Below are 57,671 nucleotides of genomic sequence, written 5' to 3' on the forward strand. Positions count from 1 at the left end.
CGTACAGTCCGCGTTTTGTTTGAAAAACCGGGCCGCCTGCCGGGCCAGATGGTCGGAAAATCCGAGTATCTGCACTCGGTGCACGTGAAGGGCACCGGGATTGCCGTTGGTGATCTGAAAGAGGTCCGGATCACCGACTCGGGCGCCAATTCTTTGGCGGGTGAGCTGCTCTGAGTCGGTAAAATTCCGCCGTTCAGACACCATAGTTGGTGTTTGTTTCGAAAATTTACCCTTGATTTATTGCTTGGAACTATGCTCCGAGAGGAGCCAAGTTTTTTCACGCGCCGTTTTTGCGTCAAAAAACGATTATACGCCGATCCGAAGATCGGAGTGATGGAGGTACGAGTGCCAATCTTGAACAGCTTCAGGACCCTGAGCCTAGTGAAAACCTTGCCTTTGGCCTCGGTTGTCACTTTTTTTGCCAGCGCGACGATTGCCGGAGACCTGAAGGGCACGACAACCGATCCTGTCGTTATCAGCCCCAAGAAGTTCAGCAGTGACGTCAGTGCATTTTATCTGGGGATTGCTGGCGGCTACGCCTCAGGCTGGGACGATCGATTTGGTCTGAGAACGCCCGCCGGACTGTTTGATATTGGCGACCTGAACGTATCCGGGGCATACGGTGGCTTTCGTGGTGGTTGGCGTGGTGTTCTGCCTTCAAGGTGGGGGCGTGATTTCGTTTATGGTTTTGAAGTCAGTTATGATTTCGGATCCTTGGACGATAGTGTCAGAACCCAGATCGGCGGTTCGAACGTTGAGGGTGGGGCAGAGATATCTGACGTTTTGTCCCTCAAATATCGAAGCGGCCTGACAAGCCGAAACGGTCGAGTTCTGTACTTTTTCAGCGTCGGTTACCTGTGGGGCGATGTTGAAACAACCAACAGCATCACATCCGGAACTACAGTACAGAGTTTTTCGGCATCGGATCGGCGGGGCGGATATACCGCAAGCATCGGTGCCGAACACAAGCTGACAGACAATTGGTCGGTCACCGGCGAATACGAATACGTCCAGTTCAAATCTGAAGACGTTCAATTCGGTTCGGGCTTTTCCACGAAGTCCACACCGAAATACGGCGGCTTGAGATTCGGGCTGAACTATACGTTCTGATGCGCGTCTGACAGGCTTTTTTCTTTTGTATGGTCGGCGCTTTTGTCATCCGTGGGCTTATTTTTGAAACTGTGGCTTGCGCCCACCGAGATTTGTTGTCTACGCTCGGGGAGAACTGCCAAGACAGGAGAACGGATTGGCCATCGGTGCCCTGACCCCACCGCAAGACGAAATGCCCCAACGCGAGGCGTTTTTAGAGTTTCCCGACAACCGATTGTTGATTGACCTGTGCGGCGAATACGACCGCAACCTGACCGACATCGAAAGCAAGCTTTCCGTCCAGATCGTGCGCCGCGGCAATCAGCTTGTCGTGATGGGCGATGAAGACGCCCAGAAGCAGGCTATTGAGGTGCTTCAATCGCTTTACGCGCGATTGGAAGGCGGGCGCGAGGTCGAGGCCGCGGACGTGGACCGAGAACTGCGGATGGGTGGTTCGGAACAGGGGACCGGCAGCCGCGACGGCGATCAGTTGGAAATGTTCAAGGGCGGTTCAGTCGAAATCAAAACCCGCAAGAAACTGGTGGAACCGCGCACGGACGCCCAGAAGGCTTATGTGCAGTCACTGTTTCAAAATGAGCTTGCATTTGGCATCGGGCCAGCTGGCACGGGGAAAACCTATCTGGCTGTCGCCGTGGGCGTGTCGATGTTCATTGGCGGGCATGTGGATCGAATCATCCTCAGCCGCCCGGCGGTCGAGGCGGGTGAAAAACTGGGCTATCTGCCCGGTGACATGAAGGACAAGGTCGATCCCTACATGCAGCCGCTGTACGACGCGCTGAATGATTTTCTGCCCGGCAAGCAGCTGGCCAAGCTGATCGAGGAAAAGCGAATCGAAATAGCGCCGCTGGCGTTCATGCGTGGACGCACGTTGGCCAATGCTTTTGTAGTGCTGGACGAGGCACAGAACGCCACGACCATGCAGATGAAGATGTTCCTGACTCGTCTGGGCGAAGGCAGCCGCATGGTAATCACCGGCGACAGGTCTCAAGTGGATTTACCACGCGGCGTTCAGTCGGGTTTGCAGGATGCGGAAAGACTGTTGAAAACGATCCCCAACATCAGTTTCAACTATTTCACGTCCAAGGACGTGGTTCGCCACCCGCTTGTGGCCGCGATCATCGAAGCGTATGAGGCGGATGCGGGCCGCGAAACCAGTTGATTGCAAGGCTCATTCACAGGGCTGTTGTGCGATAAGATGAATCTGGAACTCACTGTCGAAGACGACCGGTGGCAAGGGCTTGAAGCTTTGTCGCGGCAAGCGATATCCGCCGTCCTGTCCCATGCGGAACTGGACCCTGAGCTTTGCGAGATCAGCGTTCTGGGATGCGATGATGCGCGCATTTCGGAGCTGAACGCCGAGTTTCGCGGCAAACCAGCCGCCACCAATGTTCTGAGCTGGCCGGTAGAAGATTTGGCCCCGGACGAAGCCGGGCAAGCGCCCCATCCGCCAAAGCCGGATTTCACCGGTGAAATTCCTTTGGGCGATATTGCGATTTCCTTCGACACCTGCGCGCGTGAGGCGGATGAGGCGGGCAAGGACATTGATGATCACGTCATCCATTTGCTTGTTCACGGAACGTTGCATTTGCTGGGATATGATCACATTCGTGACCCCGATGCCGCTTTGATGGAAGGGATTGAGGTCGAGATACTTGGCAAATTGGGTATCGATGACCCATATAAGGTATAAGGTGGGTCATGTGACCCGATCAGTTGGAACAAGGTAATGGGCGAAACAGACGGCAGTTCTAGGGCGGCGCAAAGCGCGCAACCTCAGGACAGCGGCAATGATACAGAAGAGAAAAGCGGGTTTATTTCCCGCATTTTCGACGCGTTTTCGGGTCATGAGACTCAGCAAAACCCGGGGATGAATGGGCAGAGCGCAGCGGCCGCTCGGCCTCACGGGATGATGAACCTGCGCCGGATGCGCGTCGAAGACGTGGCCATTCCCACGGCCGAGATCATCGCGGTTCCTTCCACCATCACCAAGGATGAACTGGCCGACGTGTTCCGGGACAGTGGGTTGTCCAGAATCCCGGTTTATGAAGGAACGCTGGATACGCCGTCGGGCTTTGTTCACCTCAAGGATTTCGCACTGACCCATGGTTTCAACGGCGGTGCCGACAAGTTTGACCTGAAATCCATGTTGCGCACGCTTTTGTTCGTGCCGCCTTCAATGCCGATCGGTGTCCTGCTGACCAAGATGCAGACCGAACGTCGCCATATGGCGTTGGTGATTGATGAATATGGCGGCGTCGACGGGCTGCTGACGATCGAAGACTTGATCGAGCAGGTCGTGGGTGAGATCGCGGACGAACACGATGCAGACGAAGATCAGCTTTGGGTGCAGGAAAAGCCGGGTTGTTACGTTGTGCAGGCACGTGTGCCGCTTGAGGATTTCGAGGCCGAGATCGGCAGATCCCTGACCAGCCACGAGGATGTGGATGAAGAAGACATCGACACGCTGGGGGGGCTGGTGTTCATGCTGTCCGGGCGTGTTCCGGCACGGGGTGAGGTCGTGATTCATCCGGAAGGGCCGGAATTCGAAGTGATCGAAGCCGACCCGCGACGCATCAAACGGTTGCGCGTCATGCTGCCGGACGTCGCTGCATGACGCCTGTCCGGGGCTGGCCGTTATCGTTGAGATTGTTTGCCGCCGCCGCACTGGGCGCCTTCGGCGCTTTTGGTCAGGCACCGCATGGGTATTGGGGCGCTACGGTTGTTGCACTGGTTTTGATCGTTCCGGTGTTCCTCGCCAGTGAAACCCGTGCTCGCGCGGGGTGGATCGGCTGGTTCTTCGCCACCGGCTATTTTGCCCATGCGCTCAGCTGGATCATCGAGCCCTTCCAGGTGGATGCAGAGCGCCACGCCTGGATGGCACCGTTTGCGCTGGTATTCATGGCCGGCGGGCTCGCCCTGTTCTGGGCGGTTGCGTTTCGACTGGCGCGGCATGTTGGCGCGACCGCCATGCAGCAAAGCGTTTTGCTGATCGCAACGCTGTCGCTGGCTGAACTGGCACGGGGATACGTGCTGACCGGGTTCCCCTGGGGCGGAGTGGCGCAAATCTGGGTGAATACGCCCGTGGCGCAAGTGCTGTCTCTGGTAGGGCCGTATGGCCTGAATGCGCTGACATTTGCCGTGGCGTTTCCGATAGGGGCGGCACTGCTTCAGGAAAGACGCTTGCGGGCACTGCTCCGTCCACTGGGATTTACATCTGCGGCGGCGGCGCTGGCAGTTGGCTATGCGTCGATGCGGCCAATAGTGCAGGAAGGCCCGCACACAGTTCGTGTTGTTCAGCCCAACGCGCCGCAGCACCAAAAGTGGGACCCGGCATATGCGCCCTTGTTCTTTGCCCGTCAGATTGAATATTCCGCCGCTTTGCCCAGACCGGACCTGATCGTCTGGCCCGAGACCGCAGTTCCAGCCTGGCTGGGCAGCGCGCAATCGTATTTGACGGCCATTGCGGATGCCGCTCAGGGGACGCCCGTGGTTTTGGGGATCCAGCGCGGAGACGGCCCGAGGATTTTCAACTCGATGGTCTATCTGGATGAAGCCGGGCAGCAGGGCGGTCTGTATGACAAACACCATCTGGCCCCGTTTGGAGAATATGTGCCTTTTGGCGAGTTGATGGGCCGTTTTGGGATTTATGGGATGGCGGCCACAACGGGGCATGGATTCAGCGCAGGGCCGGGGCCCGAGCTCTTGGGCCTTGGCAAATTGGGAAGGGCGCTGCCTCTGATCTGTTACGAAGCCGTGTTCCCGCAGGATGTGAACGGGGCGGCGGGTCGGGCGGACTTTCTGTTGCAGATCACAAATGACGCGTGGTTCGGAATGCGTTCGGGACCGTTTCAGCATCTGGCACAGGCCCGGATGAGGGCAATTGAACAGGGTCTGCCGATGATCCGTTCGGCCAATACCGGCATATCGGCCATGATTGACCCATTGGGTCAGGTCACGGCCTCATTGGCGCTGGGCAAGGCGGGATACGTGGATGCCATCCTGCCGCAGCCACATCAGCCAACAGTTTATTCCCGCATCGGGGACAGCCCTGTTCTTGGACTGCTATTGTTTCTTGCTGCATTGGCGTGGTTCAACATCCGTCGCCTGACTAAATAATTTAAGATTGACCCCATCTTTAAGCGAGCGTATGCGTCTGTGATCTGTCACAACGGCTTCCTGGCGTGGCGGAGAAACCCCTAATGGAGCGCATTTATGTCCCGACAGAACTATACATTTACTTCGGAATCCGTTTCCGAAGGGCATCCCGACAAGGTCTGTGACCGCATCTCGGATGCTGTCCTTGATGCATTTCTCAATGAAGAACCAGAAGCCCGTGTGGCCTGCGAAACTTTCGCCACGACCAACCGGGTTGTGATCGGTGGCGAAGTAGGTCTGTCTGATCAAGACAAGCTGCACGATTACATGGGTCGCATCGAACAGATCGCCCGCGACTGTGTCAAAGACATCGGTTACGAGCAGGACAAGTTTCACCACGAAACCGTCGAAGTAACCAACCTGCTGCACGAACAATCCGCCCATATCGCTCAGGGCGTTGACGCTGCGGATGACAAGGACGAGGGTGCCGGCGACCAGGGCATCATGTTCGGTTATGCCACGACTGAAACTCCGGCGCTGATGCCCGCACCGATCCAGTATTCGCATGCTATCCTGCGGCGACTGGCGGAAGTACGCAAGAATGGTACCGAACCTGCTTTGGGCCCCGACGCAAAGTCGCAGCTGTCAGTCGTTTATCGCGACGGCAAGCCGGTCGGCGTCAGCTCGATCGTTCTGTCTACGCAGCATCTGGATGAAGCGTTGTCTTCGGATGATATCCGCGCCATCGTCGAGCCTTATATCCGCGAAACCCTGCCTGACGGCTGGCTGTCGGCCGAAACCGAATGGCACGTCAACCCGACCGGCAAATTCGTTATCGGCGGACCGGATGGTGACGCGGGCCTGACCGGGCGCAAGATCATCGTGGACACCTATGGCGGCGCGGCCCCTCATGGCGGCGGCGCGTTCTCGGGCAAAGACCCGACCAAGGTTGACCGCTCGGCAGCATACGCAGCACGCTATCTGGCCAAAAACGTCGTGGCGGCGGGCATGGCCGAACGCTGCACGATTCAGCTGAGCTATGCGATTGGCGTGTCCAAGCCGCTGTCGATCTACGCCGACACCCATGGAACCGGCCAATTGGCGGATGCGGTTATCGAAAAAGCTGTGGGTGAGGTCATGGATCTGACACCGCGCGGCATTCGCCAGCATCTGCAACTGAACAAACCGATCTATCAGCGCACAGCTGCTTACGGCCACTTTGGTCGCCAGCCGAGCGATGATGGTGGTTTCAGCTGGGAGCGCACCGATCTGGTCGATGCGTTGAAAGCCGCAGTCTGATCTGAACAACACAAAGCGCGCCTTTCAGGGCGCGCTTTTTCCTTGTGCGTACCGCGCGCCCTTGCAACGTTCTCTGGCGCGCAGTATGGCGACCGCCATGAGCACCGAGACCCCACAACGCCCGCGCAGAAACTTCTATGGCCGCTTCAAGGGCAAGACCCTGAAGCCCAGCCAAAAGACCTATCTGAACGAAGATCTGGCGGCTTTGTCGCCCGGTGCGGTGGATTGGGACACAAACCCCGACCGCAGGCCGTTGGACCTGAACACGTTGTTCGGCGGCAAGCCGGTCTGGCTGGAAGTCGGCTTTGGCGGCGGCGAACACCTGGTTCATCAGGCGCAAAGCAACCCCGACATCGGCATCATCGGGGCCGAGCCCTATATCAACGGCGTTGCCATGCTGTTGGGCAAAATTCGGCAGGCGGGGGTTGATAACCTTGCTGTGCATCCCGGCGATACCCGAGACCTGTTCGACGTGCTGCCAGAGGCCAGTATATCGCGCGCCTTCCTTCTGTATCCTGACCCGTGGCCCAAAACCCGGCATCATCGTCGCCGTTTCGTGACGCCGGAACATCTTGAACCCTTGGCAAGGGTCTTGAAGCCCGGATCGATCTTCCGGGTCGCCACGGACATCCCCGACTATGTGCGGCAGACACTCGAGGAAGTCCCCCGCGCCGGGTTCGAGTGGCTGGCGGAACGCCCCGCAGATTGGCGCGAGCCGTGGGACGACTGGATTTCCACACGCTACGAGCAGAAAGCCTTGCGTGAAGGTCGCACACCCCATTACCTGACCTTCCGCCGCAAAGACTGATTGCCGCTGGACCAACCGGTGCCAATTCGCTAATCGGCTTGAGCACTGATAGCGCAAAAGGAGCCCCCATGTCCGGACACGGAACGCCCATCCCGATGACTTCGCATCCCTGCGGCCCGCTGACCGGCACGGCAGTGGTGCCGGGCGACAAGTCGATTTCGCACCGGTCACTGATCCTTGGCGCGATGGCTGTGGGCGAGACCAGGATCTCGGGGTTGCTCGAAGGCGAGGACGTCTTGGACACCGCAAAGGCAATGCGGGCCTTCGGGGCAGAAGTCACAGATCACGGCGGCGGCGAATGGACCGTGCATGGCGTGGGCGTGGGCGGGTTTGCCGAACCGGATCAGGTGATTGACTGCGGCAATTCCGGCACCGGAGTCCGGCTGATCATGGGTGCCATGGCGACCTCGCCGATTACGGCAACCTTTACCGGCGATGCCAGCCTGAACAAGCGACCCATGGCGCGGGTAACGGATCCGCTTGCGCTGTTTGGTGCGCAGGCCGTGGGCCGCTCGGGGGGGCGTTTGCCAATGACGATCGTCGGTGCGGCAGACCCGACTCCGGTCCGGTACGAAGTTCCGGTGCCCTCGGCGCAGGTGAAATCAGCGGTTCTGCTTGCGGGGCTGAATGCCCCCGGTAAAACCGTGGTTATCGAGAAAGAGGCGACCCGCGATCATTCCGAGCGGATGTTGTCCGGTTTCGGTGCCGAAATTACGGTGGAAGACACTGATGAAGGCCGGGTCATCACTTTGACGGGTCGCCCGGAGTTGAAGCCGCAAGTCATCGCCGTTCCACGCGACCCGTCCAGCGCGGCCTTCCCGGTTTGCGCGGCGCTGATCACGCCCGGTTCGGACGTTCTGGTGCCGGGTATCGGCCTGAACCCCACGCGCGCGGGCCTTTTCACGACGCTGCGCGAGATGGGCGCCGACCTGACCTATGAAAACGAGCGCGAAGAGGGCGGCGAGCCGGTTGCCGATCTGCGCGCGAAATACTCGCCAGACATGAAGGGTATTGACGTACCGCCTGAACGCGCGGCCTCGATGATTGACGAATACCCCGTTTTGTCCGTGGTTGCCGCAAACGCCACGGGCACCACGATGATGGGCGGGGTGAAGGAACTCCGGGTGAAGGAAAGCGACCGCATCGATGCCATGGCGCGCGGTCTGCGGGCCAACGGCGTCACGGTCAACGAGGGTGACGACTGGTGGTCGGTCGAAGGGTTGGGTATCGGCAAGGTTCCGGGCGGCGGGACGTGCGAAAGCTTTCTGGATCACCGCATTGCCATGTCCTTCATGGTCATGGGCATGGGCGCGCAGAACCCGGTAAGCGTGGATGATGGTGGTCCGATCGCGACATCCTTCCCGATTTTTGAGCCGTTGATGGCGTCGCTTGGTGCAAGGGTAGAGCGCAGGTGAGCTTCACTGTCGCCATTGACGGGCCTGCAGCTGCGGGCAAGGGCACGATCTCCAAGGCCGTTGCGGCGCATTTCGGGTTCGCGCATCTCGACACCGGCTTGCTGTATCGCGCCGTTGGGCGGCGCACTCTTGAAGGGTTTGGCGCGCTTGAAGCAGCGCAAGCCCTGACCGCCGAAGAGCTTGAGCAGGGTGATCTGCGCACGGCTGAAATCGCGCAGGCCGCATCCAAAGTGGCGGTGATCCCCGAGGTTCGCGCCGCCTTGGTGGATTTTCAGCGCGCCTTTGCCCGAAGTTCGGGCGGGGCCGTCTTGGATGGGCGCGACATCGGGACGGTGATTTGTCCCAATGCCGAGGTGAAACTGTTTGTAACGGCCAGCCCAGAGGTGCGAGCCGAACGCCGGTTTCTGGAGCTTAGCGCAAAAGGTGCTGACGTGACGCGCGAACAGGTTCTGGCAGATGTCAAAGAGCGGGATGCCCGCGACGCAGAGCGCAGCGCTGCGCCGATGAAGCCAGCTGAGGATGCAGTGCAACTGGACACAACAGACCTCAGCATCGAGGCTGCATTGGCCAAAGCGCTTGAAATCATAAGCGCAAAACTGCCCGCGACGCGCTGACGTCGCAGGCAGGGGCGGAGTTTACAGCTCGCCTACGGCGACGCTCTTGATGTTTGCCCACTGTTCGTCCGCCGTTTTTGCGGTGGCGGGAACGTCCTTCAGGAAGGCCGCGCGGGTTTCGGCGTTCAGGAACAGGTACAGTTTTCCATCTGCGACCAGGTACTGATCCGGGTCTCCGTCAAACTTCTTGCCGACCGATACGCCGAATGAACAGAACCCACCATGCTGCGGCAGGTAGGCCTCCGGGTTCGCCTCGAACGCCTCGAGGTTGGCGGCGGTGGTAAAGTAATAGGATGCGCCGTCATAGGTTGCCGAGTGAGTGGCGAAGCCTTCGACCGGGTTGCCATCATTGACCAAAGCAACCAGATCGACCCCATGTGCGGCAAGCGGGGCACCTGCGGCCGAGATGCCGTTCGACACGTTGATTTCGTCCGCGGCAAAAGCCGGAGTGGACAGGGCGATGGCGGCCGCCAGGGCGGTGAAGACGATAGTTTTCATTACACGTTTCCTCTTGGTTCTGGGTTCGGGTCGATCGGATCGTCGACCGGTGAAACATAGTTAGGGGATGAAAGCTGGACGTGTAATCGCAGATAGGCCATCAGATATTGCAGATCGTACAAGTATCTGAATGGCCAGAAGGTGCATTCACCAAGCTTTGTTTGGTCAGTGTGGTTTTGCGTACCTATGCTGAAAGAATGCCCGCAGGAGTGCCATCATGATCCGATTAGCCCTCATCCTTGTTTTCATTGCCCGAAGCCTTGCCGCGCAAGAGCCCGTGCAAAGCCCACCCGAAGCCGAGCCGCCGATGACGTATGAACGGCTGGGCAACATTCTTTTCGCGCTTGACCCCGAAGCAGAGCCGAGCGGCCCCGGGTTTCAATTGACGATTGCAGGGGTGGAGGTCTTGGTCATCACCGACACCAATGCGGATCGGATGCGGGCCATGGTCCCGATCCGCAGCGCCGAGGCGCTGTCGGAGGAAGACTTGATCCGAATGATGCAGGCCAATTTCGACAGCACGTTGGATGCCCGCTATGCGATTGCCAATGGCACCTTGTGGGCTGCGTTTATCCACCCGTTGTCCCTGTTGGAAAAAGACCAGCTGATCTCGGGGCTGGCCCAGACTGTGAACATCGCCAGGACATATGGCACCCTGTATTCCGGCGGCGCGGCAGAGTTCGGAGGTGGCGACAGCACCGATTTGCAACGTGAGTTGATCGAAGAATTGCTGAAGAAAGGCGAAGAGATCTGACCTGCACCGTGAATATGGGACTGGCGTGACGCCTGCTGGTTGGCCGACGTTGCGCGGCCGGGCCTTCATAGACCCTAGATGGATTCAGGAAAGCTGTTATAGTTTCTTCCCAGCGAAAAGGGAAAGCTGCGACACAACCTGCAAAAAAACAGGGGCGCAGCAAAAAATTCCCAAGCCAACAGGGACAAAACTACATGAACAATCGTTTGAACAAAATCACCATCGTGGGTGGCGGTACGGCTGGATGGATGACCGCGCTGATCCTGGACATGGTGTTTTCCCGAACGTCAGCGCCCAAGGATCGGCCGCAAATCTGCCTGATCGAAAGCCCGAACATCTCGACCGTGGGGGTGGGTGAAGCCACGGTTCCGCGCATGCCTGTCACGCTGCGTCAGGCGGGTATTTCAGAGCGGAGTTTCTTCCGCGAGACCAACGCGTCCTTCAAGCTGGGTGTGAAGTTCTGCAATTGGAACAATGACGCCAAGGGCAATCGCATCGACTACATGAACCCTTTTGCGCACGGCCAGATGCTTGAGGGGCTGGAGGCCGCCGAGTATTTCCTGCGCTTCGGCAATGGCGACCGGGATTTCACGCAGTCCATCTCGCCCCATGATGATCTGGCCCGTTTGTGCAAGGGCGCGCGTCAGTTGGGTCAGCCGGAATTCGAACAACGGTTTGGTTATGCCTATCATCTGGATGCCGTAAAGTTTGCAGGCATGCTGACCAGGGTCTGCACGAAGCGCGGAGTGGAGCATATCCGGGATGAGGTGCAAACGGTCGAGCTGGATGAACAGGGCAATGTCAGTCATCTCATGCTCGAGGCAAAAGGCCGCCATGACATTGAGATGGTCGTGGATTGCACCGGATTTCGTGGGCTGATCATCAACAAGGCACTTGGTGAGCCATTTTTGGATTACTCTGACTACCTGCCCAATGATCGGGCCATGGCGTTGCAGATCGAGCATCCGGATCCTGACAAGATCGAAAGCGCCACCAGATCCACTGCCTTGGGCGCAGGTTGGACGTGGCGCGTGCCGCTTTTTAACCGTGTGGGCACAGGATATGTCTATTCGTCTGCACACCGCACGGATGATCAGGCAGCGGACGAATACCTTGAGTGGCTGGGTGACAGCGGCAAAGGTTTGACACCGCGCGTGATCCCGATGCGCGTCGGTCGCGTGCGCAATGCCTGGGTCAAGAATTGCGTGGCCATAGGCCTGTCCGGCGGGTTCATTGAACCGCTGGAAAGCACGGCGATTCATATGATTGACCATGCGATACGCTGGTTCGCCGAGCATTTGCCCACGCGAGACATCGAGCCTTCGCTGAGGGACAGATACAATCGGCAGATGGACAAGCTTTATAATGAGGTTCTGGAATTCATCTGTTTGCACTATCGGTTGGGCAACCGTACCGATGACCAATACTGGATCGATGCGCGCACCGAGATGAAGATACCGGATCGGTTGGCCGAAAACCTTGAATTGTGGCAGTATCGCCTGCCGATGGACCACGATATCGAGTTCGCCACTTTGTTTGACAGCCGCGTTTATCAGACCGTTCTGTTGGGAAAGCAGGTTTATGATACGGGCTATGGTTCAGGCATCCGTGATCGTCTTCGACCGTTGAAGAAACCGATTTGGTTCCAGGGTATGAAGAACGCGAAAATGGATCTGGCGAAGATCGTTAAATCCATGCCGGATCACAAAACACTGTTGCGCGATATCCGGGGGGAACTTGATCAACCTGCCTTTGGAATGGCGGCGGCAATGAAGCCGACAGTGGCGATGCCCGGTACGGCGCCAGCCCCTGTTGTCATCGAAAACATGCCGAACTTTGCTGAAATCCAAAGCGGCAAAAAGGATCTGCAACTGTTCTGACTGCTTCCTGCCCGTCGCGCGGGGAATGGTTGCAGGAAAGGCGGGGCGCAAATTCCCCGTCTTTTTTGCTTCCGTCTGCCTTGTTGTTATGTAATGTAATTACATACATATTGCGAAGGGCGACCGTATTGCAACAACACAAGAAACAAGGGCAAACAAGGGGCCGGAATTTGCAGAGCACCCTCAAACGTCGGAGGCGACAGGCAGCGCCTATGCAGGTCTACGACTCTCTGCCGTCAGGGCTGCGCCAGTGGTTGGCCTCGGCAAGCTTGCCGTGGAGCCCCGTTTCTGCGCAAAAAATCTGGAACCGGGCCGGAGGCGCACGCAACCCTTCCGCAGCGTTGATGCGACTGGACGCAATTGAACAGGCCATGCTGCGGCGCGATGCCTGGGTTTGGACCTTCAAAACCGGCAACGCGCCTGGGCACAGAGCCGCCAAACCTTGAAAATATGGGCTTTGCCCTTGCACATATCGGGGAATCCGCCTATACGCGCGCTGTCGATACAAGGGCGGTCAACGTCCGGATGACGTTTCTGAGCAGGGCCGGGTTACCTCGGCCCTTTGTGTTTGTTTGCTCAGGGGCGCACCGGATCACGCCTGAAGACATCATGAAACAAGACCGGCGGAGACAACCGCTCGGCCAGCAAAAACGTATTGTAAAGGAAAACAACGCCACATGGCTAACGCATCCATGGAGGAATTCGAAGCCCTCCTGAACGAAAGCTTCGAAATGGACACACCCGAAGAGGGTTCTGTTGTCAAAGGCAAGGTTCTGGCGATCGAAGCCGGCCAAGCCATCATCGACGTAGGCTACAAAATGGAAGGCCGCGTTGATCTGAAAGAATTCGCAAATCCCGGCGAAGCCCCTGAAATCACTGTTGGTGACGAGGTCGAAGTCTACCTGCGCGCCGCAGAAAACGCCCGTGGCGAAGCTGTCATCTCGCGCGAGATGGCCCGCCGTGAAGAGGCATGGGACCGTCTGGAAAAAGCATATGCCGACGACCAGCGCGTCGAAGGTGCAATCTTCGGTCGCGTCAAAGGTGGCTTCACCGTCGATCTGGGTGGCGCAGTTGCGTTCCTGCCCGGCTCGCAGGTTGACGTTCGCCCCGTGCGCGACGCTGGCCCGCTGATGGGTCTGAAGCAACCGTTCCAGATTCTGAAAATGGACCGCCGCCGTGGCAACATCGTTGTTTCGCGCCGCGCAATCCTGGAAGAATCGCGTGCCGAACAGCGTGCCGAAGTTATCGGCAACCTGTCCGAAGGTCAGACCGTCGAGGGTGTCGTCAAGAACATCACCGAATACGGTGCATTCGTTGACCTGGGCGGCGTTGACGGCCTGCTGCACGTCACCGACATGGCATGGCGCCGTGTGAACCACCCGTCCGAGATCCTGACGATCGGTGAAACCATCAAGGTTCAGGTCATCAAGATCAATAAAGAGACCCACCGCATCAGCCTGGGCATGAAGCAACTGCAAGAGGATCCGTGGGATCTGGTTGCTGCCAAGTACCCGCTGGGCTCGGTCCATCAGGGTCGTGTCACCAACATCACCGACTACGGCGCGTTCGTCGAGCTGGAAGCCGGTGTCGAAGGTCTGGTGCACGTGTCCGAGATGTCCTGGACCAAGAAAAACGTCCACCCCGGCAAGATCGTTTCGACCAGCCAGGAAGTCGACGTCATGGTTCTGGAAATCGACGGCGCCAAGCGTCGCGTGTCTCTGGGCCTGAAGCAGACTCAGCGCAACCCATGGGAAGTGTTTGCAGAAACACACCCCGAGGGCACCGAGGTCGAAGGCGAAGTCAAGAACATCACCGAATTCGGTCTGTTCATCGGCCTCGAAGGCGACATCGACGGCATGGTTCACCTGTCCGACCTGTCTTGGGACGAGCGTGGCGAGGATGCGATCCAGAACTACCGCAAGGGCGATGTCGTTCAGGCGGTTGTCTCGGAAGTTGACGTCGAAAAAGAGCGTATCTCACTGTCGATCAAAGCCTTGGGCGGTGACAAGTTTGCCGAAGCCGTGGGCGGCGTGAAGCGTGGCTCAGTCATCACCGTCGAAGTCACCGCGATCGAAGATGGCGGCATCGAGGTCGAATACGAAGGCATGAAGTCGTTCATCCGTCGTTCGGATCTGTCGCGTGATCGTGCCGAACAGCGCCCCGAGCGTTTCTCGGTCGGTGACAAGGTCGACGTCCGCGTCACCAACGTCGACAGCAAGACCCGTCGTCTGGGCCTGTCGATCAAGGCGCGCGAGATCGCCGAAGAGAAAGAGGCCGTGGAACAGTACGGTTCTTCCGATTCGGGCGCATCGCTGGGCGATATCCTGGGTGCAGCGTTGAAATCCGGCGACTGAGCCAAGGCAGTATCCCAAGCATGAATTTCGGCCCCGTACGACAGTGCGGGGCCGTTTTTGTTGCGAATCAACATGTTCCGAACCGCAGGGTTAATAAGGGGATTGATCGCGCATTAAGTGTGGAAATTGGCCTGACAGATAAAATTTCGCGCGAGAATGTGGCAAAATAAAGCCTCAAAACTCAGAGTATCCGTTCCCCCCTTCCGGGTTTTTTCCTATACTGTCAAAACAGTAGACCTGTCACACCGGCTGCCTGGGAGGGTATCACGCATGATCCGTTCAGAATTGATTCAGAAAATCGCTGACGAAAACCCGCATCTCTATCAGCGTGATGTCGAGCGGATCGTGAACACCGTATTCGAAGAAGTCACAGACGCCATGGCGCGCGGTGACCGTGTGGAACTGCGGGGCTTTGGTGCCTTTTCCGTGAAAAAACGCGACGCACGTGTTGGGCGCAACCCGCGCACGGGTGAAACGGTGCAGGTCGAAGAAAAATGTGTACCGTTTTTCAAAACTGGCAAGTTGCTCAGGGATCGATTGAACGGTAAAGCCTGACACCATGATGCGTTACCTTCGATATGCTTTTCTGGCGGCTCTCGGGATCATTCTGATTTCCGTGTCTCTTGCCAATGTTCAGTCCGTTGAACTGAAACTGATGCCGGATGCTCTGGCCGAGCTTCTGGGTTTTAACCTCAGCGCGTCACTGCCGCTGTTTCTGGTGGTTTTGGGGGGTGTTGCGGCAGGATTGGTTATTGGTTTCCTGTGGGAATGGCTGCGGGAACACAAGCACCGCCGCGACGCGACCGTGAAGAAAACCGAAGTGCGCAAGCTTGAGCGTGAAGTCAAGAAACTCAAGAAAAAGCAAAACGAAGGCAAGGACGACGTACTTGCCCTTCTGGATGAGGCGAGCTGAGCCTGACCGCTATGCCTGATGTTCGGTTCAAAATCTGCGGTCTGACCGCACCGGATCACGTGCGCGCTGCGGCCGAAGCCGGGGCGGGCTATGTCGGGTTCGTTTTCTTTCCGAAATCGCCACGCAATCTGGATGTTTCGCGGGCCGCAGAGCTGGCGCATCTGGTCCCGGTTGGCGTTGCCAAAGTGGCTTTGGTGGTGAATGCCACTGACGAAGAGTTGGACGGCATCGTTTCGACTGTACCGCTTGATATGCTTCAACTGCATGGCAAGGAATCGCCCGAACGGGTTTCCGAAATTCGCGAGCGATTTGGTTTGCCGGTGATGAAAGCCATAGGAGTGGCCGAGGCCGAGGATCTGGCGGCCATCGATCTTTACTCGGAGGTGGCCGATCAACTGCTGATCGATGCGAAACCGCCCAGAGAATCCGAATTGCCGGGCGGCAACGGGTTGGCCTTTGACTGGCGGCTGTTGGCCGGACGGAAATACTGGCGGCGACCCTGGATGCTGGCCGGTGGCCTGACACCCCTGAACGTTGCCGAAGCAGTCCGGATGACAGGTGCCCGGCAGGTGGATGTGTCATCCGGTGTCGAAAGCGCGCCGGGCGTGAAAGATGCGGCCCTGATCCGCGACTTTGCATCGGCTCTCAGGTGATCTGAAAAAGATCTTGTTGCGTATCCCTCGAAACGGAGGGATGGAGCATGCTCGCAGCAATCGGGGGCGTTTCCTTGAAACACTGGTACCATGCGCCGGAGTTTTTCTGGCGCGCGGGACAGGCCTGTCGGCAGGCGCAAGGGGACCCATTGTGCCTGCACGCTGACTTGTTCAGGCAGGATGGCATCTATTTTTCATTCAGTGTCTGGCAAGACATTGAAGCAATGCTGACATTTTCCCAATCCGGCCCCCACAGGCGTGCCGTGTTGGCGGCCGATCGTTTGGCGGATGTGAACAGGTTTCATCATTTTCCGTGCATTGGTGTGCCCTCGCCGGAACAGGCGATTCAGGTCTGGCGTCAAAACACGCAGGTTGTGGAATGATGCGTTTTGCCCATGGCAAATCCCGCTGCCACCACCTATGAACAACAGATACGACGAGGGAGACACCCATGGCCAACGATCTTTTCAATTCCTTTATGTCCGGCCCTGACGAACAGGGACGTTTCGGCATCTTCGGCGGGCGTTTTGTCAGTGAAACTCTGATGCCGCTGATCCTGTCGCTGGAAGAGGAATACAACAAGGCCAAAGATGATCCGACGTTCTGGGCCGAAATGGATGACCTGTGGGCAAACTATGTGGGTCGTCCTTCGCCGCTGTATTTTGCGGAACGCCTGACCGAGCATCTGGGGGGTGCCAAGATCTATCTGAAGCGTGACGAGCTGAACCACACCGGCGCGCACAAGATCAACAACGTGCTGGGTCAGATCATTCTGGCGCGGCGCATGGGCAAGACCCGGATCATTGCTGAAACCGGGGCAGGGCAGCACGGCGTGGCCACCGCCACCGTATGTGCCAAGTTTGGCTTGAAATGCATTGTCTATATGGGGGCGCACGACGTGCAGCGGCAAGCCCCGAACGTATTCCGCATGCGTCTTCTGGGGGCCGAGGTGATTCCTGTGACCTCGGGTCGTGGGACGCTCAAGGATGCGATGAATGACGCGCTGCGCGACTGGGTGACCAATGTGCGCGACACGTTCTACTGCATCGGCACCGTGGCTGGGCCGCACCCCTATCCGGCAATGGTCCGCGATTTCCAGTCGATCATCGGCAAGGAAGCGAAAGAGCAGATGATGAAGGCTGAAGGCCGTTTGCCAGATACGATCATCGCGGCAATCGGCGGCGGTTCGAACGCGATGGGCCTGTTCTATCCCTTCCTCGATGACAAGGACGTCAACATCATAGGCGTCGAGGCGGGCGGAAAAGGTGTGAACGAGAAAATGGAGCATTGCGCCTCGCTGACCGGCGGTCGGCCGGGCGTGCTGCACGGCAACCGGACCTATCTGTTGCAGGATGACGATGGCCAGATTCTTGAAGGCTATTCGATCTCGGCCGGGCTGGACTATCCGGGCATCGGGCCCGAGCATTCCTGGCTGCACGAAATTGGGCGCGCGAATTACGTCTCGATCACTGACAAGGAAGCGCTCGAGGCGTTCCAGCTGTGCTGCGCCACCGAGGGGATCATCCCGGCGCTGGAACCCAGCCACGCATTGGCCCATGTGATGAAGATCGCACCGGAATTGCCCAAGGATCACCTGATTTGCATGAACATGTGCGGCCGTGGAGACAAGGACGTTCAGACCGTGGCCAAATATCTGAACTTCGATATGTCAGACACCGAAGGCCGTACGGCGGACTGAGTGTGAACCGGGGCGGCATGTCCCGGTTGCTCTGTCTTGGGGTCGATGGCTCAAGCAGTCCTGAAAGCGATAATTCCAAGGCAGGACAGGCGGGATAGTCCTACATGTGACATGTCCGCCGAAATCAGGTTGCCCTGCAAAAAGGGCCGCCGCCAATGCGCATGTAAGGACAACACAGAAACCCGAGGAATCGCCGGCTGCTGTGAAACCTCGATCATTGTGCCTGCATTTGTTTCCCAACAACTGCCAGTTGCGACCCCTGCCCGAGATTGTTGCGAATATCCCGTCAAAGCCGAGGGTCTGTATCCGGCATATCTTGAGCATATGACTTGCAAAGTCTCGGCTTGTTGTGACCTTTCGCCTAGAAGACAGCCTGAAAACACCGAGGTCCGAAGTGTTTTCCGGGGATTTTTCGCCTTTGCCTTGCGGTTTGTGCATGGCCATGTGGCCCGCACGCCAAAGTTGAGTTGTTTCCAATTCTATACAGTGTCTCCAAATTGAATTAACTATTGGGTAACTGGCGTAGTTGCGGCCGGTTCAGGGGACGTCTCTGCAATGGATGGGACAATGGATGACGTGGTTCGGGGCACAGTGTCTTTGCCCGGGCGCCCTGGTGTTTAGCGCCCTCGCGGTGTTGTAGGAGGTAAAATGGTCAGGTCCGTTATTTCGAGGCTGTTGTGCCTCTGTTTTCTGATTTCAGCACTCATGATCGGAAGCGCGAAAGAGGGTGCGGCCCTTGGTGGCGGCTTCATCATAACCTCGGTTCCAACGCCGAACGGGGGAAGCATCTTTTTCAACAACATCCCATTTACCGGAACGGCCTTTGTTTCGCTGGGGGGGTCGGGGCAGGTACCCGGCGGCAGTTTCTATTTCAACAACGGCATTCTGAACCAGAGTGCGATCACGCCTGCCGGCCTTGCTTCCCTTGGCTATATCGGCGCAACCATTCTCAGTCAGGATGGCGCGGATTCCACATATGCGGCAGACGGGTATATGGGGATTACGTTCACCGCGCGCGAAACCGTCGGCGGGCCGCTTTACCGCTATGAGATCGCGTTGTCCGGTGTAACGAACACCCAAATCGTCAACACACGCGTTCTGGTGGATACGACACAGCCAACTGCAACGATCGGGGCCTTGACGCCGACCGGCAGCGGAACGTTTCAAGCAAGCATTACGCTGAGCGAACCAAGCACCGATTTCACCGTGGGCGACCTGTCCGTCACCAATGCAACGGCCACTCTGACCGGGTCCGGCACCAGCTATGTCGCCACTTTGACGCCCCAGAACAACGGCACCATCGAACTTTTCATTCCGGCAGGGGTGTTCTCGGACGCGGCTGGGAATCTGAACCTGGAATCAAACAGGGTCAGCACGCTTCAGGCCGTGACAAATGCCCAACGTCAGATTCAGGCGTTCCAGAACGCCCGGGCCAACAGCCTTGTGACGAACCAGCCGAAACTGACCCAGTTTCTGCAAGGTTCGGGGTCGGGTGTACTGGACGCTTCGGTCACGCAGGGGTCGGGGTATCTGAATTTCGCCAGTGATCCGGCGCGCCCCGTCTGGTTCAGTGTGACCGGCAACTGGAGTTCGCAGGATGATTTTGACAACTCCTATGCACTGGCAGTTGTCGGCGCTCATCGCCAGATCAATTCGAACCTGTTGATCGGTGCCATGCTTCAGTTCGACTATGCCGAAACGGAAAACGGCCCGGCCAGCGTGGACGGTACGGGCTGGCTGGTTGGTCCTTATGTGGTGGCAAAATTGCCCAATCATTCGGTGTTTCTTGAAGGGCGCGTTCTTTATGGCCAGGCCGACAACAACATCTCTCCGTTTGGCACCTACGAGGACAGTTTCGACAGTGACCGTTGGCTGATCCAGTCGCGCGTAACCGGCGAGATAAAGCGTGGCGCCCTGACATTGATGCCTTTGCTGGACGTAAGCTATGCCAGTGACGATCAGAAAGCTTATACCGACAGCCTGGGCAATCTGATTCCACAGCAGGATTTCAGTTTGACGACGGCACGGTTGGGCGTGGATTTCAGCCACCCGCTGCAAGTGTCACGAGGAGAGATGATGCTGACGGGCGGGCTTTCGGGGATTTGGAGCACGACTTCGGGTACCGGCACCGCCCCGGGCGTGACACCGATTGGCGACACCGCCCGTGCCCGTGCGGATCTGGGCCTGGATTACCGGCTGGAAAACAACAGCTTGCTTGCAGCAAACCTGTTCTACGATGGCATTGGTGAAAGCGGTTTTGAAAACTACAGCATCAGCCTGATCTGGCAAATGGCATTCTGACATTGGGGCGAAACTGGATCGCGGATCAGGACTCGCCCCAGGCGCAATGGCTGTCAGGCATTCGCCTTGTTCTGAAGCAAGATATCAAGCGGCACAATCTCGAGCGCGCGTTGATGGGTCGCCTCCAGGTGGACCTTTGGGGCGCATCCTTCGTCATGGGCCTGTAGGAACCGGCCGGCACACAGACACCAGCTGTCACCGGGCTTGAGGCCCGGGAAATCGAATTCGGGCCGAGCCGTGCTCAGATCATTGCCGACGTATTTCGAGAATGCCAGAAACTCGGCCGTCATCACGGCACAAACGGTATGGCTGCCCTGATCCTCGGGGCAGGTATTGCACGCACCGTCGCGGAAGAACCCGGTCAGAGGATCGCGTGAGCAGGGCGCCAGAACGCCGCCGAGTACATTGATACTTTCTTGCTTCTGCATGAACACACCTTACAGGCTTTCTGCGATCTTGCGGAACATTTCGATATTCTGGTCGTTTACGCCAGTGTCGCGGAATTTCCGATCAGCGCCGGTAGACACAATCAGAACGCCGCGAGGTTGGTTGAAATAGATGTATTGCCCATACACGCCCCGGGCCAGAAACTCTCCCTCATGGGCGCCGCGCGGGATCCACCACTGGTACCCATATCCAATCTTCCCCCGAGCGGTCGGGGCGCTGGGTTGAGTTGCCTCGAATATCCAGTCGGCGGGCACCACTTGCCGGCCGTTCAATTCCCCATCTTGCAGGATCATTTGCCCGAACCGTGCAAAGTCACGTGTCGTGAAGTTCAATCCGCCCAGAACAAAAGCGACACCGGCGCCGTCAGTGACATAATACCCGTCCCGCTCAAGACCCAGGGGCTGAAGGATTTTTTCCGTCAAAAGATCCGCGACACTGCGACCGGTCGCCCCGCGTATCACCATGCCCAATACATGCGTGTCTATGGAAACGTATTGCCAGGTTTCACCGGGGGGCGCGAAACTGTCCTGCAATGAGGCCGCGAAATCGTCCAGTTCACCGCCTAGGGCAATCACACGACCCATCCTGTTGATGTCAGATTTCGGGTCCAGATAATCTTCGTCAAACGTGACGCCGCTGGCCATGTTCAGAACGTTTCGAATTGTCGCCCTGTCATATGCGCTGCCTGCAAGTTTAGGGGCGTATTTGACGACGGGATCATCCAGTGAATCGATTGCGCCCTCTTGCAGGAGAATGCCGAAAAGCGCCGACAGATAACTTTTTGCCACTGACCACGAAATCCGACGATCATCGGGACCGGTGCCCAGATAGTACTCCTCGAACCGGATCTTGCCGTTCTGCATGATAAGCAAAGAAGTGACCGAGCGTTCATTGATCCAAGTGTCGGTGCCTTCCGGAAGATCGAAACCTTCGCCGTAGGGCAGTTCCCATGTTGGGGCGTTTCCACGCGGCAGATCCACGGTAAGAAAGGCTTCATCCATATGCGAAAAGTTGTGAACGATCTTGTCCTCGGCAAACAGAGAGTTCACCGCCATCAGGCGCTGCAACTCTTCGCGTTTCCAAAGCCCAACGGCAGCGGCGGCCAGAGCCAGCGCCAGCACAATGCGCAGAACCCACTTCAGTATGGACCGCATCGCATAGCCTCCCTTGTTTGCGTGTATTGGAACGTGGACATCCCGCTTTCGCAACGCCGACGTAACGGAAAGAGGGCGGGGCGCTATTTGAACTTGTCCAACAGTTTCTGCATGGCCGACCGTTCGTCGGCCGGTGGCTTCGGAGGTGCCTTAGATGCGGTTTCAGCTTTCGGAGCGGCCGTCTTGGACGACCGGGGCGGAGCAGTGCGCAGGGCCACCGCGTTCATGAATTTTCCACCATCATCCCGGGCCAGATGGGGCGCGCCATCCGAAACACCCCGAAGAACGTCGTCCAGCCAGTCACTCTCGGATTTCGCAAAGTCGCTCAGAACATAAGCCGAGACCATTTCCTTGCGGCCCGGATGTCCGATCCCAAGCCGGACACGGTCATATGCTGCGCCTATATGGTCGTGGATCGAGCGCAGACCATTATGCCCAGCGTGTCCGCCGCCCGCCTTTACCCGCACTTTGCCCGGGGCGAGGTCCAACTCGTCATGGAACACGACAACATCTGTGGACTCGAGCTTGTAGAAACGCATCGCTTCACCCACGGATTGACCGGACCGGTTCATGAAGGTCTGCGGTTTCAGCAAAAGGATTTTTTCAGACCCTAACCGCCCTTCCGAGATTTCGCCCTGAAACTTGGATTTCCATGGGCCAAACCCATGATCTTCCGCAATCCGCTCCACAGCCATGAACCCGATGTTGTGCCGGTTTCGGACGTATTTCTGCCCCGGGTTTCCCAATCCGACAAAGAGTTTCATGACCAAGCTCCGCCTCTGTAGCCTCGAGGCTATGTGATGCCCGGAATTGCCATGGAAATCCAGCCAGCGCCGCGCGTCTTGGCCATAAAAAAACGGGGCTCGTCAGAACCCCGTTTCAAAATCCTGACGTTTGATCCGGATTTATTCTTCTTCTTTGCCGACGACTTCGACTTCGTCGACTGCAACTTCGGCTTCTTCACCTTCTTCGTCGTCGCTTGTCGACAGACCGGTCGGTGCCGAGACGTTTGCGATCACGAAGTCGCGGTCGATGGTCGGCTTGGTGCCTTTGGGCAGTTCAACCGACGAAATGGTGACGACGTCGTTGATGTTCATTCCGGCCACATCGACGGTGATCTTCTCAGGAATGTCACCTGCGGTGCACAACAGCTCGACTTCCGGGCGGACAACGGTCAGCACGCCGCCCTTCTTGATGCCGGGGGCTTCATCTTCGTTGATGAATTCAACCGGAATGTACAGCGCGATCTTGGTGGTCCGGCGCAGGCGCATCAGGTCCAAGTGGGTCGGCAGGTCTTTGACGACATCACGCTGAACGTCGCGGCAGATGACGCGAACGTCTTCATGGCCTTCGACTTTCAGGTTCCACAGGGTCGACTTGAAGCGACCGGCCTTCAGGCGCTTGAACAGTTCGTTGAACGGAATCTGAATCGGCAGCGGATCTTTGTCGCCGCCAAACACTACGCCCGGAACCATGCCTTCGCGGCGAGTTTTGCGAGCGGCGCCCTTGCCTGTCCCCGTCCGTTCCAGAGCTACGAGATCAGGAATCTCTCCAGCCATGATAATTCTCCAATGTTAGGGCGGGTATCCTCCAAGGCTGTATACCCGCGTGAAGCCGCGTCCTTATCTCGATTCATCCGGTTTGGAAAGGGGTAATTCACAGCTTGCCGTTTTGTGGGGCTCAGCCGCGCGCTCCGAAGTGTTCTTCGCCAGATCAGTGAAGGGTCCGCTGCTTCATCTGGCCACAAATATCCCGGGGGAGACGCCCGGAACGGGCGGCGGGGGCAGAGCCCCAAATCTCCCGCGGGCTCAGCCTTGCCAGCGACCACCAAAATCTTCTGGTACCAGAAGATTTTGCGCCCCCAGTGCGCTAACGGTTTTTTCACCGCACAGCGCCATTGTTGTATCAAGTTCCTTCTGAATTACTTCCAGCGCGGTGGTGACGCCTCTCTGGCCCATGGCGCCCAGCCCATAAACGAATGCGCGTCCGATATACGTCCCCCTGGCCCCCAGCGCCAATGCCTTGAGCACGTCCTGACCCGAGCGGATACCACTGTCCAGGTGCACTTCGACATCATTGCCGACAGCGTCCATGATTTCGGGCAATACCCTGATCGAGCTGAGCGCACCATCCAGCTGACGCCCGCCATGGTTCGACACGACAATGGCATCCGCTCCCAGCTTGGCAGCCATTTTGGCATCTTCCGCGTCGAGTATCCCTTTCAGGATCACCTTTCCGCCCCACTGTTCCATCAGTTTTTCGACTTTGCTCCAGTCGAGGGTGGGGTCGAACTGTTCAGCGGTCCAGGCCCCCAGTGAAGACGCGTCCGAGATACCTTGCACATGTCCCACTATATTGCCGAACTCGCGCCGCTTGGCCCGCAGCATTTCAATGCCCCAGGCCCATTTCGCCATCAGGTTCGCGATAGTCTTTGCGGTCAGCTTGGGTGGTGCGGACAGGCCGTTCTTCAGGTCTTTGTGCCGTTGGCCCAGAATTTGCAGATCCAACGTAATCACCAACGCCGAACACCTGGCGTCCTTGGCCCGCTGGATCAGACGGCTGACATAGTCAGCGTCCTTCATCGTGTAGAGCTGAAACCAGAACGGCTTGTCGGTGTGCTCGGCCACGTCTTCGATCGAGTTGATCGACATGGTGGAAAGGGTAAAGGGCACACCAAAATCCTCGGCGGCTTTGGCGGCCTTCATCTCTCCGTCCGCATGCTGCATCCCCGTCAACCCGACCGGGGCCAACGCGACCGGCATTGACACCTTCTGGCCGATCATTTCAGAGGCAGTCGAACGCCCGGACATATCAACGGCAACCCGCTGACGCAGGCGGATCTTTTCAAAATCGGAACTGTTTTCGCGGAATGTCTGTTCCGTCCAACTGCCGCTTTCAGCGTAGTCGTAGAACATCCGCGGCACGCGACGCTCGTAAATGCGCCTGAGGTCTTCAATATTGGTTATCACAGGCATGACTCAGACCTCCGAACTTACTGGTTCGTTTTCCTTACCAATGCATGTCAAAGCCTGCAATGATCTGGCCCGGCGGCGGGCTGTCAAAAAAGCCTGCCCCAGAACAGTCTGCGGCAGGCTTTTTAGTGTGTTGTTTTATCTGCCGGATCAGGCGCTATGGGCGCCATCCGACAGGGACTTCACAAAATCCAGCACTTCGTCGACCGGTTTGCCTGCGCCGATCTGGCTGACGATCGCCGATCCGACTACGGCACCATCTGCCACGGACGCGATATTGCGGGATTTCTCGGGCGTATTGATGCCAAAGCCCACGATCACCGGCAACTCGGTCGCGGCCTTGATGCGGGCAACCTCGGGGGCCACATCCGTTGCCTGCGCCTCGGCCGCGCCGGTGATGCCAGTGATTGAGACGTAATACACGAAGCCCGAGGTGTTTTGCAGAACGCGCGGCAGGCGCTGGTCATCCGTGGTAGGTGTTGCAAGACGAATGAAGTTCAGCCCGGCCGCCTGCGCAGGCAGGCAAAGCTCTTCGTCTTCCTCGGGCGGCAGATCGACAACGATCAGCCCGTCAATACCGGCATCTTTGGCATCGGCCAGAAAAGCCTCGACACCCCGGCTGTAAATCGGGTTGTAGTACCCCATCAGGACAATTGGTGTCGTGTCATCTGTTTCCCTGAACGCGCGCGCCAGATCCAATGTGCGCTGCAACGTCATCCCGCCGTCCAGCGCGCGTTGGCCCGCCGCCTGAATTGTGGGGCCATCCGCCATCGGATCAGTGAAAGGCAAACCAAGTTCGATGATGTCCACACCCGCGCCGGGCAGGCCTTTGACCAAGTCGAGCGAGGTGTCATAGTCTGGGTCCCCTGCCATCACATAGGCAACAAAAGCCTTCTTTCCTTCGGCTTTCAGGGCGGCAAACTTGGCGTCGATACGGGTCATCGGATGTCCTTGCAATCGGGTTTGGACCCGTGTGCAGAAACTTTGACCGAAAATCAATCCCGCCAACGCAGGAATAGCTCAGAAGCCCAGATGGTACCGCAGCAGAACCGCGTTTACACCAGGGTTCTCATCATTGGTGCTGGCGTTCGATTTGTGCGTGATCGCAACTGACATTCTGTTGCCGTTGTTCAGGTTATATCCAAGACCCAAAAGGCTGCGGATCTGAAAGTCTCCGCCCAGGTCGTTCTGGTCGTTGCTGGCATTGAAGTACCCTGGCATGACACTGCCTTCGACGAACCAGCGCTCACCCAGAGAATACAGCCCGACCAGCCCCACACCGATATGCGTATCCCCGTCTTCGTCCACAGAAAACGCAGCACCCCAGCCAGCACTGAACCGAGTTGCCTGGTGAAAAGGAGAGTGATGGTACTCGAGAGCGATCAGTGCCTGATCTTCGGACGTCGCCTCGGAAAAATCTGAATACCCGGCACCAAAAACTACCGTCTGAGCATGGGCTGTAGCAAATGTAGAGACCGTCAGTACGGCTGCAAGAAGTAGTTTTTCCATTATATTCTGCCATTTAATTTGGTCGCGCTATGTTAATTGTTCATCCTACCCTTCGTTTTTCAGGACCGACAAGAACACGATTTGAGAACAATTTCGTGATGTGGCCGAAGGGACTCAAACAAAGTCGCCCGGCAATCACTTGCGCATTGATGCGGACCTGCATAGAAGCTGCGTTCGTATTCTATGCAGGAGGCCGTTATGGGCTTTAAGATGGGAATCGTGGGTCTGCCGAATGTGGGCAAGTCTACCCTGTTCAATGCGTTGACCAAAACCGCTGCCGCGCAAGCCGCGAACTTCCCGTTCTGCACGATTGAGCCCAATGTCGGCGATGTGGCCGTGCCGGATGAGCGGCTCGACAAGTTGGCGGCAATCGCGTCGTCGAAACAGATCATCCCGACGCGCATGACATTCGTGGATATCGCCGGTCTGGTGAAGGGCGCCTCGAAAGGCGAAGGGCTGGGGAACCAGTTTCTGGCAAATATTCGCGAGGTCGATGCCATCGCCCATGTCCTGCGCTGTTTCGAAGATGGCGACGTGACCCATGTAGAAGGCCGCATCGATCCTGTGGCCGACGCCGAGACCATCGAGACCGAGCTGATGCTGGCCGATCTGGAAAGCATCGAAAAGCGCCGTGCCAACCTTGTGCGCAAGCTGAAAGGCAATGACAAAGAGGCCCAACAGCAGGACCGCCTGCTTGCCGAAGCGCAAAAGATACTGGAGAGCGGCAAACCTGCACGGTTGGTCGAGGTTTCGGACGAGGATGCCAAGGCCTGGAAGATGTTGCAGCTGCTGACCACCAAGCCGGTTCTTTATGTTTGCAACGTGTCCGAGGAAGAAGCCGCTGAAGGCAACGAATACTCGGCGAAAGTTGCCGAGATGGCTGCCGCCCAAGGCAACTCTCACGTCATCATCAGCGCCAAGATCGAGGAAGAGATCAGCTTGCTTGAAGCGGACGAGGCGCAGATGTTCCTTGAGGAAATGGGTCTGGAAGAACCCGGTCTCGACCGTCTGATCCGTGCCGGGTACGACCTGCTGAAACTGGAAACCTATTTTACGGTCGGCCCGAAAGAGGCCCGCGCCTGGACCATCCGCACCGGCACCGCTGCACCGCAGGCGGCTGGTGTCATTCATGGTGATTTCGAAAAGGGATTCATTCGCGCCGAGACCATCGCCTATGACGACTTCATCGCCTGCAATGGCGAGCAGGGGGCGAAAGAGGCAGGCAAGATGCGGGCCGAGGGGAAAAGCTATGTCGTCAAGGATGGCGACGTGATGCATTTCCTGTTCAATACTTAAGGGTGCGCCGGGAACGAACACCGCTCGACAGGCGGATTTTTGCGAAGCTTATGCTGCAACGGGTCAGTCGATGCGCTTCAAGCGGGCTATGAAAAGCAGCCGAACTAGCTACATTATGGGCATGGTGAAGTTCGTATTGGCGATAACCACGGCTGTTCTTTTTTCGTCACTTCCTGTGGTTGCCGACAAAACGGACGAGGCAATTGAAATAGTGTCATGCATCAACACGGCGAATGGGCATTCCCAGCCGGTGTATGGAACGCCTTGGGAATTATCGCAGGCAGTGCTTGAGCTGCCATTGGAACATGAGTTGGAGCGACTAGCGGATGGGTACTTCTTTATCGGAGGAAGACGGCTCGGATATCATGGCACTTGGGCTGCGTTTCTTGATCTTACCGTTAGCGAATGGATCGCATATGAAACGAGAGATCAAGACGACGACCTTTTGATTTTTGCGTCTAGCTTTGTGCCGCCCGAGGTTGTTTCGGCGTTGGGTGAGTGTGGCGTATTATGGGGCGGTTCTTGGGTTGAAGAATATCCCGTTGTGGTTCTCGACCCTCCGCCTGTAACGCCGCTGCCCGAGGAACAAAGGCTGCCCGACAATCCATTAAAAAGCGATGTCGACTTGGCTCCTCCCAAAAGTACATCGGAGTAACCCCGATGTTCTGTGACATCCTGTTCAGTCCCGCGCCAAATCTGTTTTTGTTTAACTGAGGCGATTCTGACATCCTCTACACCTCCGAGCTTTTCTCGCAGGCAAAAATCCCGATAGAGTGGGTTTCGAGCTACCATCTGAGATTTCTCCAAATGATCGAAATTCGCGACCTGCAATTGCTCAGTGCATTGGCACGGCATCGGCATTTTGCAAAGGCGGCCGAGGAATGCGGGATTTCGCAGCCCGCCTTTTCCATGCGCATCCGCAACCTCGAGGATCGGCTGGGTGTGTCCATCGTCCGCCGCGCCAACCGGTTTCAGGGCTTGACCGAAGAGGGCGAGATGATTGTCCAACGGGCGCGGCGTATTCTCGATGACACAAAAGCACTCGAGCAGCAGGTGCTGGCCACTAGGGGCGAGATCACCGGTACGCTGATCCTTGGCGTGATTCCGACGGCCATAGCCTTTACCGGGCGCCTCACCAAACGCTTTCGGAAGGCGCATCCGCGCATCGTTACGCGCATCGAAACCATGTCTGCCACCGCCATTCAACACCGGCTGGACGAAGGAAGCCTGGACGCCGGGATAACATATGGCGACAGCATCGGGACCGATCTGCGACAGGTGCAACCTTTGTACGAGGAAACCTATGTTCTGCTGGTTCCGTCACACATGACGGACGAAACCGGCCCCTTGCCTTGGGCGCGCGTGGCTGAATTTCCGTTGAGCCTGCTCGAGCCGCAGATGCAAAACCGGCGTATTCTGGATCGTATCTTTGCCGAACAGGGGCTGCACCCGGACGTGGTCGCCGAAACCAGCGGGTTTACCGCGTCGATGGTGATGGCGCGCGAGGGGCTGGCTGCTACGGTTGTGCCACGTGTCCTTATTCGGGCCTTGGGCGAGTTGCAGGGGACAAAGGTGCTGCCGCTGGTCGATCCGATTGTCAGCAAACCCATTTGTCTGGCCACCCTCAGCCGAGACCCTGAACTGCCAACGGTGCAGGCACTGCGCGCCGTGGTGACGTCTTTACGGTGATAAGATGTCGTTATCGTGCGATTGCAAAAAGCGATTTGACGATATGCTTGCCTGATGAGACACGGGGCCTGAATCGGAGGGCATCATGGCACCATTAGACACCAAGCCATCAGGCGCACCCAAGGGCGTCTGGAAGTCAGGTAAAGGCAAAGGGCGGCACACGCCCAAGGGCCGACAGTTTACGGATGAAGCACAGGCCGAAATTGCGCGCCTGCTGGGCGACCGCCCACGCCGCCGCGACCTGCTGATCGAGTTTCTGCACCTGATTCAGGACACGCACGGCCATATCAGCGCCGACCACATCGCCGCGCTGGCCGTCGAGATGCGGATCGGCCAGGCCGAAATTTACGAGACCGCGACTTTCTATGCCCATTTCGACGTGGTGAAAGAAGGTGAAACGCCGCCCCCCGCGCTGACCATTCGCGTCTGTGATTCCCTGTCCTGCGAAATGGCTGGCGCCCAGCAGTTGAAAAAAGCGTTGGAGGATGGGCTGGACCCGTCCGAAGTGCGCGTTCTGCGCGCGCCCTGCATGGGGCGCTGCGACACGGCGCCGGTGCTGGAAATCGGGCACAACCACATCGACCATGCGACCCCTGAAAAGGTGCAGGCCGCCATTGCCGCCGGGGACACCCACGCCCATCTGCCCGCCTATGAAACCTTCGCGACCTATGTCGAGAACGGCGGTTACGCCAAACTGAAGGAACTGCGCGAAGGCGGCGACTGGGAAGCGGTTCAGGAACAGGTTCTGGCCTCGGGCCTGCGCGGTTTGGGCGGCGCAGGTTTCCCGTCGGGCAAGAAATGGGGCTTTGTCCGCATGAATGACGGCCCGCGTTTCCTGGCCGTGAACGGGGACGAGGGCGAACCCGGCACCTTCAAGGATCGCTATTATCTGGAGCGAACGCCGCATGTTTTCCTCGAAGGCATGCTGATCGCGGCCTGGGCGGTCGAGGCACAGACCTGCTTCATCTACATGCGCGACGAATATCCAGCGGTGCTGGAAATCCTGCGGCGCGAAATCGCGGCTTTGGAACAGGCCGGGATCGTCGAGAAAGGCTATATCGACCTGCGCCGTGGCGCGGGCGCCTATATCTGCGGAGAAGAATCCGCGATGATCGAATCGATCGAGGGCAAAAAGGGCCTGCCTCGGCACCGCCCGCCTTTCGTGGCGCAGGTCGGCGTATTCGGTCGCCCGACGCTGGTGCACAACGTGGAAACGCTCTACTGGGTGTCCAAAATCTGCCGGGAAGGTCCGGAGATCCTCAATTCAGTTGAAAAGAATGGCCGCAAGGGGCTGCGCAGCTATTCGGTCTCGGGCCGGGTGGCGAAACCCGGCGTCTATCTGCTGCCGGCAGGGTCGACCATTCTTGACGTGATTGATGCCGCCGGAGGCATGGCCGAAGGTCATGTGTTCAAGGCGTATCAACCGGGCGGGCCGTCGTCAGGTCTTCTCCCCTCCAGCATCGACGACGTCCCGCTCGACTTTGACACCCTACAGCCGCTGGGCACCTTCATCGGGTCTGCTGCGGTTGTGGTTCTGTCCGATCAGGACACGGCCCGCGATGCGGCGCTGAACATGCTGCGCTTCTTCGAGGATGAAAGCTGTGGCCAGTGCACGCCCTGCCGGGCGGGCTGCGAAAAGGCGGTCAAGCTGATGCAGGCCGAGACGTGGGACACCGACCTGCTGGAAGACCTGTGCCAGGTGATGGGCGATGCCTCGATCTGCGGTCTGGGGCAGGCGGCCCCGAACCCGATCCGCCTGGTCATGAAACACTTCGCTGAAGAAATCTGAGGGAGACAGAGCCATGCTTGATGCAAGCCCAAACAAGACCGTCACCTTCAACCTGAACGGCGATGACGTCACCGTGCCCGAAGGCACCACCATCTGGGAAGCGGCCAATGGCCGTGGACTGGTGATCCCGCATCTGTGTCACAAACCGGCGCCGGGCTACAAACCCGATGGCAACTGCCGCGCCTGCATGGTCGAGGTGGAAGGCGAGCGTACGCTGGTCGCCTCGTGCATCCGTCCGGCGGCTGACGGGATGGTGGTGAAAACCGACACCGACCGCGCCGAGAAATCGCGCGCGCTGGTGATGGAACTGCTGGTGGCCGACCAGCCCGAGCAGCCGCATGATGCCTCGAGCCATTTCTGGGACATGGCCAAGCTGAACGACGTCAGCGACAGCCGTTTCCCGGCGAAAGAGCCCGAGAAGATCCCGTTGCTGGATGACAGCCATGTGGCGATGCGGGTCAATTTGGATGCCTGCATCAACTGCAACCTCTGCGTCCGCGCATGCCGCGACGTGCAGGTCAATGACGTGATCGGCATGGCCGGGCGCGGGCATACCGCGCAGGTGGTGTTCGACCAGAACGACCCGATGGGCGATTCGACCTGCGTGGCCTGCGGCGAATGCGTTCAGGCCTGCCCGACCGGTGCGCTTATGCCCGCCACCGTGCTGGACGACCAGCAGCACGGCGACAGCAAGGATTACGATTCCGAAACCGAAAGCGTCTGCCCCTTCTGCGGGGTGGGCTGCAAGGTCAGCCTCAAGGTCAAGGACGGCAAGGTCAAATATGTCGAGGGCATCAACGGCCCCGCCAACGAAGGCCGTCTGTGCGTCAAGGGCCGGTTCGGGTTCGACTATATCCACCACCCGCATCGCCTGACCAAACCGCTGATCCGGCGCGAGGATGCACCGGCAAAAGGTCTGAACGTTGATCCCGGCAACCTGTCGACCCATTTCCGCGAAGCGACCTGGGAAGAAGCGATGGATCTGGCGGCCACCAGACTGATGGCCCTGCGCGACCAAGACCCGCGCAGCGTTGCGGGCTTTGGCTCGGCCAAATGCACCAACGAAGAGGCCTATCTGTTCCAGAAGTTCATCCGTCAGGGTTTCAAACACAACAATGTCGACCACTGCACCCGTCTGTGCCATGCGTCGTCTGTGGCCGCTCTGATCGAGAACGTGGGCTCGGGCGCGGTGACGGCGACCTTCAACGAGATCGAGAACGCTGATGTGGCGATCATCATCGGCGCCAACCCGATCGAGAACCACCCCGTCGCGGCGACCTATTTCAAGCAGTTCGCCAAGCGCGGCGGCAAGCTGATCGTGATGGACCCGCGCGGCGTCGGCATGCGCAAATTTGCGGACGAAATGCTGCAATTCCGGCCCGGTGCCGATGTCTCGATGCTGAACGCGATCATGAACGTGATCGTCGAGGAAGAACTGTATGACAGCCAGTACATCCACCGCTGGACCGAGAACTGGGAGGCCGAGAAAGAGCATCTGCGCCAGTTCACCCCCGAGGCGATGGCGCCGATCTGCGGCATCGAACCGGATCAGCTGCGTCGCGTTGCGCGCACCTTTGCCAATGCCAAGGCGGGTCTGATCTTTTGGGGCATGGGCGTCAGCCAGCATATCCACGGCACCGACAATTCGCGCTGCCTGATCTCACTGGCCTTGATGACCGGGAATGTCGGCAAGCCCGGCGCGGGTCTGCACCCTCTGCGGGGCCAGAACAACGTGCAGGGCGCATCAGACGCCGGCCTGATCCCGATGTTCCTGCCGGACTACAAGACGGTGACGGATGACGGCATTCGCGCGCAGTTCACCAATATCTGGAAATCGGATGATTTCTCGAACGAGAAGGGTCTGACCGTCACCGAGATCATCGACCAGGCCTATGCGGGCAACATCAAGGGCATGTACATTCAGGGTGAAAACCCGGCCATGTCCGACCCGGATGTTGGCCACGCACGTGAGGCCCTGGCCAAGCTGGACCTGATGATCGTGCAGGACATCTTCCTGACCGAAACCGCGAACTATGCCGACATCATCCTGCCGGCCTCGGCGCTGTATGAAAAGAACGGCACGGTGTCGAACACCAACCGTCAGGTACAGCGTGTGCGTCCGGCCGTGGCGCCTCCGGGTGAGGCGCGCGAGGATTGGAAGATCACGGTCGAACTGGCGCAGCGCATCGGGCTGAACTGGGACTACTCCGATGTGTCCGAGGTCTTTGCCGAGATGAAACTGACCATGGAGTCGCTTGACAATATCACGTGGGAACGGCTGGAAACCGAGACGATCACCTATCCGTCGCTCAGCGAAACCGATCCCGGCCAATCTATTGTGTTCGGCGATGGTTTCCCCCGCGCGGGTGGCAAAGCAAGGTTCACTCCGGCCAATGTCATCCCGCCTGATGAGGCGCCCGATGATGAATACCCGATGATTGCCACCACCGGCCGTCAGCTGGAACATTGGCATACCGGTTCAATGACCCGACGGGCAAAGGTTCTTGACGCGGTCGAGCCAGAGGCCAACTGCTCGATGAACCCGCGCACGCTGAAGCTGATGGGGATAGAGCCGGGCGAAATGATCCGCCTGACCACGCGTCGTGGTTCGATTGAAATCATGGTGCGCGCCGACCGGGCCATTGCCGAAGACATGGTGTTCATCCCGTTTGCCTATGTCGAAGCGGCGGCGAACATCCTGACGAACTCGGCCATCGACCCTTACGGCAAGATCCCCGAGTTCAAGTTCTCGGCCATTCGTGTCGAAAAGATCGAGGATGCGATGGCAGCGGAATAAGATCGCGGCCAGACTGAACAAGGGCGGCCTCTGGAAGGGGGCCGCTTTTTCTTTGCCGCGCCGTCGTTCAAACGATTGCCCCATCTGACTTGCCCCGGCAATTCGTCGGGTTTTCATTTGGCCGCGGCACCGCGCAATTTCCCGCGCTGGCGATTGCATCGCGACCACCAACGAAATCGGAATCAGGCGTCGACAAGGCAATTTGAACACCCGTCACCTGCTTGGGCGACATGAACGGATGGCTCAACTTGGTTTCTTTTTTGACAGTTGGTCAGTAGTCACGCTCGAAGAACACACCCACGCCCGTCTCTCCTCGGCCATCGACCGTACCGCGCACCGTGAAATTGTCCGTGACATCGAGGTTCAGGTTCACTTCGGTGTCACCTTCGGTGTTCACGGTGAAATCCGTATAGAGGTTTTCACCCAGGTACGCGCCCGCGCCCAAACGGCCCGCGCCGCTTTCGGAAGCTCCTATGTCGACCGTGTCGACTCCGGTGGAGTCGCGGAGACCTTTGGTTGCATCCCCTCCCGCACCGCTGAGTTGCGCCAGTGATGCTGCCATTTGCGCGATCAGGAAAGGCGAGATTTCTGAAAACCGGTTCCCGAACAGCAACATTGCCAGTGCTTCTTCAGCCGGACGTTCGGGGTCGGAAAACACATTGACCTCAGGTGAATCCAGCGGGCCGGCAATTTCGATCGTCGCGGTGCCGTCAGACGTGCTGGCTGAAGACTCGAACTCGATATACGGGGTCAGGTCGCCCTGCAACGTGACGATCCCCTTGGTCAGTGCCAATCTGCGGCCCAGAATGTCGAAATTCCCCCGGATCAGTTCGATCTGACCGGACGGCACAACAGAGGCAGTGGTGCCGCCGATGAAAATTCGCCCCCCCAGTTCTGCGTTCACACCACGCCCTCTGACGAAAACCGCCTTAGGTGCAAGCAGGCTGATATCCAGCGCAATACGGGATGCGCTTTTCTCCGATCCTTCGGTCACGACCAATCCGGCCCGCTCTCGGGTGACGAAACCGGCGCGACTTTCGTTGATGTGCTGGATGTCCGGGATAGGTGCCGCGCCTACCGCGCCGGACGCGGCGGCAAGGTTGATGTTGGTTTCGTCAAACGTGATCTGACCGGCAAGCGAACTGTTTCCGGCCAACGCCCCGGTCATGGCAATCTGACCGTTCAGGGTGGTTTCATACAGCAACCGGTCTGTCAGCACCAGGTTGTTCAGGGTGGTGGTAATCTGGGCGTTGAACGGAGGGGTCAGGTCAACAGGCCCGTTGACGGTAAAGTTGCCGCCCGCCCGAACTCCGCCATTCAGTGTAATGTTTGCGCGACTTTGCGCCAGATCCACCTGACCACTGATCCCGGTAATGGTCTGACCAGCACCCGGAATGGCAAGGGATGTGCCCGAAGTGGTGACCGAACCGCTCAGCGACGCCAGCGCCGGAGCACCTTTGAGTGCCAGATCGAAGCGCGCCGACCCGTCGATCTTGTTGGGTGTGATGAAGACATTCGCGATCCCAAGGTTGATGCCGCCCTGTGCCTTCAGATCCGCCTGACTGCTGGTTTCATCAAAAGTGCCGGCCAACGTGGTGTCTATGTCGGCAGGCCCTTGCGCCTTGGCGTCAATCGTCCAGACACCGTTATCGCGTTTGGCCGTTCCCTTTGCTGCCACAGTGCCGGGAAATTCGGGAACGAACCGCTCGATCCGGTTGAGTTTGGCGTCAAAATCCACATCAGCCGAGCCATTCTGGCCGACCGTTCCTTGAAGGCTGGCGTAAGAGCTGTCAGGCCCGTCCAGGCGAGCAGTGCCTTCCAGTCCAGAGCCTGTCGGAGCGACGTTCCCGCTCAGGTTCAGCGGGCCGGACAAGGATTGCGACAGACGGGCAAGGTCATCCAGTTTGGCAGAAAAGTCCAAACCGCCGGCGTCTCGGTTCAGCTTGCCCGATGCATTCGCCGAAAGGGCGGTTCCAATCAGTTGGAACGTACGGATATCCAGGCCTTCATCGTTGTTCATCGCGTCCACGGTCAGGTTCGTTCGCCCCTGGATCAGGTCGTCAACGGCGTCGATCCCGGTTTTGATGTCGTCCGCCGCCAAATTGCCTTTTACGTCGAACGCTTTGCTGCCGACTGCGCCCTTGCCGGCAAAATCCGCTCGGATCGCCCCTGCCAGATCGCGTTTTGCAAGGCTGGAAAACGGTGACAGGTCCGGGATGTTCAGATTGACCTGCCCGTCAATCGCAAGGTCTTTCCTTGGGTCGTCTATGGTAACAGAGGCCTTGGCGGTCAGGGCTGAACCGTTCACCGATGCGTCGCGGATCACAATCTGTTCCTGACTCAGCGCACCGTCGAACGTGATCTCGTTGCGACCGACCAAAAGCGGGTCGATCTCGGCCAGACCGGTTTTGATATCCCGGCCCGATACGCTGGCCGTGCCGTCAAACTCCAGCGTCTGAACAGTTCCTTTTCCGTTCAGTTTCGCTTGCACTGCACCTCCGAGTTCGCGTTTGGCAAGGCCGGAAAACACGGACAGGTCCCGGGAATTGACCGTCGCCTGACCATCAATCGTCACGTTGCCATCAGGGGTCGTTACCGTGCCGTCGGCCTGGGCGCGCAAGGTATCACCGATCAGGGTGAAATCTCGGATGGTTACGCCATCTGCGCCGCGCTTGGCGTCGAGCGTTATTGTTGTATTGCCCTTTATCACCGGATCGATGTCATCACGCCCGGTCGAGAGGTCTGTTCCTTCGACCTCCAGTGTGCCGTCGAAACTGCCTTCCAGTGGTGAGCCTTGACCGTTTAGACGGGCCGAGACCTGGCCTCCCAGCTCCAGTTGGGCCAGTTCTGAAAACCGAGACAGATCCGTGGCTTCCAAAGTAGCGGTGCCGTCGACGGCCAGACCGGTGGACAGGCCGCTGACCAATGCGTCGACGCCCAATTCGTAATCCGCACCAACCAGTTCGAGTCCGGTCAGGTTCAGGGATTGGTCACTGCCATATTCGAAAGTGCCATCCAGTGTGACGAGGTCGCCTATTGCTGCACTCAGGGCCTCGTCCGCCAGACTAATACCGTCCAACGCGGCCTGCAGGTTGCCATTGATTTTTAGCACTGCGCCCTGTTCCAGGGTCCCGTGAGCAGTAATTTGCGCGCGCTCCAATTCAACCTGCTCGGCCTGCACGGCATCTGCTGTCAGACTCAAGTCCCAATGATTGCCGTTTTTTTCGTCGTACAGCGCCGAAATCTGTGCTGCTCCAACAGACGTGTCACCGCCCGAGGCTGGAAGAGTTACCCTTTCACCCTCCGGTGGCGTTATGCGTCCTTGCAGGGCCGCGAGTTGCAATCGCCCACCTGCCGCCAACTGTAACTGGCCTTTCAGGTTCAGTGCTTGTGACGAAAACTCAAGCTCGTCAATTTCCAGCGCACCTTCAGGTTGGGTTCGCCCATCCACATAAAGCTGTGTTTTGGCGCCGAAAAACGTATCCATTTCTTCGGCGACAAAAGGTGTCAAATCACCACCGAGATCGGCAGTAAACGCAATGCCCTCTTCTGCGCTGGCCGCGGCAGTCGGGGCCGAGCGTAACCGAACCTGCCCTGTCACCCGAGGCTGACCATCGCTGCTGAGGCCGATATCGGCCGTAAAATCGGTTACGGGTCCGGATCCTTTCGCTGTCAGCGCGATAGGCGGGGTATCCGGCATTTTAAGAGCGGTCGAGATCAGGCCACCCGCTGCCTCTGTCACCTGAAGGTCAAGATCGATCTGGCTGTTTGAATTCTGAAAGCCCGCTGTCAACTTGATTTCATCACCTGCCCGGTCCAGCCGGGTGATATCAAGGTTGGTGTCCAGCGTCCCGTCGGCCAGTGACAAGTTGCCACTAACCGCCAGTTCTGCGGCCACTCCGATCAGGGGCTCGCCCAAAGCCAGCTCGTCGATGCGAATTTCACCGATTTCGATGGCAACAGGCAGTTCAGGCAGTTGGAAGCCTTTTGCCTCTGCGGTTGGCGGCGGCGTGTCTTTGGTGGTGGTGCCAGGCGCGCGGGCAACGTCGATCTCTTGCGCCGTCAGGGCATTGACCGAGAACCGCCCACGGATCAAAGCCAGCCGGTTCCAGTCAAGTTCGGCGTCCTTTATGGTCAGCCAGACCCCTTCGTCATCGGCAACGGTGATCTCGGCAATCGTGGCACGTGAACTCAGTGCACCTTGCAGACCTTTGACAGTAACGTTCTGATCCTCGCCCGACAGTGTATCCTGCAGGAACCTTTCGATCATGCTGCCGCCTTCGTCCTCCTGCGGATGTCCGGCCACAGGCACGATTGCCAGCGCGCCGATCAGCAGAGGGTATGAAAGGTACCGTCTCAAAATGCCTGTCCTATCCCGATATAGAACTGTAGCCCGTCCCCGGTGGGACCGCTGACAGGATAGGCCAGATCTAGACGCAAGGGGCCAAACCCGCCCAGATCATATCTTACGCCAATACCGGCGCCCGAGTGATCTTCTTGCGCGCCGCTGCCGACAAAGGAAGATGTATCGACGACACCGTAGTCATAAAACCCAACCAGCGACAGGCTGTCAGTAACCTTGCCACGGATCTCGCCGGACAAGCCAATGAATGACTTGCCGCCCGCGATGCCGGTCCCGACCGGAATGCCAAGGCTTTCATAGGGTTGCCCGCGAACGGTTCCTGCGCCGCCCGAGAAGAACAGAAAGTCAGGCGTGACGCCATCGGCAGGTGGGCCAATCACGGATCCCAGCTGCGCGCGACCGGCCAAAACGATCCGCCCCCCTGTCCCCAGGCTTGTATAGGCCCGCCCATCAAAGAAAAGGCGGAGGCCTGTATCCGTACCGGATATTCCGACAAAGGGCATGACTTGCGAGTCCAGATAGAATCCGCGTGTGGCGCTGACTTTGCTGTCGCGTTGGTCCCATTCAGATCGGAAGGGCAGGATGAAATACCTGAACTTGCGACCAGTGCCATATGCGTCGTCGGCGTCTGACAGCTGAAACCCGGCGGATGCCTCGGCATACAAGTTGTCGGAAAATGTGCGGCGCGCACCATAGGCCAGCGAAGCCACCGTTACGTTATAGTTTTCCGTGTTGCGGCGTTCCAGCAGGACGCTCCAGAAGGTGTTGTCATCAGGGCCAAGCCGGTCAGGTTGATCCAGACGCAATCCGATCCGGCCATCAATATCCTCTGCACCGCCAATATTTCGAACCGCCACTTCGAAGCGCAGACGTTCTGCGCGCCTGAACATATTGCGATGGGTCCACGTCGCGGTCACATCCACACCATCGCGAGAGGCCAGTTCGACACCAAAGGTCAACCGACGTTTGGGCAGGTCTTCGAACGTGGCGTCGAAATCCAGTGTGCCATCGGGGTTTGGGGTCTCTCGTTCCTGCAACGAGACCACGTTGAACGTGCCGGTCCGGCGCAACCGTGTTCCCACCTTCTGGATTTTCTCAGGGGAATAGACCTCTCCGCTTGGAAACCCGGCGATCTTTTCGATGGATCTGTGGCGCACATCTGAATTGCCCTTGATGAACATCTTGCCAAATGTCAGCCTGCGCCCGGGATCAAGGTCGATCTGGGCATCCAGACGGGCTTGGGCGTGGCGCGCGATGATTGTCTGACCCGCAATTTCGGCTTTTGCGTGGCCCGCGTCCCTCCAACCCTGAACACCGGCCGAGGAGGCCTGTTGAATGGCACCGGTCGTCGCCAGTTTCCCGGGGGCAAAATCCTCGGGCAGTTCGGTTTCAGGGGCCAGGGGCTTGACAGTGGCGGTGCCGAAATTGAAGCTTGGCCCGGTTTCAATGGTAATCGCAGCACGGTTTATTTGTGCAGGCACCGTGAGAGAGCTCAACTCGGCCGCCTCCTGTCCATCAAGCTTGATGCTGACGACCGGGCTGAAATACCCTTCGTCGTACAGGATTTGTACAATCGTACGGTAATCCGACAAAGCTGCCGAGAGGATTTCAAGCGGGGTGTCGAGGCCGCGTTCCTCAGCCGTGGTTACCGAGGATGTCTCCTTGAGGCGTTCAACCAGTTCTTTTGATGCGCCGGGGGCCGAAAGTGAGGTGTCCAGCGCCGCCAGCGTGGTTGGGGCCAAAGTCACAACTGTGGCCATCAGCCAGCGCCCCAGACGGCATTGCCGCTTGCTCCTTTGCATGAATTGCCCCAACTGTCCCAATTCCAGTTCTCTTGTCCGTGTCGTGCACGGCCCTTTGAATTCAGGTTAGAGCATCTGAAAGCGGATGGGGAAAGGAATTATACATGAGACGAGAATTTTTTCGGCCAAATTGTGTTGAGGTTGCCGCCCGGCTATTCGGCTGCCATAAGGCGGGCCACGTCCAGCATTCGCGCCGAGAAGCCCCATTCGTTGTCGTACCAACCAAAGACCCTGACCTGATTTTCACCCACCATACGGGTCTCGGGCCCGGCAACAACCAGCGATTCAGGGCGGGACCGCAGGTCGGACGAGACCAGCGGCAAATCAGTCCAGCCAAGCACCGGGGATCCAGCAACGGCGTGCTTCAGGGCTTGATCGAAGGTTTCGGCGCTCATGCCGCGCTGCAATGTGACCACGAGGTCCACGGCTGACACGCTGGCCGTCGGAACGCGGACAGCCGCGCCCGAGATACGCCCGGCCAGATGCGGAAGGACGACATCGATCAGGTGCATCGCGCTCGATGTGGTCGGAACCATCGACAGCGCCCCGGCCCGAGAACGGGCAAGGTCGCCGCGCGGGGCATCGACCATGGGTTGGCTGTTGGTATAGCAGTGGATGGTGGTCATGTGCCCCGACGCGATACCGCCGATATCGTCGATGACCTTGACCAGAGGCGCCAACCCATTGGTGGTGCAGGATGCGTTTGACACAATCCGGGCGCTGCCCAACTGGTCTTCGTTCGCACCCAGAACGATGGTGACATCAGCAGCGGGGGAGGGGCCCGAGATCAGCACTTTGCCTGCGCCCGCAGACAAACCGCGACGTGCAACGTCCGAACTGCGGGCGATACCCGTACAATCCAGCATGACGTCAACGCCCGACAGATCAACGCGGGACAGATCATCGCTGTGGGTCATGGGAACCGAGTGCCCATCCACGATCAGCGCGGCGTTCCCTGCGGACACATCGCCGGGATAGGGGCCAAAGGTGCTGTCGTATTTGAACAGGTAAGCACAGGTGTCCAGCGGCGCGATGTCATTGATCAGCACCAGCTCGATATCTGACCCTTCCGGCAGGGCCAGAACCTGCCGCAGGATCGTACGGCCAATACGGCCGAATCCGTTTATTGCGAGTTTCATGCGCAAGCTATGGCAGGCCGGTCGGGCGACCTCAATGCCTGATCTGACGCTGTGTCAGTTGCAGCTGACCTGCGAGAAAAACTGGCCCGAGATGTTCTGGTACATGCTGGCCACGATCGGTTTGCACCCGGTTGCCTGCTGAATCGCGGCAATGGCCTGAACGGTGCGCAGGCGCGGCGGCGGGCCGAATGGGTTGAGGTTGTTGTTGTCACGCGTGGCGCGATAGACGACCGGCGCGTCGGAAACCTGTGTCACCGCCCAGGTGCGGCTCATGACGAACACGGATTTGGTTTCTTCTTTGGCCGAGATGGGGGATGCAAAAAGGGCCGCGGATGAAGCGAGTGCTGCGACGGCCAGCAGGGCAGGGCGTAGTTTCATGGAACAATCTCCAGTGCTCAAAATCAGAATTTACTTGGATTTCAGCAAATTCCGGCCCGCCTGTGAAGCCCCAAGGTCAGAAATTTGCGACGCCACCCCGTCGGGCAGGTGTTACCGGCGAGCTGTGGGCAATGGCAAATGTCGGTTGCAGCCCCTGTGCCGCCAATGCCTGAACCACGCCGGATCGCCCGCGTTGCGGGCTTGCGAACAGAAGTCTTGCAGACAGGGCTGCCCGGGGTGTTTTGAAGGTTCGCCTCAGGGGCTTGGCCCTGCCGGGTTAGGGGTATAACCTTGGCCACAAATGATTTCAGCTCTGCGAGGCCGCCATGAATGCCCCATGTTTTACCGCTATCGCCGCATGCGGCATTTTTTTGATGAGCACTGTGGTCGAGGCCAAGCCCCTGTCCCGAATCATAGCCGAGATGGGGTTGTCTCCGGCAGATTTCGAAGTGGTCAACGCAGCCTCGAACGCGCTTTTGACCAGCGGTACGCCTTCCGTGGGCCAGGAACGGTCATGGAAGAATGACGACACGGGTTCCAAAGGGACAATCCGGGTGCGATCGGTACAGGGAAATTGCGTTGGTCTTCAGCATGTGATTCAGCCGGAAGGCGGTGATCAGAGCAGGGAAATCCGAACCCGCCGCTGCAATGACGGCAACGGCAATTGGATCCTTACGCCCTGATCATCAGCTCGGATTTCAGTAGCCCTGATCACGATTGACTTCATGCAGCAAGGCCGCGCCGGAACTGAGGCGTCGGAAGTTTTCAGCCACATCCGACAAGGCGTCGCCCAGATGCCAGCCTGAAACATGTGGTGTGATCGTCACGCCGGGATGGCGCCATAGCGGGCTGTCTTGTGGCAAAGGTTCCTGCGAGGTGACGTCCAAAACGGCATGCCCCGGAACCCCTGCGTCCAGTGCCGCGATGAGGGCGTCCTCATCAATCAGATTTCCGCGCCCGGCGTTCAGCAACTGACTGCCGGGTTTCATCGCCGCCAGCATCCGGGCATCAAACAGGCCAGCGGTCTGAGGGGTCGAGGGCAGGATGGCGCAAACGTGGTCACATTGGCCAAGAAGCGCGGGCAACGCGTCCTGCCCATGGATGCAAGTTACGCCGTCAATGGCTTTTGGCGTCCGGCTCCAGCCCATCACCTGAAAACCAACGGCGTGCAGCATCCGCGCGGTGCGGGCGCCGATGTGGCCAAGACCCAGAACACCGACCACGGTGTCCGGCGTAAAAACCGGTGCGCGCGGGGACCACTCGGCGCGGGTCTGGGCCGCTTCGTGAAACGCCATGTGTCGCTGAGCGCGCAGGATATAGGCCAGAAACCACTCGGCAATGCCCTGTGCCGGGGCGTCAGGCTTCAGGCGGGCGATGCGAACATGACCGGGCAGACCGGGATGGCTGACAATGGTCTCTACCCCTGCGCCCAGCTTTTGAACCAGTTTCAGGTTCGGCAGTCGCGTCGGGTGGTCACGTTGCATGTCAACCACGGCCAGCATCGTTATGTCATCCGGATTGCCCAACGTTTCGGCGGTGCGGATATCCGCATCCGGTAACACGGCCTGTAAACTGCGGGCAATTTCGTCATCACTTATCCAGTTGGACAGCCCGGTTTCGATCAACAACGCCATGTGCGGCTCCTGCATATGTTTGATGTGGTGACGTCCCGTCACTGCGGTGGACAGGGCCCGGGCAGTTAAGCCATCCTTGCGGCAAAAGTATAGCCCGGACCCGGTGCTTCAGAGGGACATTTCCGAAAACATGACATTCAGCCTGGCCGTGCAAATTCATGATCATCTGCAAGACGTTGCTGATATGACCGGGGCCGAGGTCATTCGGATGGATGACACATGTTTCCCTTGCGGTGATGGCGAAACTGATCGCAAGGCCGGCTTGTCCTGCGTTTTCGCCGCCAAAGTAGGAACGGGGAAAGTGTTTGAACGCCTGGGTTCAGACAAACTGAAACGATTTGCGCAAGAACAGACCTGAGGATCACATGGCCGAAGCGCTCGACTTTACCAACACGACCTATTTTCATCAGCGCGAGGACGGGGCGTTTGTTGGCAACGATGCCGCGCGCGGGCCTTGGTCTGCCGCACATTGCCACGCGGGGCCGGTCAGCGGCTTGATCGTTCGGGCCGCAGAAACCGAAATCGGCCCCGAGAAGATGCTGACCCGACTGACTGTCGATTTGCTGAGGCCGCTCCCGCTGGCCGGGCTTCGCGTTGCGGCAGAGACCACGCGCCACACAAAGACACTCGGGACTACGCGGGTCACGGTGCACGATCTCGACGATACGTTGTGCGCCACGGCAACAACCATGCACCTGTTGCGGCGCGATCTGGGGCAGGTGCCGAATGTCGAAATGGATGCGCCGAGAATAGAGGACGTTGTCGATGGCCCTTTTCCGATAGGTGAAATTCGCCACGACCTGCCAGGCTTTGCCCATTACAGCGATATTCGCTATCCCGCAGGGGGAAAACAGGGGGCCGGACCCAAAACGATTTGGATGCGTACTCCGCAGCTTTTGCAAGGCGAGGATCAATCGCCCATACAGGCCCTGTGCCCGTTGGCCGATTGCGGAAACGGTATCTCATGGAATGCGCCGACCACTGAAATGGGATTCATGAATACGGACCTGACCGTGCATATCCACCGTGAACCGGTTTCGGATTGGCTGGCCTCAAAATCGATTTCGCATTGGCAGCCTTCCGGCATCGGCATGTCTCAGTCCGTCCTCTTTGATACACAAGGTCCGGTGGGCACAGCGCTGCAAACACTGGTTCTGTTTCCGCCGACCTGATGTTGGGCCGGATTTCGCATCGGGAGTGAAAATGTCGTTGCCGCCACGCGGAGGGAGACCTATCTTGCGCCTATGCGTTACCTTATAACCACTTTGATCCTTTGTTTGCCGATGCAGGCCAACGCCCACCCGCATGTCTTCATTGATACCGGGCTGGAGTTCGTCGTGGATGACGCTGGTCAACTGACCCATGTTCGCGTGACCTGGGCGTATGACGAATTCTACTCGTTGCTGGTTCTGGAAGACATGAAGCTGGATCAGGATGCTGACGGCGTTCTGACGGAAAGCGAAGAACGGTTCCTGACCGGGTTCGATACGCAGTGGGTGGAAGGATATAACGGCGATCTTGTCGTTACCGCAGACGGAAACCACGTCGCGCTGTCGGGCCCGATGGAGGCGCAGGCGACAGTTGAAGACGGGCGCGTTGTCACCACGCATCTCAGGGCGGTGGAGGCCGGTTCCGTCGCGGCCGCGGCGCTGTCTGCGAAAGCGTTTGATGAGACGTTTTATACCGCCTACGAGGTGACGCGGCCCGTGACCGTGACGGGCCCCGCCGCGTGCCAGATTGACCGGTTTGACCCGGATATCGACGGCGAACTGGCCCAGATGCAGGCCTTTCTGCTGACCCTGGACGCCGACTATGACCTCGAGGAAAATGACATCCCTCTGGTCGGTGAACGTTTTGCGACCGAGATCCGCGTTTCATGTCCCGCTACCTGATCCTGCCTGTCGGCCTGGCGATTGTACTGCTGCTCTGGTTTTGGGGCAGCGGAGGCTTTGACAGTCTTGCGGCCTGGGCTGCGGGGGAGCAACGAGAATTCCAGAACCAGATCGCCCGATCCTTGCGTGCCGCGCGTGCCGAGCAACCCGAGGCGGTGGCAACGCTGTTGACAGTCTGTTTCGCCTACGGGTTCTTTCATGCCATCGGCCCCGGCCACGGAAAGGTCCTGATCGGGGGTTACGGTTTGGGTCGGCGTGTCGCCTTCTGGCGGTTGTCGGCGATCAGTGTATTGTCCAGCCTGGGGCAGGCGGTGACGGCCGTCGTCTTGGTCTATGCCGGGGTGTTGGTGTTCCAGATGTCCCGTGAAAGCCTTGTTGGAACGACGGAACAGGTCATGGCTCCGATAAGCTACGGAGCGATCGCACTTATCGGTCTTTGGCTGGTGGTCCGGTCCTTGCGCAGTTTTGCAAAGAGACGGAATACCACGTCGCCCCATGAGCACCATCATCATGAAAACGATCACTCGCATCACCCTCACCACGATGGAGAAGTCTGTTCAGATTGCGGCCACCGCCATGGCCCGACTGCGCAAGAAGTTGCAAATGTGGGTTCACTGCGCGAGGCCCTGATCCTGATTGCGGGCATCGCGGCGCGACCGTGCACGGGGGCTTTGTTCGTGCTGATCCTGACGTGGCAGATGGGCATCGCGATGGTCGGTATCGCCGGGGCTTTTGCCATGGCATTGGGCACGGCGTTGGTGACGACATTGGTGGGATGGACGTCCTTTGGCCTTCGCGGAGGTCTGCTGGCCTCAGCCTCAGCCACTCGGTTCGCATCGGTGCTGGCCCCAACCATCGAACTGGTGGCCGGGCTGATCATTGCCGTGATCGCAAGTGGTTTGCTGCTGCGTGCGATTTAGGTCAGTCGAACACCGGTTCCGGATACCCGACCCGCGCCAGATACAGCCCCTGCGGCGGGCATACTGGCCCGCAGGCCGCACGGTCGGCAGCTTCCAGCGCCTCGCGCACCTCTTCCGGGGTCCACGCTCCGGCGCCCACGCGTTCCAGCGTTCCGACGAAACTGCGCACCTGATTGTGCAGAAATGACCGAGCCCTTACGTGGAAATGAACTTCGGGGCCGGAAAAGCCCTGAACCTGTTCAACCCGCAACTCATCCAGAGTTTTGACCGGGCTGGCCGCTTGGCAAATCGACGACCTGAAGGTCGTGAAATCATGGCGACCCAGCAGCATGTTCGCCGCTTCCTGCATGGCCTCGACATCCAGCGGATGATTGATCTGCCAAACCTGCCCTTTGTCATGGGTTGCAGGCGCGCGCCTCATCAGGATGCGGAACAGGTATTGCCGTTCGACCGCCGAAAACCGCGCGTGCCAATCGTCGGTCACGCGCACGGCGTCCACGATCGCCACCGGCTGCGGTTTGAGGTGATAGTTCAGCGCCTCGGACAGGCGGAACGGGTCCCATTCCTTGGCCATGTCGCAATGAGCAACCTGACCCAACGCGTGAACGCCGGCGTCGGTGCGCCCCGCGGCTGCAATCGTATGCGCACCCGGCTGGATACGGGACAGGGCCTCTTCGATGGCACCTTGTACCGACGGCTGATCCTTTTGCCGCTGCCATCCGGCAAACGGTTCCCCCTGGTATTCGACTTTCAACGCGTATCTGGGCATGTGCCGCTGGTACAGCGCGGCGCGGGAACGGGCAAGGGGGCGAAAGCGCTGGTATGTGCGGTACCCTCTACCTATCTTGGGTGAAACGATAATTGCGGGGCGACGGATTGGTCATCTCATCACTGGCAGACAGTCTTGTGCGCGGCGTCGAAACCATCGGCGACAGCGTCTCCGAGACGTTTTTTGAGCCTGTCATCCGCCTGGGTGTCACCGGGTTGGCGCGGTCGGGCAAGACGGTTTTCATCACCTCGCTGGTGGCGAACCTGCTGGATCGGGGGCGCATGACCGGGCTGGTTGCGCAGCAGGAAGGTCGGATCAATGCCGCCTATCTGCAACCGCAGCCGGATGACACCGTGCCCCGGTTCGATTATGAAACGCACCTGTCCGCCCTGACGGGTCCGACACCGCACTGGCCGGACAGCACACGCGCGGTGTCAGAGCTGCGCCTGTCCTTCAAAGCCCGTCCAGCCGGCTTGCTTGCCGGCTTGCAGGGACCGCGCACCGTTCATCTGGACATCGTCGATTACCCCGGCGAATGGCTTCTGGATCTGGCCCTGCTGGACAAGTCTTATGCAGACTGGTCTCGGGAAACACTGGAACGTATCGAGGCCCGCTCGGAGGCCGCCGAGTATCTGGGACAGGTCCATGCCGCAGACCCGTCCGACGCACATGACGAGCCGACCGCGCAAGCACTGGCATCGTCGTTCACGACCTATCTCAATCAGGCACGTGAAGCGGGGTATTACGACTGTACTCCCGGGCGGTTCCTGCTGCCGGGGGACCTGGCCGGATCTCCGGTTCTGACCTTTGCGCCGTTGGTGGTGTCTGGCCCGTCGCGGCGCAGAACGCTTCAACGCGAGATGGAACGGCGATACGAGGCCTATAAAGCCCAGGTCGTGAAACCGTTTTTTCGCGATCATTTCTCGCGCATCGACCGGCAGGTGGTTTTGGTCGATGCGCTGGGCGCTATTCACAAAGGTCCTCAGGCGGTCGAGGATATGCGCCGCGCCATGGCTGATATCCTGTCGGCCTTTCGCCCCGGCCGAAACGCGTGGCTCAGCCAATTGCTGCTGGGCAAAAAGGTTGAACGCATCCTTTTTGCGGCGACAAAAGCGGACCACCTACACCACATGCAGCACCCCCGCCTGACCGCGATTATCGAGGCGTTGACGCGTGAGGCGCGTGATCGGGCGAATTTCGCCGGAGCCCGGACCGAGGCCTTGTCTCTGGCTTCGCTGCGTGCCACGACCGAAGAACTGCGCCACCACGACGGGACAGACTTGCCATGCGTTCGGGGTACCCTGTTGGAGAGCGGCAAACAGGCCGCCTTCTACCCGGGTGAATTGCCCGAGGATCCAGCGCATCTGTTGGGTCCGGCCCGAAACGGGGCTGACGCGTGGTTGGGCGAAGATTATGGCTTCATGGCCTTTGCCCCGGCGAAACTGTCGCTGAAACCCGGTGATGGCCCGCCGCATATCCGGTTGGACAGGGCGGCACAGTTCTTGATCGGAGATCGGTTGTGACGACAATACTACGCCGTGCTCGCCCGACGGATGCGGGCACCATCGGGTCGATCCTGCACGGTTTCGCCTTGGAAAACGACTGGATGCCTGAATTGCACAGCTGCGCCGAGACGATCGCTTTCTGTGGTCGAATGATTGATCTGGAATGGGTGACCGTGGCCGAAACCGAGGCCGGCGTTGTTGGTTTTTTGGCGCTCGACGGTCGCGAAATCCATTCGCTTTATCTGGATGCTTCGGTTCGGGGCCGCGGGATTGGTCGGCAATTGCTGGATCACGCCAAATCGGCCCGCTCAGAGCTGAGCTTGTACGCGTTTCAGAACAATGCCCGAGCCTGCCGGTTTTATGAACGTAACGGCTTTGCCGAGGTGGCCCGCAGCGATGGGGCGGACAACGACGAAAACCTGCCGGACATACGGTTTGTCTGGCGCAGCGAGGATGTGATCGATGGCTAAAGGCCCGGTTTTGATCGATCTTGAAACGGATGACCCCCCTGCCGATGTCGCCAAGGCCCCGCCGGTGCCGGACATCGCGCAACCACAAGGGCAGGCGATGCAAGGCGCGGCGCGGCTGGCGGCGCGCAGACCATCGGCTCTGGCACGCTGGTTCTGGGGGCTTGCTCTGGCGGTGATCGGGGCGGCCGTATCGGTGGCCGCGTGGGATTTTGCAACTTCGCTGGTGGCGCGAACACCTGTTTTGGGTTGGATCGTAACCGGATTGATCGCCGCGCTGGTTCTTGTGGCGCTTATGATCGCAATCCGTGAACTGGCCGCATTGGGGCGATTGTCCCGTGTGGATGGCCTGCGCCGGGCCGCAGATGCCGCGTTGGCAGAGGACGATCTGGCTCAGGCCCGCGCAGTCACCAATCGTATCATTGCATTCTACAAAGGCCGGGAAGACACGCGCTGGGGCCGCGAACGATTGACCGAGCGGATGGCGGATCAGTTCGATGCGTCAGCTCTGCTGGAACTTGCCGAAGTTGAGCTGTTGGCGCCTCTGGACGAAGCCGCCAGCCGCGAGGTCGAGGCCGCGGCCCGGCAAGTTGCAACCGTGACCGCATTGGTGCCATTGGCGCTTGCGGATGTGATAACCGCGCTGGCCGCGTCATTGCGGATGATCCGCCGGGTTGCGGAAATCTATGGCGGGCGCGCGGGTACGCTGGGCGGCTGGCGTCTGACCCGCAGTGTATTTGTGCATCTGGTGGCGACAGGGGCGGTTGCAGTCGGCGATGATCTGCTGGAGCCTGTCCTGGGCGGTTCCGTTCTGAGCAAACTGTCACGCCGGTTCGGCGAGGGTCTGGTCAACGGGGCCCTCAGCGCTCGTGTGGGTGTGGCCGCGATGGAGGTGTGCCGCCCGTTGCCCTTCTCGGACAGGCACAAACCTTCGACGCGGGGCATCATCAAGCGCGCCTTGCAGGGCCTGTTTTCCAAGGGTTGATCCAAAGCAAGGCGCCCCGGCCTGCGCTTCGGCACACTGAATGTGTCAAAGGAGCCAGCCATGACGGATCACGGTCACAGCCCGCAGGAAATCGCCGAACGGATCAACGCGCCGCCCGGACGCGGCGTATTGCGCGATGTCGTCTATGGCGGCATCGACGGGTCCGTCACCACATTTGCCATTGTGGCAGGCGTTGCAGGGGCAGGCCTTTCCCCTTTCGTTATCGTGGCGCTTGGCCTGGCGAATGTTCTGGCTGACGGGTTTTCGATGGCTGCGGGCAATTATTCGGGCACCAAGGCCGAGCTGGACAACATTCGCCGCATCCGCGCGGTCGAGGAACGCCACATTGCGTTGTACCCGGATGGTGAGCGCGAAGAAGTGCGAGAGATCCTTGCGCAAAAAGGGCTGTCTGGCGACATTCTGATCGATGCCACGGCAGAGATCACCTCGAGTACCGAAAACTGGATCAACCTGATGATCGAAGGTGAATATGGTCTGGGCAGTGTCGACCCGCATCCGATGAAAGCCGCATTGGCCACCTTCTTTGCGTTTCTGGTGGCGGGGATGATCCCATTGCTGCCGTTCCTGGCGTCCGTGCCGAACGCGTTTGCGATCTCGGCCTGGATGACCATGGCTGTCTTTTTTGCGATTGGCGCGCTCAAAAGCCGGTGGTCACTGGCCCCCTGGTGGCGGTCGGGGATCGAGACGTTTTTGATCGGCGGGCTGGCCGCGCTGATCGCGTATCTCGTCGGGTCCCTGTTCCACCCATGAATTTTGCGGCGCTGGGATGACGGTTCTTGCGGCATGCGCTACCGCAGAACCCGGACCTTTTCAGACCGACGATCGCGTGTCCGGCGAATTCGGTGCTTTAGATCGGATCACAGCTTTCCTGACTGTCACTTTCGGACGGCTCAAGATAGCCTGACCTCCAAAAGGATCGGAGACTCGGTTGGAATCGCTGCTTGTTCTTGTTGGCCTGATTGTTCTGGCCATCCCTGTGACATTGATCGCACTTCTGGTCGGGCATTCCCGTTTGCGTCGCCGGGTAGAGCAACTGGAAGCGCAAATCGACGCCTTGGCCTCAGGCGATGCGACCGTGCTGCCGCAACCGGAACAGGAAACGCCTGCACCGCAACCTGCTGCTGCAGAGAAGCCGCGCAGACCGGCACCCTGGTCGGCTCCAAAACGGCAGGAAGACAACAGTGCCGACGCTCAGGATGCAGAGGTTTCTTCTCCGGCTGTCGTGTTTCGCCATGACAGGTTTGCGGCTTTGGGCGCGTGGCTGCGCGAGAACTGGTTTTATGTGGTTTCGGCCCTGTCTCTGGCGCTGGCTGGTATTTTCCTCGTGCAATACGGCGTCGAAAACGGTTTGCTGCCGCCGGCGGCCCGTGTCGTCGCTGCCCTGGGTTTCGGCACGGTTCTGATCCTCGGAGGAGAAGTCCTGCGCCGCAAGTTCGGTGATGGCGAAGCGGTGGCAACCGCCTATCTGCCCTCGGTCTTTTCCGGTGCCGGGCTTGTCACTTTGTTCGGGGCCATCCTGTCCGCGCGCCAGCTGTACAACCTGATCGGTGCCGAAACGGCACTGGCAGGGATGGTCGTTGTCGCGCTGGTGGGGCTCGTTCTGGGGTGGTTCCACGGTCCGCTGCTGGCTGCGGTCGGTCTGATCGGTGCCTTCGCGGCGCCTTTCCTAGTCGGGGGCACGTCCGATGATCCGTCGTGGCTTTACGCGTATTTCCTGCTGGTTGCCGTCTTGGGTCTGGGTATCGACACGGTACGGCGCTGGGCATGGATCTCGGTCCTGACACTGTTCGGGGCCTATGCGGCGAACCTGCTTCTGGTGATGGGCGCGCCGAGTACGGAATCGGGATACCTGATCGCGGCAACGGTGCTGGCGCTTTTGGCAACCGCCATTCCGGTGCGGCGCATTTGGCCAAATCACGCGGGCCCCATGCTGACTGAGATGATCCGCCGCCCAAAGGCCCGCCCCTGGCCAGAATTCCCAACTCGACTGGCCGCCGGGGCCGTCGCGGCAAGTACTGTGATCCTGTCCTGGCATTGGGCGGACACGGAACCCGAATTCTGGTTGGGCGTCAGCCTGTTGTCTGCCCTTGTTCTGGCTCTGCTTCTATGGGCCAAGGATGCACCGGCCCTCCGGGACCTGACCGTCCTGCCTGCGGCTGGATTGGTGGTCTTTGTCGCCTCTCACGGGCTTGAGAATGGCGCGGTTCTGGACAGGTTTGCGGGCACTTACGCGGAAACGCCCGAGGCCGACTATCCGATGGTGGTGACTGTTCTGGTCGCCTTGGGAGGTTTGATGTCGGCTCTGATGGCGTGGCGGTCATTCAAGGCAAGCCAGTATCGCGCCGTCTGGGCCGGAGGAGCCGCGCTTTTTGCACCGGTGCTGGCCATCGCGCTGGAAATAGGCTGGCATCCGGCTTCGGTGATCGGGGCTTATCCTTGGGCGCTCCACGCGATTGCGCTGGCTGTGTTGATGGTGGTTCTGGCTGAACGCTTTGCCCGCGTTGACGGCGATGACCGGATGCGGGCGGCACTGGCCACCCTGTCCATGCTGTCGTGTCTGGTCTTTGCCTGCGTCATCGTGCTCAGCTCGGCGGCGCTTACCGTTGCTTTGGTCGCCAGCGTTGTGGTTGCGGCCGCGTTGGACCGCAGGTTCATCCTGCCGCCGATGAGCTGGTTCATCTGGGCCGGTGTCTTTGCCGTCACGGTGCGTTTGGTGCTTGATCCAGGGCTGGACTGGGCCAATTCCGCTCCGGTGTCCGAGATGGCGATGGTCTATGGCGTGGCCACATTGGGATTTGTCGTGGGCTGGTGGCTTTTGCGTCCGTTGAATCGCCCACTGGCGGCGCTGCTGCTGGAAAGTGCGGCATGGGCGACAGCGGGTATCCTGCTTTCCTTGCTGCTGCTGCGTTGGCTCGAAGGCTTCGGCGAGGGCGGCGCTGACAACAGCCATTGGGGCCTGGGTCTGTTGGCCGTCATCTGGCTTTTGCTTGCGTTCGCGCAGGTGCAGAGGTTCGGGTTGGGTGGCAAACTGAACTATTTGCGATACCTGCTTGCTCTGTTCTTTGCGGGTCATGGCCTTTTCTATCTGTTGCAGGCATTGGCGGACCAGAACCCCTTGTTTGATCCGAATGCCGATCCGGTGCTTGGGCCGCCGGTTTTGAATACGCTGGCCGTTGCCTATCTGTTGCCCGCATTGGCCATCGGCGGATCGGCCTGGAGGATCAGGGAAATGCCGAAACCGATCATGCAAGCAAGCTTTGCCGTTGCAGGGACGTTGGCCGCAGTTTGGTTGGGTTTGACGATCCGTCACGTCTGGCAGGGCGCGGCGGGGATGTATGAAGGCAACGGCGTCACCCAGCCGGAACTGTATACCTACACTTTGGTGCTGCTGCTGATCGGGGCCGCTCTGTTCTATCAATCTCTTGCCCGCCGATCCGACCTGATGCGCAAGGCAGGGCTGGCGGTGATCGGGCTGGCGGTGGCCAAGGTCTTTCTGATCGACATCGCCGGTCTGGGCGGCCTGATCCGGGTGTTTTCACTGTTGGCGCTGGGCCTTGCGCTGGCCGGTCTTGCGTGGCTGAACCGGTGGGCGCAACTGCGCCATTCGCCGCAGCGGGCAGAACCTCTGGACCATTAGGTGCAGGCGTCATATAAGCGCGCCATGCATGACCGTATGGCCATCATTATTCGAATTATATCCCCGGCGCTCTGACCTCCTGAGACGCCGGGCAAAGGTGTTTGAGACTTCGCACCGACCGCTTCGATCCAATAGACGACCAGATCATCCAAAGGACGCCCCAAATGTGCGCCGACACGATCCAGACACCTGATTACAAAGACACGCTGAACCTGCCCAAAACCGATTTCCCCATGCGCGCCGGCCTGCCCAAGCGCGAACCCGCATGGCTGGAACGGTGGGAGACCATCGGTGTCTATGACCGCCTGCGCGAGAAAAAGGGCCGCTCGCCCTTTACGTTGCACGATGGCCCCCCTTACGCGAATGGTCATCTGCATATCGGCCACGCCCTGAACAAGACCATCAAGGACATGATCGTGCGATCCCATCAGATGATGGGCTTTGATGCGCGATACGTGCCCGGCTGGGACTGCCACGGCCTGCCGATCGAATGGAAGATCGAGGAACAGTACCGCAAGAAGGGCAAGAACAAGGATGAGGTGAATATCGTCGATTTCCGTCAGGAATGCCGCAAGTTCGCCGAGGGCTGGATCGACATCCAGCGCGAAGAGTTCAAGCGTCTGGGCATCACCGGCAACTGGGCCGATCCCTACATCACCATGGATTATCACGCAGAGGCGGTGATTGCGGACGAATTCATGAAGTTCCTGATGAACGGCACGCTCTATCAGGGGTCCAAGCCTGTCATGTGGTCGCCCATCGAAAAGACGGCCCTGGCCGAGGCCGAGGTCGAATATCACGACAAGGAAAGCTTCACCATCTGGGTGAAGTTCAAGGTCGTGAATGCGGGCGATCTTGATGATTCCTATGTGGTAATCTGGACCACCACCCCGTGGACCATGCCGTCGAACAAGGCCGTCGTATACGGTAAAGACATTTCCTACGGTCTCTACGAAGTTACCGGCACGCCCGAGGAATGCTGGGCCAAGGTAGGCGACAAGTTCCTGTTGGCCGACAACCTGGCCGCTGACGTTCTGGGCCGTGCCCGTCTGAACGACGATCAATGGACCCGTGTGCGCGATGTGACCGCCGACGAATTGAAGAGCGTTCAGCTGCTTCACCCGCTGGCCGGGGCCGAAGGCGGCAATGGCGAATGGGACGACATCCGCGATTTCCGCGCCGCTGACTTCGTGACCGATACCGAAGGCACCGGTTTCGTCCACTGCGCGCCGTCCCACGGGATGGAGGAGTTCGAGCTGTACCGTGATCTGGGCATGCTGGAACAGGTCATCACCTATAACGTGATGGACGATGGCTCGTTCCGTGCCGATCTGCCGTTCTTTGGCGGCAAATACATCCTGTCCCGCAAGGGCGGCGAGGGTGACGCAAACAAGGCCGTCATCGACAAGCTGGCCGAGGTCGGCGGGCTGCTGGCGCGCGGCAAGATCAAGCACAGCTATCCGCATTCGTGGCGCTCGAAGGCGCCGATCATCTATCGCAACACGCCGCAGTGGTTCGCATCCGTCGACCGCAAGCTGGATGACGGTATGGGCGAGATGGGCGACACCATCCGCGAACGTGCCCTGCGGTCGATTGACGAGCTGGTGAAGTGGACGCCGCAGTCCGGCCGCAACCGCCTGTATTCGATGATCGAAGCGCGCCCGGATTGGGTTCTGTCGCGCCAGCGTGCATGGGGTGTGCCGCTGACCTGCTTCACCAAGAAGGGCGCTCTGCCCACCGACGCGGATTACCTGCTGCGCAACGCCGAACTCAACGCCCGCATCAAGGCGGCGTTCGAGAAGGACGGTGCGGATGTTTGGTACACCGACGGCTTCAAGGAAAAGATCCTCGACGGAATCGCCAACCCGGACGACTACGAACAGGTCTTTGACGTGCTGGATGTTTGGTTCGACTCGGGTTCCACCCACGCGTTTGTTCTGCGCGATCGCGAGGACGGGACCGAGGATGGCATCGCCGATGTCTACATGGAAGGCACCGACCAGCACCGCGGCTGGTTCCATTCGTCCATGCTGCAAGCCTGCGGCACCAAGGGCCGCGCGCCCTATCGCAACGTAGTGACCCACGGTTTCACGCTGGACGCCAAAGGCAACAAGATGTCCAAGTCGCTGGGCAACACCATCGTGCCGGAAGAGGTCGTCAAACAATACGGCGCCGATATCCTGCGCCTGTGGGTGGCGCAGACCGACTATACCGCCGATCAGCGGATCGGGCCGGAGATTCTGAAAGGCACCGCCGACAGCTATCGCCGTCTGCGCAACACCATGCGGTTCATGCTGGGCTCATTGGCCGACTTCACCGAGGCCGACCGCGTCGCGCACGAGGATATGCCGCGTCTGGAACGCTGGGTTCTCAGCCGTTTGGCGGAATTGGACGAGCAGGTGCGCAAGGGCTATGCCGCGTTTGACTTCCAGGGTGTTTTCAGCGCCGTGTTCAACTTTGCGACGGTTGATCTGTCGTCCTTCTATTTCGACGTTCGCAAGGACGTTTTGTACTGCGACGGGGACAGCACACGCCGCCGTGCCGCGCGCACTGTTCTGGATATTCTGTTCCACCGTCTGACCACCTGGCTGGCCCCGGTTCTGGTCTTCACCATGGAAGAGGTCTGGCTGGAGCGGTTCCCGGGCGACGACAGTTCGGTCCATCTGGTGGACTTTCCGGACACGCCCGCCGATTGGCGCGATGCCGAGCTTGAGGCCAACATGGCCAAGGTGCGCCGTGTGCGCCGGGCCGTGACTGCCGCGCTCGAGGTTCAGCGTCAGGACAAGGTTATCGGCTCCAGCCTCGAGGCGGCGCCGATCGTGCATGTCGAGGATGGCGATACCCGCGATCTGCTGGCCACGTTCGACGTGGACGACATGTGCATCACCTCGGGCCTGACCGTGACCGGCGATCCCGCCCCGGCCGAGGCGTTCCGTGTGCCGGAAATCGAAGGCGTTGCCGTCGTGTTCGAAAAAGCAGAAGGCGAGAAATGTCAGCGTTGCTGGAAAATCCTGCCTGATGTGGGCCGCCACACCCACGCGGGCGTCTGCGGGCGCTGCAATGAGGCGCTGGGATAAATCAACGCGCCCTCCGAATTCAGTCGGGGGGCATTTTGGGCTATGTCTGCACAGATTGCGGTGTTGGATTGAACAGATCAAAGCCAATGGCAGGATCTGACAGGGCTTTCCAAACCTGATAGTCCGTAAAGTAACCGGTGTGCCCGCCGGGATCGACCGGGATGTTTCGATTTGCAAAAATGAGCCCACCCTCGATCTCGGTTCCGACAAAATCGTCCTGCCGAAAGATGTTGAACCACGCGGCGTTCAACTGACTGGCGGTGATGGTGAACATCTCGGGAAAATAGCGCTGATAAATATGCGTGACCGGAGAGCCCATCGTGATGAGTGTCAGCGTCCGCCCGCCGATGCGTCTCTGGACGCGTGGGTCAGCAAGCATCTGTGTGGCGATCACGGTGCCCTGCGAATGGGATATCACCGTAATATGATCCGCTGGAAAGATATCGAGAACATAGTACAACGTGCGATAGAAACGCTCGTCTATCGCCTTGCGATCCGGATAGTTGCGTTGTCGCGTTTCCAGATCTTTTCCCAGATAGCATTTGTCACGAATGGCGTAGGTAACGATATCCCGTGCAACGCCCAGCCCGGCGGAAACAAAATCAGAAAACCGGTACATCAACGCAGTTGCGCCAAGAACGATCAGGCCGATCTCGCCTTGCGAACAGGCCAACCTGTCCAAAGCCCAAGAGATCGGGTTGGTTTCACCTATGCCCACGTTGCATGCGGCCTCAAAACTCTGGTTGGCTGCGATCTCTCGGATCGTGACCAGAACCAGCACGATTGTACCAAATAGAAAGACCCACTGCGCCAGCCGGTTTACAATCGCCCGGCTAATCAGACCGCTGCGGGTGTGAAGGTTGGCCTTGTACGTTTTGCGACCTGCAAAAAGCCCGACGCCAACGAACCCCAACAGAACGATGGCCACAAAGGCCACGCTGAGAGTTTCGATGGACTCGTTCAAATTGCTTTCAAAAAGACGTTGCAGCTGACCGCCGGACAGGCCCGAAACAGTGTCCAGCAATTGCTCTATGGT

51 protein-coding genes and 1 riboswitch (2 of these 52 running past the window's edge) are annotated in these 57,671 nt (G+C 59.0%); of the genes, 36 read left to right on the plus strand and 15 right to left on the minus strand.

Annotated features, from left to right (window positions below; all coding sequences use genetic code 11):
- From miaB to cmk, 10 genes are all read left to right on the plus strand, one after another.
- A protein-coding gene (miaB, locus tag ACR0C6_RS11155; RefSeq protein ID WP_480619321.1) for a tRNA (N6-isopentenyl adenosine(37)-C2)-methylthiotransferase MiaB crosses the window boundary here: on the plus strand, positions 1–174 show its final stretch. Its footprint begins 1,146 nt before the window's first position; only the last 174 of its 1,320 coding nucleotides appear in the window; its start codon lies beyond the left edge, outside the window; the stop codon is at positions 172–174.
- 39 nt (positions 175–213) lie between these two features.
- Complete coding sequence (locus ACR0C6_RS11160; RefSeq protein WP_480619323.1) at positions 214–1,110, plus strand: outer membrane protein; 897 nt, start codon at positions 214–216, stop codon at positions 1,108–1,110.
- Between the two features lie 136 nt (positions 1,111–1,246).
- Positions 1,247–2,269: a PhoH family protein gene (locus ACR0C6_RS11165; protein ID WP_171229543.1), complete on the plus strand. Its 1,023-nt coding sequence runs from the start codon at positions 1,247–1,249 to the stop codon at positions 2,267–2,269.
- Positions 2,270–2,305: 36 nt separating this feature from the next.
- Positions 2,306–2,800: an rRNA maturation RNase YbeY gene (ybeY, locus tag ACR0C6_RS11170; protein ID WP_171641343.1), complete on the plus strand. Its 495-nt coding sequence runs from the start codon at positions 2,306–2,308 to the stop codon at positions 2,798–2,800.
- A 36-nt stretch (positions 2,801–2,836) separates the two neighbouring features.
- Positions 2,837–3,724 (plus strand): hemolysin family protein, encoded by an 888-nt coding sequence (locus ACR0C6_RS11175; RefSeq protein ID WP_480619326.1) that lies wholly within the window; start codon positions 2,837–2,839, stop codon positions 3,722–3,724.
- On the plus strand, positions 3,721–5,226 hold the full coding sequence (lnt, locus tag ACR0C6_RS11180) for an apolipoprotein N-acyltransferase (RefSeq protein ID WP_480619327.1): 1,506 nt from the start codon (positions 3,721–3,723) through the stop codon (positions 5,224–5,226). The genes ACR0C6_RS11175 and lnt overlap by 4 nt, the downstream gene beginning before the upstream one ends.
- 41 nt (positions 5,227–5,267) lie before the next feature.
- Positions 5,268–5,317: riboswitch (SAM-SAH riboswitch) on the plus strand.
- Between the two features lie 5 nt (positions 5,318–5,322).
- Positions 5,323–6,504, plus strand: coding sequence for a methionine adenosyltransferase (gene metK / locus ACR0C6_RS11185; protein ID WP_152457168.1), 1,182 nt, complete (start codon positions 5,323–5,325; stop codon positions 6,502–6,504).
- 97 nt (positions 6,505–6,601) lie between these two features.
- Positions 6,602–7,312, plus strand: coding sequence for a tRNA (guanosine(46)-N7)-methyltransferase TrmB (gene trmB, locus ACR0C6_RS11190; RefSeq protein WP_480619329.1), 711 nt, complete (start codon positions 6,602–6,604; stop codon positions 7,310–7,312).
- Positions 7,313–7,380: 68 nt separating this feature from the next.
- Positions 7,381–8,727, plus strand: a complete 1,347-nt coding sequence (gene aroA, locus ACR0C6_RS11195; protein ID WP_480619331.1) for a 3-phosphoshikimate 1-carboxyvinyltransferase — start codon at positions 7,381–7,383, stop codon at positions 8,725–8,727.
- On the plus strand, positions 8,724–9,341 hold the full coding sequence (gene cmk / locus ACR0C6_RS11200) for a (d)CMP kinase (protein WP_480619333.1): 618 nt from the start codon (positions 8,724–8,726) through the stop codon (positions 9,339–9,341). Before aroA ends, cmk begins: the two co-directional genes overlap by 4 nt.
- 21 nt (positions 9,342–9,362) lie before the next feature.
- On the opposite strand, the gene ACR0C6_RS11205 is transcribed toward cmk, so the two are convergent.
- Positions 9,363–9,839 carry a YHS domain-containing (seleno)protein gene (locus ACR0C6_RS11205; RefSeq protein WP_480619335.1) on the minus strand — a complete coding sequence of 159 codons (477 nt, stop codon included), beginning with the start codon at positions 9,837–9,839 and terminating at the stop codon, positions 9,363–9,365.
- 217 nt (positions 9,840–10,056) lie between these two features.
- Between ACR0C6_RS11205 and ACR0C6_RS11210 the strand changes: the two genes are divergently transcribed.
- The 10 genes from ACR0C6_RS11210 to ACR0C6_RS11255 all read left to right on the plus strand — a co-directional run bounded on the left by ACR0C6_RS11210 (position 10,057) and on the right by ACR0C6_RS11255 (position 20,393).
- Positions 10,057–10,593, plus strand: coding sequence for a hypothetical protein (locus ACR0C6_RS11210; protein WP_171330066.1), 537 nt, complete (start codon positions 10,057–10,059; stop codon positions 10,591–10,593).
- Between the two features lie 194 nt (positions 10,594–10,787).
- Positions 10,788–12,473: a tryptophan halogenase family protein gene (locus ACR0C6_RS11215; RefSeq protein WP_171636759.1), complete on the plus strand. Its 1,686-nt coding sequence runs from the start codon at positions 10,788–10,790 to the stop codon at positions 12,471–12,473.
- A 170-nt stretch (positions 12,474–12,643) separates the two neighbouring features.
- Positions 12,644–12,919 carry a DUF6525 family protein gene (locus ACR0C6_RS11220; RefSeq protein WP_480619337.1) on the plus strand — a complete coding sequence of 92 codons (276 nt, stop codon included), beginning with the start codon at positions 12,644–12,646 and terminating at the stop codon, positions 12,917–12,919.
- A gap of 231 nt (positions 12,920–13,150) precedes the next feature.
- Positions 13,151–14,827: a 30S ribosomal protein S1 gene (rpsA, locus tag ACR0C6_RS11225; RefSeq protein WP_480619339.1), complete on the plus strand. Its 1,677-nt coding sequence runs from the start codon at positions 13,151–13,153 to the stop codon at positions 14,825–14,827.
- 270 nt (positions 14,828–15,097) lie between these two features.
- Positions 15,098–15,382: an integration host factor subunit beta gene (gene ihfB, locus ACR0C6_RS11230; RefSeq protein ID WP_050603110.1), complete on the plus strand. Its 285-nt coding sequence runs from the start codon at positions 15,098–15,100 to the stop codon at positions 15,380–15,382.
- A 7-nt stretch (positions 15,383–15,389) separates the two neighbouring features.
- Positions 15,390–15,740 (plus strand): lipopolysaccharide assembly protein LapA domain-containing protein, encoded by a 351-nt coding sequence (locus ACR0C6_RS11235; RefSeq protein WP_224857610.1) that lies wholly within the window; start codon positions 15,390–15,392, stop codon positions 15,738–15,740.
- Positions 15,741–15,751: 11 nt separating this feature from the next.
- Positions 15,752–16,393, plus strand: coding sequence for a phosphoribosylanthranilate isomerase (locus ACR0C6_RS11240; RefSeq protein ID WP_480619340.1), 642 nt, complete (start codon positions 15,752–15,754; stop codon positions 16,391–16,393).
- Positions 16,394–16,617: 224 nt separating this feature from the next.
- Positions 16,618–16,776: a hypothetical protein gene (locus tag ACR0C6_RS11245; protein WP_171170914.1), complete on the plus strand. Its 159-nt coding sequence runs from the start codon at positions 16,618–16,620 to the stop codon at positions 16,774–16,776.
- A gap of 68 nt (positions 16,777–16,844) precedes the next feature.
- A complete protein-coding gene (gene trpB / locus ACR0C6_RS11250) occupies positions 16,845–18,092 on the plus strand; it encodes a tryptophan synthase subunit beta (protein ID WP_171170912.1) in 1,248 nt (415 codons plus the stop codon).
- 648 nt (positions 18,093–18,740) lie between these two features.
- Entirely contained in the window at positions 18,741–20,393 is a 1,653-nt protein-coding gene (locus tag ACR0C6_RS11255; RefSeq protein ID WP_480619342.1) for an Ig-like domain-containing protein, read from the plus strand.
- 53 nt (positions 20,394–20,446) lie between these two features.
- On the opposite strand, the gene ACR0C6_RS11260 is transcribed toward ACR0C6_RS11255, so the two are convergent.
- The 7 genes from ACR0C6_RS11260 to ACR0C6_RS11290 form a co-directional block, all read right to left on the minus strand.
- Positions 20,447–20,821 (minus strand): DUF2237 family protein, encoded by a 375-nt coding sequence (locus tag ACR0C6_RS11260; protein WP_152457181.1) that lies wholly within the window; start codon positions 20,819–20,821, stop codon positions 20,447–20,449.
- Positions 20,822–20,830: 9 nt separating this feature from the next.
- Positions 20,831–21,994 carry a serine hydrolase domain-containing protein gene (locus tag ACR0C6_RS11265; protein WP_480619344.1) on the minus strand — a complete coding sequence of 388 codons (1,164 nt, stop codon included), beginning with the start codon at positions 21,992–21,994 and terminating at the stop codon, positions 20,831–20,833.
- An 83-nt stretch (positions 21,995–22,077) separates the two neighbouring features.
- A complete protein-coding gene (gene pth / locus ACR0C6_RS11270) occupies positions 22,078–22,758 on the minus strand; it encodes an aminoacyl-tRNA hydrolase (protein ID WP_480447095.1) in 681 nt (226 codons plus the stop codon).
- A gap of 141 nt (positions 22,759–22,899) precedes the next feature.
- The gene (locus ACR0C6_RS11275) at positions 22,900–23,553 is read right to left on the minus strand and encodes a 50S ribosomal protein L25/general stress protein Ctc (protein ID WP_152457184.1); all 654 of its coding nucleotides are present in this window, start codon (positions 23,551–23,553) and stop codon (positions 22,900–22,902) included.
- A 249-nt stretch (positions 23,554–23,802) separates the two neighbouring features.
- Positions 23,803–24,969: an alpha-hydroxy acid oxidase gene (locus tag ACR0C6_RS11280; RefSeq protein ID WP_480619346.1), complete on the minus strand. Its 1,167-nt coding sequence runs from the start codon at positions 24,967–24,969 to the stop codon at positions 23,803–23,805.
- Between the two features lie 147 nt (positions 24,970–25,116).
- Positions 25,117–25,908: a tryptophan synthase subunit alpha gene (trpA, locus tag ACR0C6_RS11285; RefSeq protein WP_480447093.1), complete on the minus strand. Its 792-nt coding sequence runs from the start codon at positions 25,906–25,908 to the stop codon at positions 25,117–25,119.
- A 78-nt stretch (positions 25,909–25,986) separates the two neighbouring features.
- A complete protein-coding gene (locus ACR0C6_RS11290) occupies positions 25,987–26,475 on the minus strand; it encodes an acyloxyacyl hydrolase (protein WP_480447092.1) in 489 nt (162 codons plus the stop codon).
- Positions 26,476–26,673: 198 nt separating this feature from the next.
- Here ACR0C6_RS11290 and ychF point away from each other — a divergent pair, with 198 nt between their 5' ends.
- From ychF to fdhF, 5 genes are all read left to right on the plus strand, one after another.
- A complete protein-coding gene (gene ychF, locus ACR0C6_RS11295) occupies positions 26,674–27,771 on the plus strand; it encodes a redox-regulated ATPase YchF (RefSeq protein WP_480619348.1) in 1,098 nt (365 codons plus the stop codon).
- A gap of 121 nt (positions 27,772–27,892) precedes the next feature.
- Complete coding sequence (locus ACR0C6_RS11300; protein WP_480619350.1) at positions 27,893–28,426, plus strand: hypothetical protein; 534 nt, start codon at positions 27,893–27,895, stop codon at positions 28,424–28,426.
- 152 nt (positions 28,427–28,578) lie between these two features.
- Positions 28,579–29,460, plus strand: coding sequence for a LysR family transcriptional regulator (locus ACR0C6_RS11305; protein ID WP_480619351.1), 882 nt, complete (start codon positions 28,579–28,581; stop codon positions 29,458–29,460).
- An 85-nt stretch (positions 29,461–29,545) separates the two neighbouring features.
- Entirely contained in the window at positions 29,546–31,249 is a 1,704-nt protein-coding gene (locus tag ACR0C6_RS11310) for an NAD(P)H-dependent oxidoreductase subunit E (protein WP_480619353.1), read from the plus strand.
- 13 nt (positions 31,250–31,262) lie between these two features.
- Positions 31,263–34,046, plus strand: a complete 2,784-nt coding sequence (gene fdhF, locus ACR0C6_RS11315; protein ID WP_480619355.1) for a formate dehydrogenase subunit alpha — start codon at positions 31,263–31,265, stop codon at positions 34,044–34,046.
- A 271-nt stretch (positions 34,047–34,317) separates the two neighbouring features.
- Here the strand turns inward: fdhF and ACR0C6_RS11320 are convergent, their stop codons facing one another.
- The 4 genes from ACR0C6_RS11320 to ACR0C6_RS11335 all read right to left on the minus strand — a co-directional run bounded on the left by ACR0C6_RS11320 (position 34,318) and on the right by ACR0C6_RS11335 (position 41,728).
- Positions 34,318–38,406, minus strand: coding sequence for a translocation/assembly module TamB domain-containing protein (locus ACR0C6_RS11320; RefSeq protein ID WP_480619357.1), 4,089 nt, complete (start codon positions 38,404–38,406; stop codon positions 34,318–34,320).
- On the minus strand, positions 38,403–40,211 hold the full coding sequence (locus tag ACR0C6_RS11325) for an autotransporter assembly complex protein TamA (RefSeq protein WP_480619359.1): 1,809 nt from the start codon (positions 40,209–40,211) through the stop codon (positions 38,403–38,405). The genes ACR0C6_RS11320 and ACR0C6_RS11325 overlap by 4 nt, the downstream gene beginning before the upstream one ends.
- Before the next feature lie 152 nt (positions 40,212–40,363).
- Positions 40,364–41,350, minus strand: a complete 987-nt coding sequence (locus ACR0C6_RS11330; protein WP_480619361.1) for a type I glyceraldehyde-3-phosphate dehydrogenase — start codon at positions 41,348–41,350, stop codon at positions 40,364–40,366.
- A gap of 54 nt (positions 41,351–41,404) precedes the next feature.
- On the minus strand, positions 41,405–41,728 hold the full coding sequence (locus tag ACR0C6_RS11335) for a hypothetical protein (RefSeq protein ID WP_170344942.1): 324 nt from the start codon (positions 41,726–41,728) through the stop codon (positions 41,405–41,407).
- A 374-nt stretch (positions 41,729–42,102) separates the two neighbouring features.
- On the opposite strand from ACR0C6_RS11335, the gene ACR0C6_RS11340 reads away from it, so the two are divergent.
- Positions 42,103–42,411: a hypothetical protein gene (locus tag ACR0C6_RS11340; RefSeq protein ID WP_253283503.1), complete on the plus strand. Its 309-nt coding sequence runs from the start codon at positions 42,103–42,105 to the stop codon at positions 42,409–42,411.
- A 15-nt stretch (positions 42,412–42,426) separates the two neighbouring features.
- On the opposite strand, the gene ACR0C6_RS11345 is transcribed toward ACR0C6_RS11340, so the two are convergent.
- Complete coding sequence (locus ACR0C6_RS11345; RefSeq protein ID WP_480619363.1) at positions 42,427–43,362, minus strand: 2-hydroxyacid dehydrogenase; 936 nt, start codon at positions 43,360–43,362, stop codon at positions 42,427–42,429.
- Positions 43,363–43,492: 130 nt separating this feature from the next.
- Here ACR0C6_RS11345 and ACR0C6_RS11350 point away from each other — a divergent pair, with 130 nt between their 5' ends.
- The 4 genes from ACR0C6_RS11350 (at position 43,493) to ACR0C6_RS11365 (ending at position 46,174) form a co-directional block, all read left to right on the plus strand.
- The gene (locus ACR0C6_RS11350) at positions 43,493–43,720 is read left to right on the plus strand and encodes a hypothetical protein (RefSeq protein WP_480619365.1); all 228 of its coding nucleotides are present in this window, start codon (positions 43,493–43,495) and stop codon (positions 43,718–43,720) included.
- 7 nt (positions 43,721–43,727) lie between these two features.
- Complete coding sequence (locus ACR0C6_RS11355; protein ID WP_171205614.1) at positions 43,728–44,534, plus strand: thioesterase family protein; 807 nt, start codon at positions 43,728–43,730, stop codon at positions 44,532–44,534.
- Positions 44,535–44,606: 72 nt separating this feature from the next.
- Positions 44,607–45,254, plus strand: coding sequence for a DUF1007 family protein (locus tag ACR0C6_RS11360; protein ID WP_171363679.1), 648 nt, complete (start codon positions 44,607–44,609; stop codon positions 45,252–45,254).
- A complete protein-coding gene (locus ACR0C6_RS11365; RefSeq protein WP_152457201.1) occupies positions 45,239–46,174 on the plus strand; it encodes a nickel/cobalt transporter in 936 nt (311 codons plus the stop codon). Before ACR0C6_RS11360 ends, ACR0C6_RS11365 begins: the two co-directional genes overlap by 16 nt.
- Before the next feature lies 1 nt (position 46,175).
- On the opposite strand, the gene truA is transcribed toward ACR0C6_RS11365, so the two are convergent.
- Entirely contained in the window at positions 46,176–46,943 is a 768-nt protein-coding gene (gene truA, locus ACR0C6_RS11370; RefSeq protein WP_171726677.1) for a tRNA pseudouridine(38-40) synthase TruA, read from the minus strand.
- 107 nt (positions 46,944–47,050) lie between these two features.
- On the opposite strand from truA, the gene ACR0C6_RS11375 reads away from it, so the two are divergent.
- The 6 genes from ACR0C6_RS11375 to ileS all read left to right on the plus strand — a co-directional run bounded on the left by ACR0C6_RS11375 (position 47,051) and on the right by ileS (position 56,635).
- Positions 47,051–48,466, plus strand: a complete 1,416-nt coding sequence (locus ACR0C6_RS11375; RefSeq protein ID WP_480619367.1) for a YcjX family GTP-binding protein — start codon at positions 47,051–47,053, stop codon at positions 48,464–48,466.
- A complete protein-coding gene (locus ACR0C6_RS11380; RefSeq protein WP_480619369.1) occupies positions 48,463–48,918 on the plus strand; it encodes an N-acetyltransferase family protein in 456 nt (151 codons plus the stop codon). The genes ACR0C6_RS11375 and ACR0C6_RS11380 overlap by 4 nt, the downstream gene beginning before the upstream one ends.
- Positions 48,911–49,900 carry a YcjF family protein gene (locus ACR0C6_RS11385; protein ID WP_480619370.1) on the plus strand — a complete coding sequence of 330 codons (990 nt, stop codon included), beginning with the start codon at positions 48,911–48,913 and terminating at the stop codon, positions 49,898–49,900. Before ACR0C6_RS11380 ends, ACR0C6_RS11385 begins: the two co-directional genes overlap by 8 nt.
- Positions 49,901–49,960: 60 nt before the next feature.
- The gene (locus tag ACR0C6_RS11390; protein ID WP_480619372.1) at positions 49,961–50,671 is read left to right on the plus strand and encodes a VIT1/CCC1 transporter family protein; all 711 of its coding nucleotides are present in this window, start codon (positions 49,961–49,963) and stop codon (positions 50,669–50,671) included.
- 178 nt (positions 50,672–50,849) lie between these two features.
- Entirely contained in the window at positions 50,850–53,558 is a 2,709-nt protein-coding gene (locus tag ACR0C6_RS11395; RefSeq protein WP_480619374.1) for a DUF2339 domain-containing protein, read from the plus strand.
- A 164-nt stretch (positions 53,559–53,722) separates the two neighbouring features.
- On the plus strand, positions 53,723–56,635 hold the full coding sequence (gene ileS / locus ACR0C6_RS11400) for an isoleucine--tRNA ligase (RefSeq protein WP_480619376.1): 2,913 nt from the start codon (positions 53,723–53,725) through the stop codon (positions 56,633–56,635).
- Positions 56,636–56,675: 40 nt separating this feature from the next.
- On the opposite strand, the gene ACR0C6_RS11405 is transcribed toward ileS, so the two are convergent.
- Positions 56,676–57,671, minus strand: the 3' portion of a protein-coding gene (locus ACR0C6_RS11405; RefSeq protein WP_480619377.1) for a lipase family protein. 963 nt of this gene lie beyond the right edge of the window; only the last 996 of its 1,959 coding nucleotides appear in the window; the start codon falls outside the window, past its right edge — the gene reads right to left on this strand; it ends in the stop codon at positions 56,676–56,678.

The organism is Ruegeria sp. AL12 (genome assembly GCF_056540885.1).

Bases quoted from the DNA above. Each gene is read 5' to 3' on its own strand.
- truA (WP_171726677.1), bottom strand. From the start codon at position 46,943: ATGCCCAGATACGCGTTGAAAGTCGAATACCAGGGGGAACCGTTTGCC.
- ACR0C6_RS11305 (WP_480619351.1), top strand. From the start codon at position 28,579: ATGATCGAAATTCGCGACCTGCAATTGCTCAGTGCATTGGCACGGCAT.
- ACR0C6_RS11390 (WP_480619372.1), top strand. From the start codon at position 49,961: ATGACGGATCACGGTCACAGCCCGCAGGAAATCGCCGAACGGATCAAC.
- ACR0C6_RS11275 (WP_152457184.1), bottom strand. From the start codon at position 23,553: ATGGCTGGAGAGATTCCTGATCTCGTAGCTCTGGAACGGACGGGGACA.
- trpA (WP_480447093.1), bottom strand. From the start codon at position 25,908: ATGACCCGTATCGACGCCAAGTTTGCCGCCCTGAAAGCCGAAGGAAAG.
- ihfB (WP_050603110.1), top strand. From the start codon at position 15,098: ATGATCCGTTCAGAATTGATTCAGAAAATCGCTGACGAAAACCCGCAT.
- ACR0C6_RS11360 (WP_171363679.1), top strand. From the start codon at position 44,607: ATGCGTTACCTTATAACCACTTTGATCCTTTGTTTGCCGATGCAGGCC.
- pth (WP_480447095.1), bottom strand. From the start codon at position 22,758: ATGAAACTCTTTGTCGGATTGGGAAACCCGGGGCAGAAATACGTCCGA.
- ACR0C6_RS11255 (WP_480619342.1), top strand. From the start codon at position 18,741: ATGGTCAGGTCCGTTATTTCGAGGCTGTTGTGCCTCTGTTTTCTGATT.
- ACR0C6_RS11330 (WP_480619361.1), bottom strand. From the start codon at position 41,350: ATGAAACTCGCAATAAACGGATTCGGCCGTATTGGCCGTACGATCCTG.
- ybeY (WP_171641343.1), top strand. From the start codon at position 2,306: ATGAATCTGGAACTCACTGTCGAAGACGACCGGTGGCAAGGGCTTGAA.
- ileS (WP_480619376.1), top strand. From the start codon at position 53,723: ATGTGCGCCGACACGATCCAGACACCTGATTACAAAGACACGCTGAAC.
- ACR0C6_RS11335 (WP_170344942.1), bottom strand. From the start codon at position 41,728: ATGAAACTACGCCCTGCCCTGCTGGCCGTCGCAGCACTCGCTTCATCC.
- ACR0C6_RS11265 (WP_480619344.1), bottom strand. From the start codon at position 21,994: ATGCGGTCCATACTGAAGTGGGTTCTGCGCATTGTGCTGGCGCTGGCT.
- ACR0C6_RS11240 (WP_480619340.1), top strand. From the start codon at position 15,752: ATGCCTGATGTTCGGTTCAAAATCTGCGGTCTGACCGCACCGGATCAC.
- lnt (WP_480619327.1), top strand. From the start codon at position 3,721: ATGACGCCTGTCCGGGGCTGGCCGTTATCGTTGAGATTGTTTGCCGCC.
- ACR0C6_RS11210 (WP_171330066.1), top strand. From the start codon at position 10,057: ATGATCCGATTAGCCCTCATCCTTGTTTTCATTGCCCGAAGCCTTGCC.
- aroA (WP_480619331.1), top strand. From the start codon at position 7,381: ATGTCCGGACACGGAACGCCCATCCCGATGACTTCGCATCCCTGCGGC.
- ACR0C6_RS11345 (WP_480619363.1), bottom strand. From the start codon at position 43,362: ATGGCGTTGTTGATCGAAACCGGGCTGTCCAACTGGATAAGTGATGAC.
- trpB (WP_171170912.1), top strand. From the start codon at position 16,845: ATGGCCAACGATCTTTTCAATTCCTTTATGTCCGGCCCTGACGAACAG.
- ACR0C6_RS11325 (WP_480619359.1), bottom strand. From the start codon at position 40,211: ATGCAAAGGAGCAAGCGGCAATGCCGTCTGGGGCGCTGGCTGATGGCC.
- ACR0C6_RS11290 (WP_480447092.1), bottom strand. From the start codon at position 26,475: ATGGAAAAACTACTTCTTGCAGCCGTACTGACGGTCTCTACATTTGCT.
- ACR0C6_RS11385 (WP_480619370.1), top strand. From the start codon at position 48,911: ATGGCTAAAGGCCCGGTTTTGATCGATCTTGAAACGGATGACCCCCCT.
- ACR0C6_RS11205 (WP_480619335.1), bottom strand. From the start codon at position 9,839: ATGAAAACTATCGTCTTCACCGCCCTGGCGGCCGCCATCGCCCTGTCC.
- trmB (WP_480619329.1), top strand. From the start codon at position 6,602: ATGAGCACCGAGACCCCACAACGCCCGCGCAGAAACTTCTATGGCCGC.
- fdhF (WP_480619355.1), top strand. From the start codon at position 31,263: ATGCTTGATGCAAGCCCAAACAAGACCGTCACCTTCAACCTGAACGGC.
- ACR0C6_RS11235 (WP_224857610.1), top strand. From the start codon at position 15,390: ATGCGTTACCTTCGATATGCTTTTCTGGCGGCTCTCGGGATCATTCTG.
- rpsA (WP_480619339.1), top strand. From the start codon at position 13,151: ATGGCTAACGCATCCATGGAGGAATTCGAAGCCCTCCTGAACGAAAGC.
- metK (WP_152457168.1), top strand. From the start codon at position 5,323: ATGTCCCGACAGAACTATACATTTACTTCGGAATCCGTTTCCGAAGGG.
- ychF (WP_480619348.1), top strand. From the start codon at position 26,674: ATGGGCTTTAAGATGGGAATCGTGGGTCTGCCGAATGTGGGCAAGTCT.
- ACR0C6_RS11365 (WP_152457201.1), top strand. From the start codon at position 45,239: ATGTCCCGCTACCTGATCCTGCCTGTCGGCCTGGCGATTGTACTGCTG.
- ACR0C6_RS11175 (WP_480619326.1), top strand. From the start codon at position 2,837: ATGGGCGAAACAGACGGCAGTTCTAGGGCGGCGCAAAGCGCGCAACCT.
- ACR0C6_RS11215 (WP_171636759.1), top strand. From the start codon at position 10,788: ATGAACAATCGTTTGAACAAAATCACCATCGTGGGTGGCGGTACGGCT.
- ACR0C6_RS11260 (WP_152457181.1), bottom strand. From the start codon at position 20,821: ATGCAGAAGCAAGAAAGTATCAATGTACTCGGCGGCGTTCTGGCGCCC.
- ACR0C6_RS11355 (WP_171205614.1), top strand. From the start codon at position 43,728: ATGGCCGAAGCGCTCGACTTTACCAACACGACCTATTTTCATCAGCGC.
- ACR0C6_RS11310 (WP_480619353.1), top strand. From the start codon at position 29,546: ATGGCACCATTAGACACCAAGCCATCAGGCGCACCCAAGGGCGTCTGG.
- ACR0C6_RS11300 (WP_480619350.1), top strand. From the start codon at position 27,893: ATGGTGAAGTTCGTATTGGCGATAACCACGGCTGTTCTTTTTTCGTCA.
- ACR0C6_RS11340 (WP_253283503.1), top strand. From the start codon at position 42,103: ATGAGCACTGTGGTCGAGGCCAAGCCCCTGTCCCGAATCATAGCCGAG.
- ACR0C6_RS11280 (WP_480619346.1), bottom strand. From the start codon at position 24,969: ATGCCTGTGATAACCAATATTGAAGACCTCAGGCGCATTTACGAGCGT.
- ACR0C6_RS11245 (WP_171170914.1), top strand. From the start codon at position 16,618: ATGCTGACATTTTCCCAATCCGGCCCCCACAGGCGTGCCGTGTTGGCG.
- ACR0C6_RS11350 (WP_480619365.1), top strand. From the start codon at position 43,493: ATGACATTCAGCCTGGCCGTGCAAATTCATGATCATCTGCAAGACGTT.